59 protein-coding genes (2 of these 59 only partly in view) are annotated in these 57,671 nt (G+C 41.2%); 55 read left to right on the plus strand and 4 right to left on the minus strand.

The window, feature by feature from the left end; genetic code table 11:
- From spoIVA to G476_RS0107205, 33 genes are all read left to right on the plus strand, one after another.
- A protein-coding gene (spoIVA, locus tag G476_RS0107035) for a stage IV sporulation protein A (RefSeq protein WP_026689472.1) crosses the window boundary here: on the plus strand, nt 1-575 show its final stretch. The gene continues 904 nt to the left of window position 1, outside the view; only the last 575 of its 1,479 coding nucleotides appear in the window; its start codon lies beyond the left edge, outside the window; its stop codon occupies nt 573-575.
- Nucleotides 576-1,095: 520 nt separating this feature from the next.
- A complete protein-coding gene (locus tag G476_RS0107040) occupies nt 1,096-1,368 on the plus strand; it encodes an HU family DNA-binding protein (protein WP_035186220.1) in 273 nt (90 codons plus the stop codon).
- Between the two features lie 544 nt (nt 1,369-1,912).
- A complete protein-coding gene (folE, locus tag G476_RS0107050; RefSeq protein ID WP_026689475.1) occupies nt 1,913-2,479 on the plus strand; it encodes a GTP cyclohydrolase I FolE in 567 nt (188 codons plus the stop codon).
- Between the two features lie 188 nt (nt 2,480-2,667).
- Nucleotides 2,668-2,886, plus strand: a complete 219-nt coding sequence (gene mtrB / locus G476_RS0107060; protein ID WP_026689476.1) for a trp RNA-binding attenuation protein MtrB — start codon at nt 2,668-2,670, stop codon at nt 2,884-2,886.
- Between the two features lie 119 nt (nt 2,887-3,005).
- Nucleotides 3,006-3,818 carry a heptaprenyl diphosphate synthase component 1 gene (locus tag G476_RS0107065; RefSeq protein WP_026689477.1) on the plus strand — a complete coding sequence of 271 codons (813 nt, stop codon included), beginning with the start codon at nt 3,006-3,008 and terminating at the stop codon, nt 3,816-3,818.
- Nucleotide 3,819: 1 nt separating this feature from the next.
- Nucleotides 3,820-4,524, plus strand: a complete 705-nt coding sequence (locus G476_RS0107070; RefSeq protein ID WP_026689478.1) for a demethylmenaquinone methyltransferase — start codon at nt 3,820-3,822, stop codon at nt 4,522-4,524.
- Nucleotides 4,525-4,560: 36 nt separating this feature from the next.
- Nucleotides 4,561-5,421: a UbiA-like polyprenyltransferase gene (locus tag G476_RS0107075; RefSeq protein WP_026689479.1), complete on the plus strand. Its 861-nt coding sequence runs from the start codon at nt 4,561-4,563 to the stop codon at nt 5,419-5,421.
- The gene (locus G476_RS0107080; protein ID WP_026689480.1) at nt 5,418-6,011 is read left to right on the plus strand and encodes a UbiX family flavin prenyltransferase; all 594 of its coding nucleotides are present in this window, start codon (nt 5,418-5,420) and stop codon (nt 6,009-6,011) included. The genes G476_RS0107075 and G476_RS0107080 overlap by 4 nt, the downstream gene beginning before the upstream one ends.
- Nucleotides 6,012-6,014: 3 nt before the next feature.
- Nucleotides 6,015-6,872, plus strand: a complete 858-nt coding sequence (locus G476_RS0107085) for a menaquinone biosynthesis protein (RefSeq protein ID WP_026689481.1) — start codon at nt 6,015-6,017, stop codon at nt 6,870-6,872.
- A gap of 13 nt (nt 6,873-6,885) precedes the next feature.
- Entirely contained in the window at nt 6,886-7,857 is a 972-nt protein-coding gene (hepT, locus tag G476_RS0107090; protein ID WP_026689482.1) for a heptaprenyl diphosphate synthase component II, read from the plus strand.
- Nucleotides 7,858-8,342: 485 nt separating this feature from the next.
- On the plus strand, nt 8,343-8,786 hold the full coding sequence (gene ndk, locus G476_RS0107095; RefSeq protein WP_026689483.1) for a nucleoside-diphosphate kinase: 444 nt from the start codon (nt 8,343-8,345) through the stop codon (nt 8,784-8,786).
- A 118-nt stretch (nt 8,787-8,904) separates the two neighbouring features.
- Entirely contained in the window at nt 8,905-9,678 is a 774-nt protein-coding gene (locus G476_RS0107100; protein ID WP_026689484.1) for a CheR family methyltransferase, read from the plus strand.
- Nucleotides 9,679-9,789: 111 nt separating this feature from the next.
- Nucleotides 9,790-10,965, plus strand: coding sequence for a chorismate synthase (aroC, locus tag G476_RS0107105; protein WP_026689485.1), 1,176 nt, complete (start codon nt 9,790-9,792; stop codon nt 10,963-10,965).
- Nucleotides 10,965-12,038, plus strand: coding sequence for a 3-dehydroquinate synthase (gene aroB / locus G476_RS0107110; protein ID WP_026689486.1), 1,074 nt, complete (start codon nt 10,965-10,967; stop codon nt 12,036-12,038). The genes aroC and aroB overlap by 1 nt, the downstream gene beginning before the upstream one ends.
- 1 nt (nt 12,039) lies before the next feature.
- Nucleotides 12,040-12,426, plus strand: a complete 387-nt coding sequence (gene aroH / locus G476_RS0107115; protein ID WP_026689487.1) for a chorismate mutase — start codon at nt 12,040-12,042, stop codon at nt 12,424-12,426.
- A gap of 291 nt (nt 12,427-12,717) precedes the next feature.
- On the plus strand, nt 12,718-14,211 hold the full coding sequence (locus G476_RS0107120; RefSeq protein ID WP_026689488.1) for an anthranilate synthase component I family protein: 1,494 nt from the start codon (nt 12,718-12,720) through the stop codon (nt 14,209-14,211).
- On the plus strand, nt 14,208-15,230 hold the full coding sequence (gene trpD, locus G476_RS0107125; protein WP_035186223.1) for an anthranilate phosphoribosyltransferase: 1,023 nt from the start codon (nt 14,208-14,210) through the stop codon (nt 15,228-15,230). Before G476_RS0107120 ends, trpD begins: the two co-directional genes overlap by 4 nt.
- Nucleotides 15,230-16,000 (plus strand): indole-3-glycerol phosphate synthase TrpC, encoded by a 771-nt coding sequence (gene trpC / locus G476_RS0107130; RefSeq protein ID WP_026689490.1) that lies wholly within the window; start codon nt 15,230-15,232, stop codon nt 15,998-16,000. The genes trpD and trpC overlap by 1 nt, the downstream gene beginning before the upstream one ends.
- Nucleotides 15,990-17,813 carry a tryptophan synthase subunit beta gene (gene trpB, locus G476_RS0107135; RefSeq protein WP_245579641.1) on the plus strand — a complete coding sequence of 608 codons (1,824 nt, stop codon included), beginning with the start codon at nt 15,990-15,992 and terminating at the stop codon, nt 17,811-17,813. The genes trpC and trpB overlap by 11 nt, the downstream gene beginning before the upstream one ends.
- Nucleotide 17,814: 1 nt before the next feature.
- A complete protein-coding gene (trpA, locus tag G476_RS0107140; RefSeq protein WP_026689492.1) occupies nt 17,815-18,609 on the plus strand; it encodes a tryptophan synthase subunit alpha in 795 nt (264 codons plus the stop codon).
- Between the two features lie 39 nt (nt 18,610-18,648).
- Nucleotides 18,649-19,737 carry a histidinol-phosphate transaminase gene (hisC, locus tag G476_RS0107145; RefSeq protein ID WP_026689493.1) on the plus strand — a complete coding sequence of 363 codons (1,089 nt, stop codon included), beginning with the start codon at nt 18,649-18,651 and terminating at the stop codon, nt 19,735-19,737.
- Nucleotides 19,738-19,756: 19 nt separating this feature from the next.
- Nucleotides 19,757-20,860, plus strand: coding sequence for a prephenate dehydrogenase (locus G476_RS0107150; RefSeq protein ID WP_026689494.1), 1,104 nt, complete (start codon nt 19,757-19,759; stop codon nt 20,858-20,860).
- A 15-nt stretch (nt 20,861-20,875) separates the two neighbouring features.
- Nucleotides 20,876-22,168: a 3-phosphoshikimate 1-carboxyvinyltransferase gene (gene aroA, locus G476_RS0107155; RefSeq protein ID WP_026689495.1), complete on the plus strand. Its 1,293-nt coding sequence runs from the start codon at nt 20,876-20,878 to the stop codon at nt 22,166-22,168.
- A gap of 226 nt (nt 22,169-22,394) precedes the next feature.
- The gene (locus G476_RS0107160; protein ID WP_026689496.1) at nt 22,395-23,663 is read left to right on the plus strand and encodes a tetratricopeptide repeat protein; all 1,269 of its coding nucleotides are present in this window, start codon (nt 22,395-22,397) and stop codon (nt 23,661-23,663) included.
- Between the two features lie 59 nt (nt 23,664-23,722).
- The gene (locus tag G476_RS0107165) at nt 23,723-24,766 is read left to right on the plus strand and encodes a hypothetical protein (protein WP_026689497.1); all 1,044 of its coding nucleotides are present in this window, start codon (nt 23,723-23,725) and stop codon (nt 24,764-24,766) included.
- A 279-nt stretch (nt 24,767-25,045) separates the two neighbouring features.
- Complete coding sequence (locus G476_RS0107170) at nt 25,046-25,597, plus strand: ReoY family proteolytic degradation factor (protein WP_026689498.1); 552 nt, start codon at nt 25,046-25,048, stop codon at nt 25,595-25,597.
- A 95-nt stretch (nt 25,598-25,692) separates the two neighbouring features.
- Nucleotides 25,693-26,172, plus strand: a complete 480-nt coding sequence (locus G476_RS0107175) for a YpiF family protein (protein WP_026689499.1) — start codon at nt 25,693-25,695, stop codon at nt 26,170-26,172.
- A 121-nt stretch (nt 26,173-26,293) separates the two neighbouring features.
- Complete coding sequence (locus tag G476_RS0107180) at nt 26,294-26,791, plus strand: Rieske (2Fe-2S) protein (protein ID WP_026689500.1); 498 nt, start codon at nt 26,294-26,296, stop codon at nt 26,789-26,791.
- A gap of 19 nt (nt 26,792-26,810) precedes the next feature.
- A complete protein-coding gene (gene qcrB, locus G476_RS0107185) occupies nt 26,811-27,482 on the plus strand; it encodes a menaquinol-cytochrome c reductase cytochrome b subunit (RefSeq protein ID WP_026689501.1) in 672 nt (223 codons plus the stop codon).
- Nucleotides 27,483-27,515: 33 nt separating this feature from the next.
- On the plus strand, nt 27,516-28,292 hold the full coding sequence (locus G476_RS0107190; protein WP_026689502.1) for a menaquinol-cytochrome c reductase cytochrome b/c subunit: 777 nt from the start codon (nt 27,516-27,518) through the stop codon (nt 28,290-28,292).
- A 126-nt stretch (nt 28,293-28,418) separates the two neighbouring features.
- The gene (gene lhaT / locus G476_RS0107195; RefSeq protein WP_035186225.1) at nt 28,419-29,009 is read left to right on the plus strand and encodes a lipoprotein heptaprenylglyceryl N-acetyltransferase LhaT; all 591 of its coding nucleotides are present in this window, start codon (nt 28,419-28,421) and stop codon (nt 29,007-29,009) included.
- Nucleotides 29,010-29,065: 56 nt separating this feature from the next.
- A complete protein-coding gene (locus G476_RS0107200) occupies nt 29,066-29,875 on the plus strand; it encodes a sporulation protein YpjB (protein ID WP_051314691.1) in 810 nt (269 codons plus the stop codon).
- Nucleotides 29,876-29,995: 120 nt separating this feature from the next.
- Nucleotides 29,996-30,685: a zinc metallopeptidase gene (locus G476_RS0107205; protein WP_425387214.1), complete on the plus strand. Its 690-nt coding sequence runs from the start codon at nt 29,996-29,998 to the stop codon at nt 30,683-30,685.
- Between the two features lie 81 nt (nt 30,686-30,766).
- On the opposite strand, the gene G476_RS0107210 is transcribed toward G476_RS0107205, so the two are convergent.
- Nucleotides 30,767-31,639: a YitT family protein gene (locus G476_RS0107210; RefSeq protein WP_026689506.1), complete on the minus strand. Its 873-nt coding sequence runs from the start codon at nt 31,637-31,639 to the stop codon at nt 30,767-30,769.
- Between the two features lie 181 nt (nt 31,640-31,820).
- Between G476_RS0107210 and G476_RS0107215 the strand changes: the two genes are divergently transcribed.
- The 21 genes from G476_RS0107215 (at nt 31,821) to G476_RS0107320 (ending at nt 52,734) form a co-directional block, all read left to right on the plus strand.
- Nucleotides 31,821-32,171, plus strand: coding sequence for a nucleotide pyrophosphohydrolase (locus G476_RS0107215; protein WP_026689507.1), 351 nt, complete (start codon nt 31,821-31,823; stop codon nt 32,169-32,171).
- Nucleotides 32,165-32,962, plus strand: a complete 798-nt coding sequence (dapB, locus tag G476_RS0107220) for a 4-hydroxy-tetrahydrodipicolinate reductase (protein ID WP_156906531.1) — start codon at nt 32,165-32,167, stop codon at nt 32,960-32,962. The genes G476_RS0107215 and dapB overlap by 7 nt, the downstream gene beginning before the upstream one ends.
- Nucleotides 32,963-33,032: 70 nt before the next feature.
- Nucleotides 33,033-33,452 (plus strand): methylglyoxal synthase, encoded by a 420-nt coding sequence (gene mgsA, locus G476_RS0107225; RefSeq protein ID WP_026689509.1) that lies wholly within the window; start codon nt 33,033-33,035, stop codon nt 33,450-33,452.
- On the plus strand, nt 33,445-34,158 hold the full coding sequence (gene bshB1, locus G476_RS0107230) for a bacillithiol biosynthesis deacetylase BshB1 (RefSeq protein ID WP_026689510.1): 714 nt from the start codon (nt 33,445-33,447) through the stop codon (nt 34,156-34,158). The genes mgsA and bshB1 overlap by 8 nt, the downstream gene beginning before the upstream one ends.
- On the plus strand, nt 34,158-35,288 hold the full coding sequence (bshA, locus tag G476_RS0107235) for an N-acetyl-alpha-D-glucosaminyl L-malate synthase BshA (protein WP_026689511.1): 1,131 nt from the start codon (nt 34,158-34,160) through the stop codon (nt 35,286-35,288). The genes bshB1 and bshA overlap by 1 nt, the downstream gene beginning before the upstream one ends.
- Nucleotides 35,289-35,300: 12 nt before the next feature.
- Nucleotides 35,301-36,443, plus strand: coding sequence for a CCA tRNA nucleotidyltransferase (locus G476_RS0107240; protein ID WP_026689512.1), 1,143 nt, complete (start codon nt 35,301-35,303; stop codon nt 36,441-36,443).
- Nucleotides 36,440-37,396, plus strand: a complete 957-nt coding sequence (locus G476_RS0107245) for a bifunctional biotin--[acetyl-CoA-carboxylase] synthetase/biotin operon repressor (RefSeq protein WP_026689513.1) — start codon at nt 36,440-36,442, stop codon at nt 37,394-37,396. Before G476_RS0107240 ends, G476_RS0107245 begins: the two co-directional genes overlap by 4 nt.
- Before the next feature lie 532 nt (nt 37,397-37,928).
- A complete protein-coding gene (gene panB / locus G476_RS0107250; RefSeq protein ID WP_026689514.1) occupies nt 37,929-38,774 on the plus strand; it encodes a 3-methyl-2-oxobutanoate hydroxymethyltransferase in 846 nt (281 codons plus the stop codon).
- Nucleotides 38,771-39,643: a pantoate--beta-alanine ligase gene (gene panC, locus G476_RS0107255; protein ID WP_026689515.1), complete on the plus strand. Its 873-nt coding sequence runs from the start codon at nt 38,771-38,773 to the stop codon at nt 39,641-39,643. Before panB ends, panC begins: the two co-directional genes overlap by 4 nt.
- Complete coding sequence (gene panD, locus G476_RS0107260; RefSeq protein WP_035186228.1) at nt 39,640-40,023, plus strand: aspartate 1-decarboxylase; 384 nt, start codon at nt 39,640-39,642, stop codon at nt 40,021-40,023. The genes panC and panD overlap by 4 nt, the downstream gene beginning before the upstream one ends.
- Nucleotides 40,024-40,083: 60 nt before the next feature.
- The gene (locus G476_RS0107265; protein WP_026689517.1) at nt 40,084-41,136 is read left to right on the plus strand and encodes a tetratricopeptide repeat protein; all 1,053 of its coding nucleotides are present in this window, start codon (nt 40,084-40,086) and stop codon (nt 41,134-41,136) included.
- A 189-nt stretch (nt 41,137-41,325) separates the two neighbouring features.
- Nucleotides 41,326-44,124 (plus strand): ATP-dependent DNA helicase DinG, encoded by a 2,799-nt coding sequence (gene dinG, locus G476_RS0107270; RefSeq protein WP_035186230.1) that lies wholly within the window; start codon nt 41,326-41,328, stop codon nt 44,122-44,124.
- Between the two features lie 41 nt (nt 44,125-44,165).
- The gene (locus G476_RS0107275) at nt 44,166-45,068 is read left to right on the plus strand and encodes a ComEC/Rec2 family competence protein (protein WP_026689519.1); all 903 of its coding nucleotides are present in this window, start codon (nt 44,166-44,168) and stop codon (nt 45,066-45,068) included.
- A 14-nt stretch (nt 45,069-45,082) separates the two neighbouring features.
- Nucleotides 45,083-46,375: an amidohydrolase gene (locus G476_RS0107280; RefSeq protein ID WP_026689520.1), complete on the plus strand. Its 1,293-nt coding sequence runs from the start codon at nt 45,083-45,085 to the stop codon at nt 46,373-46,375.
- Nucleotides 46,376-47,038: 663 nt separating this feature from the next.
- Nucleotides 47,039-47,206, plus strand: a complete 168-nt coding sequence (locus tag G476_RS22830) for a YpmA family protein (RefSeq protein ID WP_425387215.1) — start codon at nt 47,039-47,041, stop codon at nt 47,204-47,206.
- Nucleotides 47,207-47,221: 15 nt separating this feature from the next.
- Nucleotides 47,222-47,782 carry a cell wall elongation regulator TseB-like domain-containing protein gene (locus G476_RS22835; RefSeq protein WP_051314693.1) on the plus strand — a complete coding sequence of 187 codons (561 nt, stop codon included), beginning with the start codon at nt 47,222-47,224 and terminating at the stop codon, nt 47,780-47,782.
- 46 nt (nt 47,783-47,828) lie between these two features.
- Nucleotides 47,829-49,010, plus strand: coding sequence for a pyridoxal phosphate-dependent aminotransferase (locus G476_RS0107300; protein ID WP_026689522.1), 1,182 nt, complete (start codon nt 47,829-47,831; stop codon nt 49,008-49,010).
- 305 nt (nt 49,011-49,315) lie between these two features.
- The gene (gene asnS / locus G476_RS0107305; protein WP_026689523.1) at nt 49,316-50,605 is read left to right on the plus strand and encodes an asparagine--tRNA ligase; all 1,290 of its coding nucleotides are present in this window, start codon (nt 49,316-49,318) and stop codon (nt 50,603-50,605) included.
- Between the two features lie 261 nt (nt 50,606-50,866).
- Nucleotides 50,867-51,580 carry a DnaD domain-containing protein gene (locus tag G476_RS0107310; RefSeq protein WP_051314694.1) on the plus strand — a complete coding sequence of 238 codons (714 nt, stop codon included), beginning with the start codon at nt 50,867-50,869 and terminating at the stop codon, nt 51,578-51,580.
- 15 nt (nt 51,581-51,595) lie between these two features.
- Nucleotides 51,596-52,255, plus strand: a complete 660-nt coding sequence (gene nth / locus G476_RS0107315; RefSeq protein ID WP_026689525.1) for an endonuclease III — start codon at nt 51,596-51,598, stop codon at nt 52,253-52,255.
- Nucleotides 52,252-52,734 carry a YpoC family protein gene (locus G476_RS0107320; RefSeq protein WP_026689526.1) on the plus strand — a complete coding sequence of 161 codons (483 nt, stop codon included), beginning with the start codon at nt 52,252-52,254 and terminating at the stop codon, nt 52,732-52,734. The genes nth and G476_RS0107320 overlap by 4 nt, the downstream gene beginning before the upstream one ends.
- Before the next feature lie 274 nt (nt 52,735-53,008).
- Here G476_RS0107320 and G476_RS0107325 read toward each other — a convergent pair whose 3' ends face one another.
- Both G476_RS0107325 and recU read right to left on the minus strand, forming a co-directional pair.
- A complete protein-coding gene (locus G476_RS0107325; RefSeq protein WP_026689527.1) occupies nt 53,009-55,753 on the minus strand; it encodes a transglycosylase domain-containing protein in 2,745 nt (914 codons plus the stop codon).
- 14 nt (nt 55,754-55,767) lie between these two features.
- Nucleotides 55,768-56,376, minus strand: a complete 609-nt coding sequence (gene recU / locus G476_RS0107330; protein ID WP_026689528.1) for a Holliday junction resolvase RecU — start codon at nt 56,374-56,376, stop codon at nt 55,768-55,770.
- Between the two features lie 129 nt (nt 56,377-56,505).
- Here recU and G476_RS21440 point away from each other — a divergent pair, with 129 nt between their 5' ends.
- Nucleotides 56,506-57,483, plus strand: a complete 978-nt coding sequence (locus G476_RS21440) for a DUF2515 family protein (RefSeq protein WP_051314695.1) — start codon at nt 56,506-56,508, stop codon at nt 57,481-57,483.
- Between the two features lie 160 nt (nt 57,484-57,643).
- Here G476_RS21440 and G476_RS24020 read toward each other — a convergent pair whose 3' ends face one another.
- Nucleotides 57,644-57,671: the 3' end of a hypothetical protein gene (locus G476_RS24020; protein ID WP_281170441.1), read on the minus strand. 101 nt of this gene lie beyond the right edge of the window; the window shows 28 of its 129 coding nt (coding positions 102-129); its start codon lies off the right edge, out of view — the gene reads right to left on this strand; the stop codon is at nt 57,644-57,646.

A 57,671-nucleotide genomic window follows, 5' to 3' on the forward strand; every position in this document is an offset into this window, starting at 1 on the left:
TGGGGCAAGGTGTAGCTGAAATCGATCTTCATGCACCGGACGATCTCTACGACCAAATTTTAAAAGAAGTTGTAGGAGTGGAAATCCGAGGGAAAGATCACCTCCTTGAGTTGATGCAGGACTTTGCTTTTGCTAAAGCGGAGTACGACCAAGTGTCTGATGCTCTTAGAATGGTTAAACAAACAGGATATGGCATTGCAGCCCCATCTTTAAGTGACATGAGTCTTGACGAGCCGGAGATTATTAGACAAGGATCCAGGTTCGGTGTCAGGTTAAAAGCGGTAGCCCCGTCCATTCATATGATTAAGGTGGATGTTGAATCCGAATTTGCCCCAATTATCGGAACCGAGAAGCAAAGCGAAGAACTTGTTCGATACTTGATGCAGGATTTTGAAGAGAATCCATTATCCATCTGGAATTCCGATATCTTTGGACGTTCTCTTAACTCCATCGTTCGTGAAGGTATCTCAGCTAAACTGTCGTTAATGCCAGAGAATGCGAGATATAAACTTAAAGAAACGCTGGAGCGTATCATTAATGAAGGGTCCGGCGGCCTAATTGCAATTATTCTTTAACTCTCCTAGCTGGAGGGTTATTTTTTTGGTTTAGTCACTCTCACTTCTTGATAAACGTGTGTTGAGGAGCTTTATTTAGGGTATTACATACCTAATAACCGGGCGATACACTCAATTTACGAATGAAGATGAGAGACTTAAAAACTTAGTTGGAAATCCCTAGTGTAACATCAAACATGTAAAAGAATGAGCGCCAGTGGGGTCCTATAATTAATGAAAAGTATAAAAAAGAAAAGAAAAAATTGACTAACCTAAGGATGTATGATAAAAATTCATTAAGAACGTTGATATATCAGTGTTTTAATAAATCTGGGAAAATGGAAGCAGCAAATACAAAAAACTTCCAAAAAAGGCAAAAAAGCCGTATAGATGCAAGGAAATCCGCAAAAATTGTTGAATTATTGCACCGTATCGGTTAACATTAGCGTTGTTATCCATTAAAAAGTGGATTAACAAGTATAAAATGCTTAAGTTTGTGAAAGAAAAGAAATAACAAATCTATTGGGAGGAGGTGAATGGTATGAACAAGACAGAACTAATCAATGCAGTTTCTGAAAAGACTGAGCTCTCTAAAAAAGATGCAACTAATGCAGTAGATGCAGTATTTGATGTAATCACTGATTCCCTTCAAAAAGCTGAGAAAGTACAATTGATCGGCTTTGGTAACTTTGAAGTACGTGAGCGTGCTGCCCGTAAAGGACGCAACCCGCAAACAGGTGAAGAAATCGAAATCCCTGCAAGCAACGTACCAGCCTTTAAGCCTGGTAAAGCCCTTAAAGACGCAGTTAAATAATACATAAGGGGCTTGCATTAAGAAGAATCGCCATTTGAGCGATTCTTCTTTTTTTCATCGCTGTTTTCGGAAGTATTGTTGCTTTTATACAAGAAAAAGTTGAAGCAGAAGGGCACAAGACTCCTGTGGCCGTGGGGGCAATGCAAGACCCCACAGGGCGTAGCCACGAGCATTTACTTCATGAATGTGCAGCGAGTTGCTTCGACGCAGAAACTACGAAGCATATGCTAGCAGAGGAAGAAGCACGGGTTTGTCTGTGGAGGCTTGCTAGCACCGCCACGGAAAGCGAAGGGCCCGTATGCTTCAACAACAATTCTAGTGATAAAGAAAATAATAAAAAAGAAACAATTTATACGAAAACAGCATTTTTCGTAGATAGAAATTTATACTCTTACTTCAATGCAAAGAGCTACTTCTTTATGTACGCGCTTATTTCTTCTAGTACGAACGCTTATATTCTGAATTTGGATTTCTTGTATAATAGATCCCGCTATGCTAGAATTTTAACGACTTGTAGAAACGATTGAATGAGGGGGCAGCAACATTGAACGAAATCAACCAGGAAAAAATTAAACAGGCAGTAACGATGATCTTAGAAGCAATCGGAGAAGATCCAACAAGAGAAGGATTGCAAGATACACCTAAACGTGTGGCGAAGATGTACACTGAAGTTTTTGAAGGATTGCAACAAGATCCTAAAGAACATTTTGCTACAGTATTTGGAGAAGATCATGAAGAACTAGTACTCGTAAAAGATATCCCTTTTTATTCAATGTGCGAACATCACCTCGTTCCTTTCTTTGGCGTAGCACACATTGGCTATATCCCAAGTGGAGGTAAAGTGACAGGATTGAGCAAATTGGCTCGTGCAGTAGAAGCGGTTTGCAGAAGACCACAGTTACAAGAAAGAATCACCTCCACAGTAGCAGATAGCATTGTTGAAACACTGGAACCATTAGGCGTCATGGTTGTAGTAGAAGCAGAACACATGTGTATGACTATGCGCGGGGTAAAAAAACCAGGATCAAAAACGATTACTTCAGCCGTTAGAGGAGTCCTGGCAGAAGACAATGCTGCTAGAGCGGAAGTCCTTTCTTTAATTAAAAGCTAGGAGTAATGAAAATGATTAGTCTTGCACATCTTAAGTACTAATGGAGGTGTGCCGGATGAAGAATAATGAAAAAAGTGAACTCTTTACTTGGCTACTACCGATTGCCATAGTCGTTATCGGAGCTTATCTTACTTACTTGTTCATCATGTAGGGTGCAGTAAAGGTTAACTATGAAGGGGGAGGTAGCAATGGCTGATTCCACTGAATATATCGTCATAAAAGCACGTGAAAATGGAGTGAACGTGATCGGTTTGACTCGAGGGTCAGATACACGGTTTCACCATTCAGAAAAGCTCGATAAAAATGAAGTCATGATTGCTCAATTTACTGAACATACTTCTGCGATAAAGGTGAGAGGTAAAGCAACCATTCAGACCGGGCATGGCGAAATGAATACAGACGATTAGTAAAAGCGGGTCTGTTACCTGCTTTTCTTTTGTTCCAAGGCCATTCCCTTATCGGGTTATTGGAATTGTGGTATACTTAGAAGTAACTTATACGTGATCTTAATGCTGGGGGACTTTGAATGACAACGTCTATTGATCATCTACATGAAGACATAGTAAAGATAAAGGCGGACTTTTATGAAGTCATTCACCATCCTTATTTCCGTCGATTCTTAACTGAGCCTGTGATTGATAATGATCAGGTTGTCCTTTTGTATTACTTGTTAAAAAGAAAAGGGCTTGAAAGTAAATACATAAAAAACACAGTATTATCCAATGTACTCGTACAAACTGCTCTTTCCGTTCACGATACGGTAGGCAATAATGAATGGCATACAGAACTTGAGAAGAAGCAACGTCAACTTACGGTTCTTTCAGGAGACTATTTCAGCAGTCTATATTACTATTTTCTTGCAAAATTGAAAGACCGGGACTTGATACGTGTGTTTACCAGGTCTATTCAGGAAATAAACGAAATAAAAATGAGTGCGTATTGCAATGAGAACAAAGAAAAAAGTGCAAATCGCAGTTCAAAAACGTTGTTTCGGCACATCGACTCTTTACTCGTATTAAATATTGCTAAACATATGAAAGAAGAAGCGTGGGTACAACCATTGGACGAGTTCTTTTATTTGAAAAAACTAACGATGGATTACGATTCCTATCTTCAGTCAAATAAAAGCACACCCTTTTTAGCGTCATTGATGGATGAGAGTAATGAAAAGAGTGCGGGAATAGAGTACGTTGTTCAAAAGGAAATAGAGTCCACCTATTTGAAACTCATATCGTTTACCTATGACTGGCTCCCTTTTAAACAATACATTCAAAATAGAATCAAACAGTTGATGGGGGATTACCCTATCCAAGAGGATTTTGTAGCAGAGGAAGGATAGTATGAGTCAATCTAAGGAAGAGAAAGTTCATCAAGTCTTTGAATCCATTTCGGGTAGGTACGATCGCATGAACGCGATCATCAGCTTTCAGATGCATCGTTCTTGGAGAAAAGACACAATGAAACGAATGGATGTAAAACCCGGCTCCGTTGCACTAGACGTATGTTGCGGTACGGCGGATTGGACAATTACTCTCGGGGATGCTGTCGGTCCTACAGGTAAGGTTTTTGGATTGGATTTTAGCCATAACATGCTGACGGTCGGGAAGGACAAAGTTAAAAAGAAAAATCTTGATCACGTTTCTCTCATTCAGGGAAACGCGATGGAGCTACCATTTGAAGATGACACATTTGACTTTGTGACAATCGGATTCGGTCTTAGAAACGTTCCTGATTACAATCAAGTAATCAAGGAAATGTACCGAGTTACAAAACCAGGTGGATTAGTAACCTGCTTAGAAACGTCACAACCTACATTACCTGGTTTTAAACAGCTATACTGGGTTTATTTCAGTCGTGTAATGCCTGTTTTCGGCAAGATCTTTGCTAAGAGCTACGATGAATATGCGTGGCTTCAAGAGTCAACACAATCATTCCCTGACAAAGATACATTAAAAGAGATGTTCTCTTCTGCAGGATTCAACGATGTCAAATATAAGTCCTATGCTGGAGGCGCTGCTGCCAGCCACTTTGCTAGTAAAGCTTAGTATTATTCATTCACGTTTGTTTTAAGGGGTCAATTTATGAAAAAGATTAAGATTATCTTGGAAATGATAAAGTTTGAACATACCGTATTTGCTTTACCATTTGCTTTCTTGGGCGCTGTACTATCCAGCCTTTTACTTAATGGACACTGGCCTACGATTGAACAATGGATTTGGATTACCTTAGCTATGGTAGGTGCTAGAAGTGCTGCCATGAGTTTAAATAGGTTAATTGATGCGAAGATTGATGCTAAAAATCCACGTACTGCCGACCGAGCCATTCCTGCCGGACTATTATCTAAAGTCGAGACAGGCTTTTTTATTGCAGTTTCATTTCTGCTATTATTCTTTTCTGCTTTTCAATTAAATATGTTGGCAGTCTATTTGTTACCATTAGCAGTCTTTTTTCTTGTTATCTATTCTTACACGAAAAGATTTACATACCTATGCCATGTTGTTTTAGGTATTACAATTGGAATCGCCCCCCTTGGTGGATGGGTAGGAGCCACGGGAACATTAACGTGGGAAGCGATTGCATTGTTTTTGGCTGTAGCCCTATGGACTGCAGGATTTGATATCATTTACGCAACACAAGATGCGGATTATGACCGCGAAGTGGGGCTACACTCCATTCCTAGTCACTTCGGTATTCGTAAAGCACTTATGATAGCAAAAGGATTCCATGTGTTAAGTTTTATTGCCATGATTGTTTTATACCTTATTACACCTTTAGGCTGGTTCTATTTAATCGGCGTTGTGATCTCCGGTGGTATTATGGTTTATGAGCATTCGATCGTAAGCGCTGACGATTTATCGCGAGTGAATGTTGCTTTTTTCACTATGAATGGTGTGATTAGTTTATTATTGCTTTTCTTTACGATTGGAGATTTACTAATATGAATACAAAACGTATTTTTACAGTCGGAATAACAGGTGCTAGCGGAGCCGTGTATGGTGTTAGATTTGTGAATACTCTCTTACGAGCCGGTCATCGGGTCCATTTGATTATTAGCCAAGCTGGTTGGCAAGTGTTTTACCACGAGTTGGAAGAAGACACGTCGGACCGAAACGCGTGTCTCGAGCGGTTATTTGAAACCGACAAAGATTTGCACATCCACTCACTGCAAGATTTTTCTGCGCCTATTGCGAGTGGTTCTTATCAAAATGATGGCATGATCATCATCCCTTGTTCAATGGGTACATTGGCAAAAATTTCTCAAGGGATCTCGAGTAACCTTTTAGAGCGGACAGCGGATGTGATGTTAAAAGAGAGAAGACCTCTCATCATCGTCCCGAGAGAAACACCGCTTCACTCTATTCATTTAGGGAACATGAAAACGATCGGGGACATGGGGGGAACAATCGTTCCTGCGATGCCAGGCTTTTATCATATGCCTAAAACAATGGATGACTTGATAAACTTTGTAGTCGGGAAAGTCCTCGATCAGCTCGATGTGGATCATGATTTATTTACACGGTGGGGGGAGTAACAGATGTCGCTAGTAATAGGAGAGATCTCGTATACAAATATCCTGCCGATTTTTTATTACGTGAATCGTGAGGAACTTATACAGAGGGGATGTTCGTTTGTACCTAAAGTCCCTTCTGAATTAAACCGTGCGATGAAGGCAGGGACGGTGGATATCGGTGGGATTTCCTCTTTTGCTTATGCAGAAAACAAGGACGATTATAAGCTCCTGCCAAACCTGTCTGTCTCATCCCCAAAAAGTGTAGGTTCAATTTTTCTGTTTTCCAAAGTGCCGATTCACAAACTGGACAATAAAGTGGTGGCGCTTACTTCAAGTTCGGCAACATCAGTAAACTTATTGAAGATCATCCTCGGCTCTTTCTTGGAATTGAATGTGGATTATGTGACCATGGACCCGGACTATAATAAAATGATTCAACAACATGATGCCTGCCTTCTCATTGGTGATGACGCGATTCGTACATGTTGGGCCCAAAAAGAAGACATTTACCGATATGATTTGGGCAAACTGTGGAACGATCAAACCGGTTATCCTATGACATACGCAGTAGTAGCAGCAAGGTCTGAATCCCTTTTAAAAAACGAACGATTGGTGTCTGACCTTTATGAGCAAATGGTAAAAAGTAAGGGGCGTTCAAAGAGGGACCACTATAAAGGGATGATCACGTCAATACAAAGACAATTGGGTGGTTCAGCGACGTTTTGGCACCATTATTTCGCCGGTTTAAACCATGATCTTTCCGCTCGACACATTGAAGGGTTACTCCGTTACTATGATTATGCATATAATATGGGGCTCATTGATAGCCCGGTTAACAATCTTTCATTATGGCAAGGTGCAACAGATTGGAAGTCCGTGTAGGTAGGTGGAAGCAATGAAACTAACTGAAATTTATTGGCATTTACGAAATGATATATCTGTCATTGAAAAAGAACTGGAACAAAATATTGGTGCGAAACACCCAATTTTAAAAGAAGCTTCCACAAACCTTTTAAAAGCAGGCGGAAAAAGGATTCGTCCAGTGTTTGTGCTTTTGGCAGGACAATTTGGGGACTACGAGTTAAATGAAATTAAAAATGTGGCGGTTCCCCTCGAACTTATTCATATGGCATCTCTTGTTCACGATGATGTGATTGATAATGCCGAGCTTAGACGAGGCAAGAAAACAATAAAGTCGAAATGGGATAACCGGGTGGCCATGTATACAGGAGATTTCATGTTTGCCAGAGCTGTGGAGTTAGCAGCTAACAGCAAAAATAATGAAGTCCACGATATTATCTCAGATGCAATGGTTGAGATGTGCATTGGTGAAGTAGAACAAATCCGCGACCAATACAACTGGAATCAGGGTTTACGAACGTATTTAAGGCGGATCAAGCGTAAAACGGCATTGCTAATCGCTGTTAGTTGCGAACTGGGGGCTGTTGCTGCCAATACTGATCCCGAAACAAGAAGAAAGCTTAAGATGTTCGGGCACTATGTTGGTATGGCCTTTCAAGTAACCGATGATATTCTCGACTTTGTTGGTACTGAGAAAGAATTGGGCAAACCAGCAGGAAGCGACCTCAAACAAGGCAACGTTACATTACCTGCACTTTATGCGATGGAAAAGGAACCAAGCTTAAAAACAAGGATCATAGCCACGGTGAAAGAAAATGATCTTGGAGCCACTGAAATCGAATCGATTATCTCGGCTATTAAGAAAACGGGAGCAATTGCTTATTCGAAGCAATTTTCAGATCGTTATTTAGAAAAAGCAAGACATTCACTTGCAGACTTGCCGGATATTCATGCTAAAACCGCTTTATTACAAATTGCCGATTACATAGGAAGTCGAAAGTTTTAACATACAAAGCCCCGAAAGATTTTAGAATGCATTGAAACTGCCTTCACTTTATCTTTCGAGGGCTTTTTATATTATAAAAGAAAGTGAGTATTAGATAACCTTGTCAGCTATATAAAGTGCCGTATCATTTTCATTGGCAAGCAACGACGAGCATTTACATTGTGAGTCCTCTGCAGTTGCTTCGACCCAGAGCACTACGGAGCATGACCTGCAAAGGGAGAAGCAGGTGTTCCTACTGGCTCCCCTTTCCTACGCGGAAAGGAGCGGATAGCGTGAAAGCCTTGTACACTGAGGCAAGGTATATTCTTAAAAGATAGCGTTTCTTCCAAACCTGCTCTGTAGTTATGATAGCAGTTGATCCTGTACAAATCGAAACCACCACACACAATTTGTAAACGATTACAAAATTACTATTGTGAAATATGTGATAATTTGCTATACTCAAAAAGGTTTGAAATACATACATAATATGTGGAGGTATGAATATGGAACGCACTTTTTTGATGGTAAAGCCAGACGGAGTACAACGTAACTTGACAGGGGAAATTGTTTCACGTTTTGAAAAGAAAGGTTTTACTTTGGCGGGAGCAAAAATGTTAGCGGTTTCAAAAGACCTCGCTGAAACGCACTATGGTGAGCATAAAGAGCGCCCATTCTTCGGGGAACTTGTTGATTTCATCACTTCAGGCCCAGTTTTCGCCATGGTTTGGGAAGGTGAAAACGTGATCTTGGAAGCGAGAAAAATGATGGGGAAAACAAATCCTTCTGAAGCGGCACCTGGAACAATCCGTGGAGACTACGGTGTCCAAATGTCTATGAACGTGATTCATGGATCGGACTCTGAGGAAAGTGCAAAAAGAGAAATCGAACTTTTCTTCCAAAAAGATGAGCTTGTCACGTATGAAAAAACAATTAATAAATGGGTCTGATGAAAAAGCGGAATGGCTAAGCCATTCCGCTTTTTTTAATGATCTGACTCGGAAATGCAACAATTCACGTTATAATGGTAAAAGGACAAATAATTTTACTTTTCAGGAGACTTTAAACATGATTGAAGATGACTACACTGAATTTACATTAATGATTAAGAAAAAAACTGGAATTGATCTGAACCAGTACAAGGAAGCTCAAATGAAGCGTCGTTTACTTTCATTGAGGCAAAAGCGAGGATTCAAAACCTTTATTGATTATGGAAATGAAATGGGGAAGGAAAAAGCCTTATTCAATGAATTTCTTGATCGTATGACCATTAATGTAAGCGAGTTTTATCGAAACCCGGAAAGATGGGACATATTAAAAGAAAAAATCCTGCCTCAGTTACTTAAAGAAAAGAGTGAATTAAACATTTGGAGTGCAGCTTGTTCAACCGGCGAAGAGCCTTATACGCTAGCGATGATGATGAAAGAAGCAAAGATAAAAGCGAAGATATTGGCAAGTGACATTGATGAAGGGATTCTTGAGCAAGCAGCAAAAGGAGTGTACCCCGATCGTTCATTAAAATCACTCCCAGACCTTTGGAAGAAGAAATATTTCATTGAAAACGAGTTGGGTTATGAGTGCACTACACTCGTTAAACATGCTGTGGCATTCCATCGTCATAATCTGCTTAAGGATCCATATCCCAAACATGTTGACCTTATCGTTTGTCGGAATGTCCTCATTTATTTTACAGAAGAGGCAAAGAGCAGAATTTACAAAGAACTTTCCGACTCCCTATCGATTGGTGGCATTTTATTTGTAGGAAGTACAGAGCAGATTTTTAATCCGAGTCAGTACAATCTAGAAAGTGCAGATACGTTCTTTTACAGAAAAATCGAATAAAGTAAAAAAAGTTCTTCACTTATTGTTGAAATTTTTTCTCGTTTAAGCCACAATGTAAAATAAGATTTAAAAACAGTTTAATACATAAAAGCGCTAAAGGAGTGTCGCCTAATGAGATTCTTAACAGCAGGGGAGTCCCATGGTCCCCAATTAACAGCTATTATTGAAGGGGTACCAAGCCATCTACCCCTAACGCAAGAGGATATCAATCGTCATCTTCAACGTAGACAAAAAGGTCATGGAAGAGGGCGACGGATGCAGATAGAAAAAGATCAAGTTCAAATTAAAAGTGGTGTGAGACACGGTAAAACCACTGGTGCACCGATTACGCTGGTTGTCGAAAACAACGACTGGAAACACTGGACAAAAATTATGGGCGCAGATCCCATTTCAGAAGATGAAGAAAAAGAGATGAAACGTACGATTACTCGTCCTCGCCCAGGGCATGCAGATTTAAACGGTGCGATCAAATACGAGCATCGCGATATGCGAAATGTCTTAGAGCGTTCATCAGCTCGTGAGACGACCATTCGAGTAGCGGTAGGTGCGGTAGCTCAAAAGATCCTAAGTGAATTTGGAATTGAGGTTGCAGGTTATGTCAGAGAAATCGGCGGGATTGTAAGTGAAGCAACGCCAGAAGGATTGTCTGTAAAAGAGATCCTATCTAAAACCGAAGATTCTCCAGTAAGGTGTTTGGATAAAACGGCAGAACAAAAAATGATGAATGCCATTGATGAGGCAAAGAAAAACGGTGACTCCATTGGTGGTGTAGTGGAAGTAGTTGCTACAGGACTTCCATCAGGGCTTGGCTCACACGTTCATTACGACAAGAAGCTTGATGCAAAAATTGCTCAAAGCGTGATGAGTATTAATGCCTTTAAAGGCGTCGAGTTCGGCCTCGGGTTTGAAGCAGCAAGGAAGCCTGGAAGTGAAGTGCATGATGAGATTGCTTATGACAGTGAAAGAGGTTATTACAGGTTATCGAATCGCCTTGGAGGATTTGAAGGCGGAATGACTACAGGAATGCCTGTGGTGGTTAAAGGCGTGATGAAACCTATACCAACCCTTTACAAACCTCTAAGAAGTGTAGATATTGATACAAAAGAGCCGTTTGAAGCGAGTATTGAACGTTCCGATAGTTGCGCTGTACCAGCAGCTGCCGTTGTATGTGAACACGCAGTAAGCTTTGAACTTGCAAAAGGGTTCCTCGAAAAATTTGGTTCTGATTCTATGAACGATGTGAGAAAGGCATACGAAGCGTACTCGAAAAAAGCGAGGGAGTTTTAATGAGCTTGACCTTTGACGTGAGGGCTTCCACCCATTCTTATCCGATTGTCATTGAACCGGGTGTTCGTCATCGGTTAGGAGAACGACTGGTTGATCTTTCAAAAGAATATTCTACTTGTTTAATTATCACCGATTCGAATGTGGCAAACTTGTACCTTGATGAAGTTAAACAATCGTTTAAAGCGAACATTCTTTCCTACACCGTACCTGCAGGGGAAGGGTCGAAAGACATGAAGACCTATGAGCAGGTGTTAAGCTTTGCTCTTGAAAATGGCCTTGACCGAAATTCTCTTATGATTGCTTTAGGTGGAGGTGTGGTCGGTGATTTGGCAGGGTTTGTAGCAGCCACATATATGAGAGGCATAGACTTTGTCCAAGTACCAACAACACTCCTTGCCCACGATAGCAGTGTGGGAGGGAAAACGGGAATTAACCTTCCAGGCGGGAAAAATATGGTTGGAGCCTTTCATGCTCCAAGAGCCGTATTTTTTGATCCAGAAATCTTTTACTCCCTTCCACAAAAGGAGTGGAGATCCGGTCTTGCAGAAGTTCTAAAACATGGACTTATTTATGACTATTCCCTTTTTACATGGATTGAAGAAAACGTTAGGGCGGATGAAATTCCGGATACAAAAATCCTAACACGTATTCTTGAAAGATCGATTAAAGTAAAGAAAACAATCGTTGAAGATGATGAGAAAGAAAAAGGTGTTCGTGCATTCTTAAACTTTGGTCATACCTTAGGCCACGCCATTGAATCCGAAGCAGGTTACGGGAAATGGACCCATGGGGAAGCTGTCGTTATCGGGATGGTCTTCGCATTAAGGTTAAGTGAACGTCGTTTCAATATCAATCTTGATTCAAGAAGAATAGAGGATGTTTTTAAAAAACTTGGCTACAAAACGAACGTTCCTCATACGATGAGTACAAACAGACTAATAGAGAAAATGAAATCTGACAAAAAAGGGAATGCAGGTCGTATTCGATTCGTTTTGCTGGAGGCGTTAGAAAAGCCTTCATTAGAAATTGTTGAAGAAAATGACCTTCAAACCCTGTTGAATACGGAGGGATAAAATGATTCGTGGGATCAGAGGAGCTGCAACAGTAAACGAAAACGAGTCCGAACAAATACTTACTGTAACAAGATCATTAATATCTGACATCGTTAAAAAAAATAACGTGCACCCAGAGGAAATTAGTCATATATGGATTACAGTTAGTCCTGATTTAGACGCAACATTTCCAGCCAGAGCTTTAAGGGACCTTGATGGCTTTGATCGTGTCCCTGTCATGTGTGCTCAGGAGATCCCGGTAGATGGAGGCCTTGAAAAGTGTATCCGAATGATGGTTACAGCCGAAACCGAGCTATCCCAAAGAGAAGTGAAGCACATTTATTCAGGTGAAGCTGTTAAATTACGCCCGGACTTAGTGGACGAATCCAAACCGTTGACAAACGGGTAGGACTTGAGCTAAGATATCAGATAAGTTAGTTAGAAGAGATGAGAGCAACACTAGAGTGCACGACAAGAGACGTTAGAGTAGAGACAAGTTGAGAAGAGATGAGATGGAGCAGAGGAGAGCAGAGCAGAGGATAACGTATTGTCCGTGGGACAAATCTATTTTTTACGTTTACGAACCTCACACCTGCTAGATAAATCTGGCAGGTGTTTTTTGATTGCAAAATAGAACGTACGTTCCTCCCTTACCCTTCATGCTTCAATCATACTTTTTACCAAATCAGAGGTGAGAAACATGATTGAAACGAGCAAATCCACATATTTAACGCAAGCAGAAGTGTATAAAACGATACCTGTTACTGCGCGTTTTGTTTGCGACACCATTACACCTATTCAATTGTTTGAGACATTTACAAAAGAAGCAGCTTACATTCTTGAAAGTCAGGACCCTCTGTCATTATGGAGCGAATATTCCTTTATCGGTCTTGATCCTTTTTTATATCTTGAAGAGAGCAACCAATCGTTTTATTTAAAAGATGAAAAAGGAGTCGTATTAGAAGGTTTTAGTGACTTTACACATGCCTTTGATACGACGTTAAAGAAACTGGGAGTCTCTCCTGATCTACCTGACATCCCCTTCCCGGGTGGAGCTGTAGGTTCATTTGCTTTTGAAGCCATGAGTATGAGCGAAAATAGAGTCGTTCGTGGAGATGAACCGCTCGCTTCTTTTGTATTCTGCAAAACCATTCTTGCCTTTCACCATCAAAAAGAAGAGCTTTCGATCATTCATTTTCAGGCTACCAATAAAAAGGACGGGTATGAAGAAGCTGTAGACCGGATCGATCAGATTGTCAAACGAATGGCCAGCGCCAAATCGAATGGAATTCAACGGTTCTTTAACCATACCGAATCCGGCGTTGAAGATCTTTTCGAAGGGGTCAAATCAAATGTTACAAAACAAAATTTTATTGATAATGTAAAGCGTATAAAAGCTTACATTGAGAGCGGTGACGCTTTTCAAGTGGTTTTATCACAAAGGTTTGAAATAGAAACGACACTTGATGGGTTGGAGTTATACCGGGTTTTAAGGAAGCTGAACCCTTCTCCATACATGTTCTACATTCGAACGTTCAATGAAGAATTGATCGGAAGTTCTCCGGAAAGACTCGTGAAGATCGAAAGCGATAAAACCATTGATATTCATCCGATTGCCGGAACGAGAAAAAGAGGACGAACCGAAGAAGAGGATCAGCAGAATGCGAGAGAGCTATTGGCAGACGAAAAGGAACGAGCTGAACATTTCATGCTTGTAGATCTTGCGAGAAATGATTTGGGTAGGGTTTGTCGCTATGGTTCCATTCACACGACAGAGCTAATGACAGTGACTAAATTCTCTAAAGTCATGCATTTGATTTCAAAAGTTGAAGGGACGCTTAGGGATGACGTGCACCCGATTGAAGCGGTACTAAGTGCACATCCAGCAGGGACAGTAAGTGGAGCACCTAAAATTAGAGCGACCGAGATCATTCAAGAGCTTGAGACGAGCAAGAGAGGAAACTATGCCGGGACGGTTGCCTATTTAAGTTTTAACGGCACCATTGACTCATGTATTGCCATAAGAACGATCCGTCTAAAGGAGAAAAAAGCTTATGTTCAAGCGGGAGCAGGAGTTGTTTATGATTCAGTACCGGAGCTTGAGTGGGAAGAGACGAGAAATAAAGCCAGTGCTTTAATTTCCGCTATCAAACAAGCAAATGCAAGTTTTCAAAGAGAGGAGCAAATGAGATGAGACAGTACATTGAGCGTATTTTTGAACACCGTACCTTAAGTGAAGAAGAGGCTTATAACGTCATGACACAAATGATGGGTGGTGCCATGAGTGACGAACAAGTAAGTGCAGTCTTATCCATTTTGCGTTACAGAGGAGAGACGGTTGAAGAAATGACCGGCTTTGCAAGAGCCATGAAAGATCAAAGCATAAAGATTGAACACAATAAAACACCTCTAATTGATACTTGTGGAACGGGCGGAGACAACACCAACACCTTTAATATCTCAACAGCTGTAGCGATCCTTCTATCAGGAGCAGGTATTTCAGTTGCGAAGCATGGAAATAGAAGTGTTTCTTCAAAAACAGGGAGCGCCGATGTGTTGGAGGCGTTGGGCGTTCCAGTTCAAGCTTCAAAGGAAGAAGCTGAACAAATGCTTGAGGATTTAAATCTATGTTTCATGTTTGCACCCGTATATCACTCTTCTATGAAGCATGTAGCAAAAGCACGCAAGTCACTAGGGGTCAAAACGATCTTCAACTTACTAGGACCTCTTACAAATCCTGCAGGCACGAAACAACAGCTCATTGGCGTGTACGATCAGTCTGTTGCAAAGAAAATGGCACAGACCGCAAAGAATTTAGGAGTTGAAAGAGCTCTTTTTGTTACTGGCGTGGATGGCCTTGATGAGCTTACGATTACAGGGGAGAGCATAATTACAGAATTAAGGAATGGCACAATTTCGTCTTATACCATCACACCTGAATCAGTTGGACTAACAAGAGGAGAGCTTAGCCACATTCAAGTGGAAACGAAAGAGGAAAGTGCCAAGGTTATTTACGACTGCCTAAGAGGATTAGGAAATGAGAGTGCCAGAAATATTATTTTGCTCAATGCAGGAGCGGCTTTTTATACAGCCGGCATAACAGATACGATTAAAGAAGGGGTTCATAAAGCGAGAACGGCGTTAAACAGAGGATACGGCTATACACAGCTTACTCGATTAAATGAACAACCGAGAAGGAGTGCAATGGCATGATATTAGACCGTATTGTAGAAAGAAAACAACAAGAAGTAAGAGAAATGAAGCCCATGTCTCTACAACCGCAGCCGAATCGTCCCTTCTTAGGAAAGCTCAAAGAACCAAACAGAGCCGGTGCGGTGATTGCGGAAGTAAAAAAAGCCAGCCCCTCTAAAGGTGTATTCTCTGAAGCGTTCGATCCTGTAGCCATTGCATTGGCATACGAGCGTGCAGGTGCAGATGCAATATCTGTATTAACGGATCGTGACTTCTTTCAAGGCGATCCGAGCTATATTAAAAAAATCAAAGAAATCGTTGGGCTTCCGGTCCTTAGAAAAGACTTTGTGATTGATAAGAAACAGATCGATGAATCAATCCATCTTGGTGCAGATGCAATTCTACTCATCGCAGCCATTCTTCCTCCCAAAACTTTAGGTGACTTTCACCGGTATGCGAGACAACTAGGGTTGGATGTCTTAGTGGAAGTTCATAGTGAAGAAGAGCTGTTAAATGTCTTAAATGAATGCGAACCGGATTTGGTTGGGATTAATAATCGCAACTTGAAAACCTTCGAAACGTCACTTGAAAAAACAAAAATAGTGGCAAAAAATGTACCGAAAGAGACACTTCTAATCAGTGAAAGTGGTATTCACACGAATGAGGATGTTAAAAGCGTTTTGGAGTATGGAGCAAACGGCATGCTTATTGGTGAATCATTGATGCTTGCTGCAAATAAAGAGAAAAAGCTTGACGAGCTCTTTAAAGGAGTTGTCCCTCGTGAAACTTAAGTTTTGCGGAATTACAACCAAAGAAGATTTTTCAAAAGCTGCAAAATCAAAAGCGGATTACCTTGGTGTGATCTTTGCTGAAAGTAAAAGGAAGGTGACACCTCATCAAGTCGCCTCATGGCTACAGCACACACAGTTGAATGAAGACCAATATGTTTTCGGTGTTTTCGTTAATCAGTCAGTAGAAGACATTGTGCATACGGTTGAAAGTACAGGAATAACAGCTGTTCAATGTCACGGAAACGAGGCACCGGAAGTGTTGCAACAAATCAAAGCGAAGACCGGTGTGAAAGTATTTAAAACCATTCACCATAAGGAAGGTGCTTTTGAAAAGATCGATGAATACTCACATATAGCTGACGGTTTTGTGATTGATACAAAAGTAGAAGGTGCATGGGGAGGGACCGGTACATCCTTTGATTGGAATACGGTTCCTATATACATGGAAGAGGCGTCAAAAGTTGAGAAAGAATGTCTGGTTGCAGGTGGGATCACACCTGAAAATGTGGACGAATTGATCCGTTTTAATCCTGGAGGAGTCGATATCAGTTCGGGAATTGAAACGAATGGGAGAAAGGATGAGGATAAAATGGCACGAACAGAAGAGAAAGTAAAAAAAACGTACCAATATCCTGATGAATTCGGGCGGTTCGGAGATTTTGGCGGTAAATACGTACCTGAAACTTTGATGAATGCATTAGAAGAATTAGAATCGGCATATAACGAGATTAAAGAAGATGATCAATTCTTTGAAGCTCTTCATAAAGAATGGGAAACGTTTAGCGGGAGACCTACTGCCATGACGTACGCGGAAAACCTGACTGAGAAATTAGGCGGAGCGCGAATCTACCTAAAACGTGAAGACTTAAACCACACAGGTGCCCATAAAATCAACAATGCTATCGCTCAAGCGATGTTGGCGAAACGTATGGGAAAAACAAAAATCATTGCAGAAACTGGAGCAGGACAGCACGGTGTAGCAACAGCTACAGCGGCTGCGCGCTTTGGTCTTACATGCAAAGTATTCATGGGAAAAGAGGATATGAGGCGGCAGGAGTTAAACGTGTTTCGAATGGAACTGCTTGGTGCTGAAGTGATCGAAGTGACAAGTGGCAGTCAAACGTTAAAGGATGCCACAAACGAAGCGATTCGCCATTGGGTTACGAACGTGGAAGATACGTACTACTTGATTGGTTCAGCTGTAGGGCCCCACCCATATCCAATGATGGTGAGAGACTTTCAAAGTGTGATCGGTCGAGAGAGTAAAGAACAAATGAAAGAACTTATAGGACGCTTGCCAGATGAAATTGTCGCATGTGTAGGTGGAGGGAGCAATGCTATTGGCATGTTTCATCCGTTTATAGACGATCCCGTTTCCCTGACTGGAGTAGAAGCTGCGGGAAAAGGTACAAAAACCAACGCTCACGCAGCTACTTTAACAAAAGGAACGAGGGGCGTTCTTCACGGATCTCTATCTTATTTACTACAAGATGATGGTGGCAATGTCACAGAACCTTATTCCATCTCTGCAGGACTGGATTATCCGGGGATTGGTCCTGAGCATGCACATCATAAAGATACGAAGAGGGTCAACTATGTAGCTGTCACCGACGAGGAAGCAATGGGGGCTCTAGAGCTTCTTAGTGTAACAGAAGGCATTCTTCCCGCAATCGAATCAGCCCATGCCCTAGCTTCTGTGGTAAAACAAGCACCTGAAATGGAGAGAAACCAAACCATTCTCGTATGTTTGTCCGGTCGTGGGGATAAAGACGTTCATACCATTAAATCTTATGCAGAAGGGGGTAAATCATAAGATGACACAGTTAACAGATGTACGTTTTCAACAAAGAAAGAATTTATTCATTCCATACATTATGGCTGGGGACCCGACGCCTGAGGCTACCATTGACGTTGCCCTCTCTTTACAAGAGGCGGGAGCCGATATTTTAGAATGGGGGGTTCCATACAGTGACCCGCTAGCCGACGGACCGGTCATTGAGCAAGCAGCGAATCGAGCGATAGAAAAAGGAATGACGATTACTAAGGCGATCGAACTGGTAAAAGAAGCGAGGTCTAGAGGACTAACGGTACCGGTTGTATTGTTTACGTATGTGAACCCGGTTCTCCGGGTAGGAGAAGAGGAGCTTGTAAAAAAATTAAGTGACGCACAAATTGATGGGTTGCTCATTCCTGATCTTCCAATGGAAGAGAGCGCTAACCTACGCCGTTTGACAAAAGAAAAAGAGATTGCGCTGATCTCCCTCATCGCTCCTACATCGAAAAAGAGGGTAGAGGCAATTGCCAAACAAAGTGAAGGCTTTTTGTATTTGGTCAGTTCTCTTGGTGTAACAGGTACGAGAGAAACCTTTGAAACAGACTTACAAGAACTAATAGATGATGTAAAAAGGGTCACCCGTACTCCAGTTGCCGTTGGTTTCGGCATTTCAAAAAAAGAACACGTAAAGAAATTTCATTCCATTGCCGATGGAGCTGTTGTCGGAAGTGCTATCGTTCGCTTTTTGCACGAAAGAAGAGCACAACTCACTGGTGCTGATAAAGAAATCGCCCTTCAAGAGTTAAAAGAGTTTGTAGAAGAGCTCATTTCGTAATAACATAGAAAGATAGAATGAAGCGATGGAGTGATGACAATGGAAGTAAAACAAACGTTAAGAGGATTGACCCCATATCAGCCTGGGAAACCTGTAGATGAAGTTAAGAGAGAGCTAGGGCTTGAAAAAGTCGTCAAGCTGGCATCGAATGAAAATCCATACGGTTGCTCCCCACTTGCTAAAAAAGCAATTGAAGACGTTTTGAGTGATGTAGCTGTTTATCCTGACGGTTACGCACAGAAGTTGCGTACAAAAGTAGCGAATCGGTTAGAAGTAAATGAAAAACAGCTACTATTCGGTAACGGGTCGGATGAAGTGATTCTCATTTTATGTCGAGCCTTACTCTCAAAGGGAGACAATATTGTCACAGCTACCCCTACTTTTCCACAATATAGACACAATGCGATTATCGAAGGAGCGGAAGTGAAAGAGGTTCCACTCGTAAACGGGGAACACGATCTAGATAAGATGAGAGAAGCGATTGACGAGCGAACCAAAATCGTTTTTGTTTGTAACCCAAACAACCCAACAGGTAATTCGATTGGAGAGAAGCCTTTCTTAGATTTTTTGAAATCTGTACCTGAAGATGTCGTCGTTGTGAGTGATGAGGCCTATAAAGAGTACGTGACAGCCGAAGATTACCCTGAAACAGTACCATTGTTAAAGGAATATTCGAATTTACTTATCCTTCGCACATTTTCAAAAGCATACGGACTCGCTTCTCTTAGAATCGGTTATGGTGTAGGGAACGAAGCGTTTATGCAATCTCTTGATCCTGCAAGAGAACCATTTAATACGTCTGCCATTGCTCAATCAGCAGCCTACTATGCTCTGGACGACGATGATTTCCTTTTGGAGTGCAAACAAAAAAATCGAGAAGGCATTCGCATGTTCGAGCAATTTTGTGACGAACATAACCTTCACTATTACCCGAGTCAGGGGAATTTTGTGTTGCTCGACTTGAACGTGTCAGGATCTGTCACGTTTGATCGACTCATTAGAGCAGGTTACATCGTTCGAAACGGTGAAGCCCTTGGTTTTCCAACGAGTGTAAGAATTACGGTCGGTTCAAAAGAACAAAACGAGGAAATCATTAACGAATTAACGAAACTTGTGTCCGGCAGATAGAACAAAGGAGAAGGGAACCATGAGTAAACAGCTATTTGTGATTGGGTTAGGCCTTATTGGAGGTTCTCTTGCCCTTGCTATAAAAAAGAATCATCCTGATACGCATGTACTTGGGTACGATTTGAATGAGAATGTTACAAAAGCAGCCAAGTCCTTAGGTGTAATAAATGAAGCTGCAGCCTCAATAGAAAAAGGAGCAACACAGGCAGATCTGATTGTTATTGCCGCTCCGGTAACGCAAACCATTGAGATTGTGGGAGAACTGGCTAACCTAACGTTAAAGAACGGCGCAATTATAACTGACGTGGGTAGTACAAAAAAAGCCATATGCGAGGCGTCGCACGTGTTTAATCAGACGAATGTGCATTTTGTGGGAGGACATCCCATGGCCGGCTCCCATAAATCCGGTGTGGAAGCAGCTAAAAGTCATCTGTTTGAGAATGCTTACTACATCTTGACACCTCTGGAAGGAACAGATGAAAGAGCTGTCATTCAGCTTCAAAACTGGTTAAAAGGGACAGAGGCGAGGTTTATTCAGCTATCACCGGAGTCCCATGATTTTTATGCCGGTATGGTCAGTCACTTCCCTCATATTGTTGCATCTGGTCTTGTTCATCAATTAAAAGAAGAAGGTGAAAAAGAACCGGTACTAAACGAGTTGGCAGCTGGGGGCTTTCGAGATATTACCCGAATCGCGTCCTCATCTCCGGTGATGTGGAGAGATATTCTTTTGTCCAACCGAGGCGTTCTTCTTGAATTGATTGAAAAGTGGCAAGAAGAAATGACGCGGGTAAAAGAGTACATAGAGCAAAGGGATGCCGATAAGCTTTTTGATTTTTTCCATATCGCCAAAGAATCTCGCGATGCATTGCCCGTAAGAAAGAAAGGGGCCATTCCTTCTTTTTACGACTTATATGTAGATGTTCCCGATCACCCCGGTGTCATCTCAGATGTAACAGCCCTTTTAGCCAAAAAACAAATCAGTATCACAAACATTCGAATTCTTGAAACCCGTGAAGATATTATGGGTGTACTAAGGTTGAGTTTTAGATCTGAGAAAGATCAGCTCTTAGCTAAACATGTTCTAATAGACAACTTATACGAAGCTTATGAATCCCAATAGAGAGGAGTAATCCGATTGACTACAGAAACAGTGAAAAAAGCAGCAAACGGACTCAATGGTACTGTTACCATTCCTGGTGACAAATCGATCTCTCATCGATCCATTTTGTTTTCTTCAATTGCAAAAGGTACATCAAGGATTTCAGGCTTTTTAAAAGGGCAGGATTGCTTAAGTACGATTGCTTGCATGAAGCAAATGGGTGTAAAAATTGAAGAAACCGACGATACCATTACCGTTTATGGGAGGGGTTTTGAGGGACTCCAGGAGCCGGAAAGGGTCCTAGATGTGGGCAATTCCGGAACGACCATTCGTTTGTTGACTGGATTACTCTCCGGAACGTCGTTTTATAGCGTATTAGAAGGGGACGACTCCATTGCAAAGAGACCTATGTCTAGGGTAACAAAGCCTTTAAAAGAAATGGGAGCGTTAATTGATGGCAGAGAAGAAGGGAACTTAACTCCTATCTCGGTTAGAGGAAGTGAGTTGACAGGGATTGATTATACTTCTCCAGTCGCCAGCGCACAAGTGAAATCAGCGATTCTTTTAGCCGGTCTTAGAGCGAGTGGCGTAACCGTCGTGAGAGAGCCAAGCGTTTCAAGAGACCACACTGAACGAATGCTTAACGCTTTTGGAGTACACGTAGAGCAGGACCCGCACAAAGGGGAGGTTAAAGTTGAAGGTGGAGCTGAACTTACCGCTCGAGATGTAGAGGTACCTGGTGACATCAGCTCCGCGGCTTTCTTTTTAGTTGCTGCATGTATGACACCAAACAGCAGTTTGGAACTTAAAAATGTAGGTATTAATCCAACGAGAACCGGAATTCTGGATGTTCTAGAAGCAATGGGTGCTTCTTTGGAGATTTATAACGAACGAACGGAAACTGGAGAGCCGGTAGCTGACATTCGGGTAACATATAGCCAATTAAAGGGCACTGAAATCGGTGGCGAGTTGATTCCTCGCCTAATCGATGAAATTCCTGCCATCGCTGTTCTTGCTACTCAGGCAAATGGAACAACGGTCATTAAGGATGCAGCGGAGCTAAAAGTAAAAGAAACGAATCGTATTGACACGATGGTAAATCAACTTAAAACGCTCGGAGCGCAAATAGAGGCTACGGATGATGGGATGATCATTCAAGGAGGCACGCCTTTACTTGGTGGACGAGTATCGAGCTTCCATGACCATCGAGTGGGAATGAGCCTTGCTTTGTGCGGTCTGTTGAGCGACACCCCAGTTGTGGTCGATGAGGCAGAAGCTGTTGATGTTTCCTATCCTGGGTTCTTCCAAGAACTGTATCGTCTGAAGTGAATGATAAAAGATCTATTCCATACTTTAAGGGTTGATTTAAAAGGTATCTATGCCTTTTGAATCACCCTTTTTTAATGTCACCTATACAGGAACTATGCATATTTCCGCGAAAAAACCCCTACATGTACGTAAAGGATATCATTTATAATTAAACACACTGTTTGACACACCTGTCACATCGGCTAAAATGGTAAGAGACCTATAGATTGAAAAGAGAGTGATAATAATGAACGAAACACTTGAACAAGCCATCGAGCTTATTGAAAGTGGTAAGCATGAAGAAGGGCTGAATAAAGTAAAAAAAGCCTTTGAAACAGCAGACGATGAAACGAAGCGGACAATAGCAGAACTTTACTTTGAGCTAGGCTTGGTTGATCGCGCAATCGAGGTAGTTGAAGATTTGATGTTTCGTTACCCTGATCATGGAGAGCTATTTGCATTTGCTGCAGAATGTTATATTGACTCAGGCAAAGAAGATGAAGCGATGGAGATGCTTTTGGAAGTACATGAGGATGACCCGGTGTATGCACAGTCCCAGCTTCTCTTAGCAGATCTTTATGAGAATCAAGGCTTAGATGAAGTGGCTGAACAAAAGCTGTTGCAAGCCATCAATAAAGCGGCTGACGAGCCTATCCTTCAATATGGATTAGGGGAATTCTATTTAAATAGAGGAGATTACAATAAGAGCATACCTTACTACAAAAAAGCGATTCATGACGACCAGCTACCTGATGATGACCAGATCAACCCTTCTCTTCGCCTTGGTGAAGCGTATAGTGCAACAGGTCAGTTTGAAGAAGCTCTTTCAAATTATAAAAAAGGTTTGGAAAAGAAAGTGGACCCGGACGGTCTTTTTGGCTATGCCTATACAGCACTTCAAATGAAGGACTATGAGTTAGCAGTAGAGCAATTCGAGCGTTTAAAAGTGCTTGATCCATCGTATACAACCCTTTATCCTTATCTGTCTACAGCTTACCGACACCTTTCTCAAACAGATAAAGCTTTAGACGTAATCAATGAGGGGATAGCTAGAGATGAGTTTAATGAAAGCTTGTATCTTGAAGCGGCAAGGATACAATTCTCAAAAGGGTTAAACGAAGAAGGGAGAACGTTCCTGCAAAAGGTCATTGCAATCAATCCTTCAAATGTGGAAGCGGTAAAAGAACTCATTCTCTACTTCGAAAACACCGATAGCTATGATGAACTCCTTGAACTCGTATCCTTCTTGGAAGATTATCAAGAAACTGATCCATTGTTCGATCGGTACAAAGGAAAGGCTCTTTACGAAAATGACCGTGTTACTGAAGCGGCAGACGCTTACGAAAAAGCCATTCTCGCATATGGGGATGATCCTGAAATCCTTGAAGAAGCAGCATTTGCTATGCTTGAAGCGGGACGAAGAGAAAAAGGAATGGATTTGCTGAGGAAGATTATCCAAATTGACCCGCAAAGGCAAGACATTAAAGAACGATTGGAACAGTTACTAGAAAAATAGTAATAGAGTGAACCCCTTCTTCTCATACTAAGAGTATACGTGAAGAAGGGGTTGTTATTATGAATGTCATGGAAGTGTTACTTCAATTACCTCAGCAGTCACTATCTGAAATCCTTTATCACATAGAAGGTGAAAAAGAACGGTCCAGACAGCGGTGTGTAGAGAGAGTTATTAGGTCCATTACGGATGTAAGTAACCGTACGAAGTCTTTAAATAAGCTCGATCGTTGCGGAAAACAACTCGTTATTTTTACTAGTCAAAGTATACATATAGAGTGGCAATATCATGAATTGGTAGGCCTGGTTACGAAGTCGGAAAAAGAGAACGTTCCTAGGTCCATTTCCATCCTTGAGCGTGAAGGGTGGCTTTTTCCAACAACAAAAGGTAAGTGGACGATACCAGATGAGCTAAAAAAAATCGTAACAATGCTTTTGAAAAAGAGTAGTCAAGATGACATTGTCTATATCCCCAACACAGAGGTGAAAGAAGATTTGACGATTCTTTTCGACCTGTATTCGTTTATGGATGAGGTCAGTGAGAAGAAGTTCGTTCTTACAAATCAACAAACAATAGGAAAACTTCAATTAAAAAGCTTGTTGAAGAAAATGGAATACAAAGAAGAGGTGCCAAATGAGCAATGGCGGTTTGGCTACGGTCGTCACTTCTATCATTACCCTGATCGTTTTTCACTTATTTACAGCTTTGCATTCACAAACGGTTGGATCAAAGAGGAAGACGTACTGGTAGTAACAAAAGAGTGGAGCAAAGCTGAAGAGTTAAGTACATCCCAATTTATGAAAAGGTTCATACTTGCATATATTAAAGAATACAGTCGCGCTATACCACAGCTACCTTACCTATTAAAGTTGATTCGACTTTATCTCAATCGACAGGAAAAAGCATTGGAAAAGGATGCGCTTGTGTCACTTATTACGCCTTATGTTGATTCTTATTACTATGATGATGCACGTCAAATCGTTGAAAAAAGAATTCTAGCCATGCTCGTTCACTTGGACCTACTATTAGAGAAGAGGATTGGAGATGAGGTTTATTATACCTTGTCGAACGATCGGTTAACTGAAGCGGACTGGCTGATGATGTAAAAAACGAGAGGAATTTTCTCTCGTTTTTTTTCTTAGCTTCCGTTCCCATTTTAATTTCGGCCGTTCCAACATGATCAATGTTTGTTCATTGCCATCATACTAAAAGAACATTAAGGGTTTAAAATGAATGGATTCCGGTAAGTGCAAAAAATCTTTTAAAAATATTCTTCATTAAAAGGATTTTTCGAATTTGTAACGAATATAAACATTTATAGAAACGGTTACATTTTTTCAGAACTCCAAATAACAATAGCAATTCATGATTGAGGAGGGGTGAAGATGAATAATACTGTTCCGGTCATGGAGAAACGTGACTTCTTAAAGTGGTTTCTCGATCAATATCAGTTGAAGCGTCGTGAATGTGCTTGGTTGTTGAACTTCTTGATGAGCGATGACATATTAATGGAACGCGTCCACTTTGTTGAACAAGCCGATTACTGTCCGAAAGCGTTAATGATTTCTACGAACGATGTTGATTCTGTCCCTTTTGCTTTTCACAAAAACCAACATGTTACTATGGATGCAGAAAAGTCATTTCACGACATCAGATTAAACCGAAATGAAGAGATTTTCATTCAACTTAATTTTAAAGACAAGCAAATGACGCCCCAGTATGTTGCCGTACTTGAGGAGAACCCCTACTTGCCAGTGAATGAAGAGGAAACCAATATCCATCAATTGATGGCTGAGATGGTTTTGGAGCAATCCATAAGAAATGAAAGAATTAAGGCTATCCAAGGTGAAATTGACCAAGCTCTTCTAAATGGGGACGAAGAACGATTTCACACACTTGCAAATGAATACAAACGATTAAAAGCCCTTAACGTGTAAGGGCTTTTCTTTTGTGTTAAAATGAGTTTTGAAAGTTGGTAAGAATAGGGTTACGTAAGAATACAAAAGCTACGAACATAAGGAGTTGTCATTTTGTGAAGTGGACCACTAGCGACATTGACATGTATTTGAAAGCAAAAGAATATGTAGACACCGCCATTATCCCTCTTATACCACTAGACTGGGAAAAGGATCAAAAAGGGGCTGTATCAAAAGGAGAGTTTTCTTCCATCTTAATAGAAGAGATGGAAAAGCAGTTTAAAGGAAGGCTCTTTCAACTTCCTCCATTTACATATTTAATCTCAGAACATAATGAAAGTAAGATTGCTCGTCTAAAAGAATGGGATCGTCACTTTTTCGACAATGGTTTTAAACATATCATTTATGTTACTTGTGATGGAGACTGGAAGCGAGTAGAGCAACAAATTCCTGATCTCTTAATTTGGGTACCGGCTCTTCCATTAGAAAACTTAGACCCCGGATATGCCAAGGAGATGATAACAGGTCAAATGAAACAACTCCTACCTCTAATCACGGACAAGTGGCAGTCGGAGCCGAAAGAAAGAAATTCATAAACACATTGTCTGATTCTGTTGACTTTTCATGAATTTTTAAGCTATCATTATAATGTCTTAGTATGATATTTGTGTGTTTAAATGGCAGCTTTAGAGATCATAGGAGCGAGGAGGGAAAGTCGTGAGTGAAAAAGAACACAAAGTGTCGAGACGTCAATTTTTGACGTATACACTAACAGGTGTAGGCGGTTTCATGGCAGCTGGTATGCTTATGCCGATGGCTCGCTTTGCTTTGGATCCTGCATTACAAGCAGGTGGAGATACGGATTTTATAAGAGTAACTTCGGTGGATGACCTTACAGAGGAGCCGCAACGATTCAACTTTACAATCGAGCAAGAAGACGCCTGGTATACGTCCGATGTTGATCGAGTGGCTTGGGTCTACAGAGAAGGTGATGAGATTGTAGCTCTTTCACCTGTTTGCACTCACTTAGGCTGTACAGTGAACTGGGAAGGTAATGAAGATTACCCTGAGCAATTCTATTGCCCATGTCACTTTGGCCGGTTCGAAAAAGACGGAACAAACGTTCCTAACACGCCACCAACACGTCCATTAGACGTTTACGAAATGGAAATTCGTGATGGCGATCTTTACTTAGGAAGAACAGTGCAACGTTAGGAAGAAGGGGGCGTAGTGAATGTTACAAAAAATCTATGATTGGGTAGATGAGCGGTTAGATATCACCCCCATGTGGCGTGATATTGCCGATCACGAAGTGCCTGAGCACGTAAACCCTGCCCATCATTTTTCAGCATTTGTTTATTGTTTCGGAGGACTGACGTTCTTTGTTACAGTAATTCAAATCCTTTCAGGAATGTTCTTGGCCATGTATTATGTGCCAGACATCGTGAATGCTTATGAATCGGTCTATTACTTACAAAATGAAGTTACCTTTGGTGTTATTGTACGTGGAATGCACCACTGGGGAGCAAGTTTGGTTATCGTAATGATGTTCTTACATACGTTGCGAGTATTCTTTACAGGCTCATACAAAAAGCCACGTGAATTAAACTGGGTTGTCGGAGTTCTCATTTTCTTCGTCATGCTTGGTCTAGGATTTACCGGTTATCTATTACCTTGGGATATGAAAGCATACTTTGCTACAGTCGTAGGTCTTGAGATTGCCGAGGCCGTGCCGGTCGTTGGTACCTTCGCCAAAACACTGTTAGCAGGTGGCGAGATTATTGGAGCACAAACATTGACGCGTTTCTACGCTATTCACGTGTTCTTCTTGCCTGGTGCGCTTCTTGGATTACTTGGAGCTCACTTCTACATGATCCGTAAACAAGGAATTTCCGGTCCATTGTAGGATCCGGTTTGACGCAGAAAAGGAGGGAAATCTATGCATCGCGGGAAAGGTATGAAGTTTGTCGGAGACTCTCGTGTCCCGGCTACAAGGATGCCGAATATTCCAAAAGATTATTCGGAGTATCCACATAAAACAGAAGCATTCTGGCCGAACTTCCTTCTACGTGAGTGGATGGTCGGAGCGGTTTTCTTAATCGGTTATTTATGTTTAACAATTGCCCACCCATCACCGTTGGAGAGGGTTGCGGACCCGAACGATTCAGGTTACATACCGTTACCTGACTGGTACTTCTTGTTTCTTTACCAGTTATTAAAGTATGAGTTCGCTGCCGGTGCCTACACGGTCATTGGTGCAGTAGTAATGCCTGGTATCGCTTTTGGTGCACTACTTCTTGCGCCGTGGTTGGACAACGGTGTTGAGCGTCGCCCACTTCGTCGTCCGATTGCAAGTGCGTTGATGATGCTTGGTATTGTTTCAATTATCTTCTTAACTTGGGAGTCTGTAGACCAGCATGACTGGGAAGCTGCAGCGAGACAAGGTGCGATCGTTGAAGATGTAGAGATCGATGAAAGCTCTGAAGGGTATGAAATCTATATGAGTCAGCAAGCTTGTATAGGCTGTCATGGTGATCAAGGAGAAGGTGGAGCGGCTGGTCCGAACATCTTTGAAAATGATTACGATGCTGAAGACTATGCGGAAATCATTCGAAACGGACAAGGTGAAATGCCAGGTGACCAATTCGATGGTTCCGATGAAGAACTAGAGATCTTGGCAGAGTGGATTGCCAACGATGGTCAAGACGCAGAATAATGAATAATCAAAGTAAAAAGCTGACTGAAGTTATTCAGTCAGCTTTTTTTACATTTATGAAAGAGTAGGGACATTATTCCAAATGACGTCCGGATATACTATAGAGAGGAACGAGGTGAGAAAGTCATGGAGAAAATTTACACGATGCTGGGACAAAGGTGGGCCATTATTTTGCTTCTTATCATTAACATCCCTGGAACAATTTATGGGTACATGTGGTATGAGTCACAATTAGCCAATACACCACCGATTTTCTTACTCTTTGTACCTGATAGCCCCACAGCAAGTCTTTTCTTCGTTATTGTATTAATTGCTTTCTTATTGAAGAAAAACCTTCCTTTATTCGAAGCATTAGCCGCAGTTACTTTGTTCAAGTATGGGGTTTGGGCTGTGGTTATGATTGTGTGGCCTGCCGTGTTAGGTGCTGAATTAAGATGGGATCATTACATGCTAATTGCTTCCCACCTAGGGATGGCCGTGCAAGGTCTCCTTTATGCTCCTTTTTATCGAATAAAACCATGGCATTTAATTTTAGTGGCTGTATGGACGCTACATAATGACGTAATTGATTATATTTATGGCATGCACCCTTATGTATCGAGGTTGATTTTACCCCATTATGAACAGATCGCTTATTTCACTTTTTGGTTAAGTGTTTTATCATTACTCATTGTTTATGTCATGAACAAACAAAAAAAGAGAACCCTTGGATTTTAGGTCTATCAAGTTGTCCCACCTCATAGGATGAATTAGGTAAAAAAGGAGGGACAGGCATGAAAGTAAGAAAAGGGTTTCTCTTGTTGTCTATATTAATATTATGTCTACTTCCGTTTGCAGTCCACGCAGACTCAGGTATAGACCAAGAAGATCGTGAATTGTGGCGTGAGTTAAATAAAACCAGTGATACGATTCTTCAATTTGTAAAAGAGCAAAGATACGACGAAGCCAAACAGCTGCTTAATCACTTTTCACAACAGTTTTTATCGGTTCGTTCTTCAGATTTCGATCTTTCCATGAATGATTTGAGAGTTATTGTTTCATCATATGAACGTGCAGAAGAAGCAACTACAAGTATGAGTATGAGTCATGAAGATCGAGTAAGAACCCTATCTTCATTCAGGTTACTCATAGATGTTTATGATTCAAGCAAGCACCCTTTGTGGAAAGAGACGAAAGATTCAATAGCAGTACCCTTAGAGTCGATGGCAGCTGCACATGAAGATGAAGATAGGAATCTTTATCAGCAACAGCTGAATCGATTCTTGAAGAGCTATGAAGTTGTACGACCTGCATGGCAAGCTACACTAGAGCCTCACGTTTATCAGCGCTTTGACAGTCAAGTTGTCTATGTTGAAAGGAATCGTCATGAACCACGGGCGGCTTCAAATTTGTTAAGTACGATCTCCATTATGCTCAGTGACTTGGACATGATTTTCGGAGATGTTGATCAAGATGCTCAAGATCCATCACTTATATGGGTGATTCTTACGATCGGAGGAGCAATTGTTTTCGCTTTAACCTATGCAGGTTGGAAAAAGTACGAAGGACAGAGTGAAAAGAAAAAAGTGAGAAGAAGGGAGTAATCGCCCTTCTTTTTCCGTTACTTCAAGATCATGTGTCAAAATGCATGTTGATTGACACGTATACGGAGTTTGACTAAAATTGATATTAAGTAAAGAGACATGAAAACGGAGGGACTCATTATGTTTGGAAGTATGGGAGCATTTCTTGTATACTTTGCCATCTTGCTTTTAGTACCTTTATGGGCACAGATGCGTGTGAAATCAGCATTTAAAAAATACTCTCAAGTACCGTCATCTTCTGGTATGTCAGGTGCAGAGGTTGCTAAAAAAATCTTAAATGACAACGGTATTTATGATGTAACCGTAGAACCTGTAAAAGGGAAGTTGACGGATCATTACGATCCACGTTCTAAAACGGTACGCTTATCCGAAAGCAACTACTATGGTAATTCCGTAGCTGGTGCGGCTGTAGCTGCTCACGAAGTAGGTCATGCGATACAGGATGCTGAAGACTATGCATTTCTTCGTTTCCGTCATGCCCTCGTTCCAGTAGCAAGTCTCGGATCTAACTTCAGTTTTATCCTAATTTTAGCCGGAGTGTTCCTTACCCAGGCAAACCTGTTATTAGCCGGTATCGTTCTTATGAGTTTCGCCGTTTTGTTCCAGCTTGTTACACTACCTGTGGAGTTTAATGCTTCAAGCAGGGCGATGGATCAAGTGATTTCAGTAGGCGTTATTCGTAATGACGAAGAAAAGCAGACGAAGAAAGTATTAAATGCTGCTGCGTTAACCTATGTAGCTGGTGCTGTAGTTGCAGTTCTCGAGCTAGTGCGTTTTATCTTAATGTACTTTGTCATGAGAGACGAATAAAAAACAAAACCTCTTGTCCAACTGGGCAAGAGGTTTTTTAGATGGGTTGTCCATATGAATCTCAACGTGACGCTAGTAGGGTTAGATCCCCAAAGGACGTTTGTTTTCGTCTAAAGTAAAACCTTCACCCATCACATCTTGCACGTCTGTTAAAGTAACAAAGGCGTGAGGGTCCACTTTATCAATAAGGGTTTTTAAACGAACCATTTCGTTTCTCCCAATCACACAATATAATACTTCTTTATCCGTACCCGTAAAGCTTCCTTTTCCTTTTAGGAGTGTAGCCCCACGATCCATTTCAAGCATAATTTGGGCGGAAATTTCAGGGGCTTTTTCAGAGATAATCATGGCTGCTTTTCCAGAATAAGCGCCTTGTTGCATAAAATCAATCACTTTAGCTGCAATAAATACAGCCAACAAAGTGTACATTGCTTCTCTGTAATTTAAATAAATAAGTGAACCTGTAATAACGATCGCATCAAAGATGAACATCGTTTTTCCCATACTCCAGCCTAGGTATTTAAAACCGAGTCTTGCAATGATGTCGACACCGCCAGTTGTTCCGCCGTATCTGAATACGATCCCTAATCCAACTCCAATAAATACACCGGCAAAAAGGGCAGCCAGTGTCATATCATCATCCAAAGGAATGGAGAAAAACGTATAACGTTGAAAGATGAATAGAAAAATAGAGACACCAACGGTTCCTATGAGTGTATAGATAAAGGCATTTCGTCCTAGTATCTTCCATCCTATAATGAATAGGGGAATATTCAATGCTAGGTTGGAAAAAGCCGGGTCGATGGATAAGATGAAGTATAAGATCAATGTGATACCCGTAAACCCTCCATCAGCAAGGTTGTTTTCCATGTTGAAGTAAACAAGTCCAAAACTCATAATGGCTGTTCCAAATAAAATGGCAAGAATGTTTTTGAGTTTGATTTCATGAATCATAAGCGTGTACCTCCAAAGCTTGTAAGACTTGCTTAATTATATATCTATAGTAAAGCGCGGGCAATCCTCTTTTCTCCTAGATATGATATAGTTTTAACTAGTCTTATCCATATCGATTCATTTGTAAATGTGTCTATGATCCGCTACGATAAGCAGTAAGTATAGATATAAGAGGTGCTATATGGAAAAAAACAAAAAAACGATTACTCAAATGCAATCAGAAGTTGATGAATACATTTCTCAGTTTAAAGAAGGCTACTTTTCTCCTCTTGCCATGATGGCGAGACTGACGGAAGAAATGGGTGAACTTGCAAGAGAAGTAAACCATCATTATGGTGAGAAACCAAAAAAGAATTCGGAAGAAGAAAAGACGATTGAACAAGAGATCGGTGACATTCTGTTTGTACTCACGTGCCTTGCTAATTCTCTCGATGTAGACATGGAAGAGGCGCACGATCTTGTTATGCACAAATTCAATACGCGGGACAAGGACCGCTGGACTAAAATAGACAGTAAGGAGAATGAATCATGACACGAATTGTAATTGCAGGGCCAAGAGGGAACATGGGAAGAGAAGCAGTAACAATGGTTACTGAAACAGAGGAATTCGAACTTGTAGGTGTGATTGACAGAAAACATGACGGTATGAATATGAATGATGTTGACGGTTATCCACAGCTGGATGTTCCAATCTTTTCTGATGCAGAAGAATGTTTTCAAAAAGTAGAGCCTGACGTATTAATCGACCTTACTAACCCTCAGACAGGCAAGGTACATATGAAGCAAGCCCTTTTAAATGGTGTAAGACCCGTAATCGGTACGACAGGATTTACCGATGATGATGTAGAAGAGCTTAGCAAGCTTGCCGAAGAAAAAGAGCTCGGCGCTATCATTGCCCCGAACTTTGCCATTGGTGCAATTTTAATGATGAAGTTCTCTCAAATGGCAGCCAAGTACATGCCCGATGTAGAAATTATTGAACAACACCATGATAAAAAGCTTGATGCACCGTCCGGAACAGCTGTGAAAACGGCTCAGTTGATTAGTGAAGTAAGAGAATCCAAAGAGCAAGGTCATCCTGAGGAAGAGGAAACCCTTAGAGGAGCCAGAGGTGCGGACTTTGAAGGAATGCGAATCCATAGTGTGCGATTACCTGGTCTGGTTGCTCACCAAGAAGTCATTTTTGGCGGGGAAGGACAAGCGTTAAAAATTCGTCACGATTCCATGAACCGACGTTCTTTCATGCCGGGCGTAAAGCTTGCTTGTGAAGCGGCTATGAAGATGAATGTACTCGTATATGGACTTGAGCACATTATCGAGTAGGGTAACGAAAAGCTACGGGAGAGAAAATGAATAATACAAACATAACCGCGAATAAAAAGGGGAGAGTCTGTTGAACATCGCACTTATTGCACACGATAAAAAGAAAGCCGAAATGGTACAATTCACTATTGCTTTTGAAGGGGTTTTAAATCAACATCAACTGTACTCCACGGGTACAACAGGTAAACGAATTATGGAGGAGACTTCTCTTTCTATCCATCGTTTTCAAAGCGGTCCTCTAGGTGGGGATCAACAAATCGGAGCGTTGATCGCAAAAAATGACATGGACCTGGTTCTCTTTTTTAAAGACCCCCTTACAGCTCAGCCTCACGAACCGGACGTGACAGCCTTAATTCGTCTTTGTGATGTATATAAAATTCCTTTAGCTACTAATATGGCAACAGGAGAGGTTCTCTTAAAAGGGCTAGAACGGGGAGACTTTGAATGGCGAAAAGTTGTTCAAGAAAAGGGCGGCGGTAAGAGTGAGTAAGTCCATCGATTTATTGGCATTCGGTGCCCATCCTGATGATGTTGAAATTGGAATGGGAGGTACTTTGTCGCTTCATTCAAAGAAAGGTTACACGAGTACGATCGTGAACTTGACCAAAGCGGAGCTCTCCTCAAACGGTACAGTGGAAAAGCGACAGGAAGAGTCGGACGAAGCAGCGAAACGGCTAGGCGTGACGTCTGTTGTACAACTTGACTTTCCTGACAGAGGTTTGATGGTTGACAAAGAGAAGGTTATAAAAAAAATAACGGAACTCATAAGAACCTACCGCCCAAAGGTCGTCTTTGCTCCGAATACGAAGGACAGACATCCGGACCATATACATACTGGGGAGCTTGTTAAAGAAGCGGTTTTTAATGCAGGGATATATAAATACAACGAGCAGTCAGGTAAACCTCATAAACCGACTTCTCTTTATTTTTATCAAATCAACGGATTTATCGACCCTGACTTCGTCGTTGATATAACCGGTCATATTGAGCAAAAACTATACGCGTTACAGGCATTCGAAAGTCAATTCGAAACAACTGCCGATACCATAGCCACACCACTTACGGATGGCTACATCGAGAGGATCAAAGCACGAGAGCAGGTGATTGGTCAAATCATCGGTGCAGAGTACGGGGAGGGGTTTAAAGTGTCCCGTCCATTAGCCATGACAGATTTAGTGAAAGAGGAACAAACATGATGAAAAGAAAAATTGGAATCACTTGCTATCCAACTGTAGGAGGATCAGGTGTAGTCGCGACTGAATTAGGAAAAAGCCTGGCTGAAAGGGGTCATGAAGTACATTTCATCACTTCCAGCCTGCCTTTTCGTTTGGAGAATGTGAATGCAAACATTTACTTTCATGAAGTTGAAGTCAATCAGTATTCCGTGTTTCGTTACCCTCCGTATGACTTGGCTCTTGCAAGTAAAATGGCGGAGGTGGCAAAACGTGAAGAACTGGATATTTTGCACGTCCACTACGCTATCCCTCATGCCATTAGTGCTCATTTGGCAAAGGAAATGGTTGGTGGGTCGCTGAAAGTTGTGACAACTCTCCATGGAACGGACATTACCGTTCTCGGATACGATCCATCTCTAACGGACATGATCCGTTTTGGTATTGAGCGTTCTGATACTGTTACTGCCGTATCGGATGATCTTGTCAGACAAACACATGACCTTTTAGGCACAAAAAAACAAATAGACACAGTTTATAATTTCATCGATCATCGGGTGTATTATCCAAAAAGCAACCACGACTTAAAGGAAGAATACGGAATTTCTGCTGAAGAAAAGGTGATTGTTCACGTATCAAACTTCCGGAAAGTGAAACGTGTACCTGATGTGGTCAAAAGCTTCGCAAAAATTAAAGAGCAGCTACCGGCGAAGTTGCTTTTAATTGGAGATGGACCTGAACATAGGGTAGTTTGTGAACTCGTTAAGGAACTGGGCCTTGAAAACGATGTATTGTTTTTAGGGAACCAAAAACGAGTGGCAGATCTTTTGTCCATGAGCGACCTTAAGCTTCTATTGAGTGAAAAGGAAAGCTTTGGGCTTGTCCTTTTGGAAGCGATGGCTTGCGGAGTTCCTGTTATCGGCTCTCGCATTGGCGGGATACCAGAAGTCATTACAGATGGTGAGTGCGGATATATTTGTGAACTGGGCGACATAGATGAGGTAGCAAGAAAAGCGGTTCAGTTGCTTTCTAACGAAACGTTGCACCGCACAATGGCGAATGAAGCACAGAGAAGAGCGGAGGAAGTGTTTCATCAAAATCGCATCGTTGCCCAGTATGAAGAGGTCTATGAGCGTACACTTAGGCAAGGGTAAGGAGGACTCCCTATGACACCATGGAAAGCAGCTGAAGAAGTCATACGTAAACTCCACGCTAAAGGCTATGAAGCTTATGCAGTTGGTGGGGCTGTCAGGGATCGACTTATGAATCAACCAGTTAGGGACGTTGACGTGTCAACCAATGCCTCTCCCCAAGAGGTGATTGGTGTTTTTTCAAAAGCAATAGAAGTGGGATTGGAACATGGGACCGTCCTTATTCCTGTAAAAGGCACACCGATAGAAGTGACGACGTTTAGGGGAAAGAATATTATCGGCGATTTAGGGTGTCGTGATTACACGATTAATGCTATGGCTTTGGATAAAAACGGACAGGTGATTGATCCGTTTAAAGGAGAAGACGATCTTAAGAAAAAAATTCTTAGAGCCGTAAACGATCCGAATGAACGTATTTTTGAAGATCCCCTGCGGATGCTTAGAGCATATCGTTTTGTGTTTTTATTCAATTTTAAAATCGAGAAGAGAACACAAGAGGCTATTCACGTCCACGCCTCGTTAATTTCGAGCATAGCGAAAGAGAGGGCCGCATTGGAATTGGAAAAAATGCTTGGGAAAAATTTGGGAAAAGACAAGATTTTGGATCTTTTGCAGTGCCCCCTTCTAACCCACCTTTCCCACATGTTTCCTTCTAGAGAAAAATGGTTGGATATGCTGAAGTCCTATTCGCATCCATTTTCGATTGCTCAAATTGAGCACTTATGGTACTTCTTAGGCGCAGGTGATCATGAACACCTGAATGAGGTGCTTAGGGTTTATAAAAGGAGCAATCAAATTAAAAAAGAAGCCAAAACAATCCTTCGAGTGGTTGAATTGATCAAAGAAGAAGGCTGGACGAACGAGACGTTGTATCAAGCCGGAAAGGATCAACTGGTTGCGTGTGAAAAAACAAGAGCGCTTTTAAATGGTGAAAAGGCAAAAGTCGAAGAAGTGATCGATCAATACGAAAAGTTGCCGATCAAAAATAAAAAAGACATGTGTGTAAACGGAAAAACGTTGATTGAAGCCTTTAATATCGACGAAGGAAAATGGGTCGGTAACACATTGAAAAAAGTCGAAAAAGCGATTCTTACCGGCGCGATTACTAATACGCGAACGGCGGTTTTCGATTACATACGAAAGGAACGAACAGAATGAAGTCGAGCCTTCTGCAAATTTTAAGAACAAACAAAGAATTTATATCCGGCGAGAAAATTAGTGAAAAGCTTGGTTGTTCAAGAACCGCAGTTTGGAAGCATATTGATGCTTTACGAAAAGAGGGATACAACGTGGAAGCTGCTCCCAAGAAAGGGTATCGATTAGGGGAGGAGCCGGATCTTTTAACGAAGCACCAGCTTGAATCACGATTATCGTCGGATACTTTCGTAACGGCTGTTCACCATTATACGACACTCCACTCCACTCAAGAAACGGCTCATCACCTAGCAAGTGAAAATGCGCCTGAAGGGACAATCGTTCTTTCCGATGAGCAGACGAAAGGAAAAGGGAGATTGGGACGGGAGTGGCATTCACCAAGGGAAACAGGCATTTGGATGAGCTTAATTTTAAGGCCTGATATTGAAGTGAAACGAGCACCACAGTTAACGTTGCTAACGGCTGTAGCCGTTGTGAGAGGCATTAAGAATAGTACAGGTCTTAGTCCTGAAATTAAATGGCCTAACGATATTTTATTTGAAGGGAAAAAAGTAGCCGGTATTTTAACCGAGATGCAAGCAGAGCCTGATAAAGTAAATGCCATTATTGTTGGCCTCGGATTGAATGTAAACCAATCAACATTTCCTTCTCCATTAGATCGAATCGCAACTTCATTAAAAATCGAGAAAGGGGATCCCGTTAGTCGCGTAGACGTTCTGGCTGCTATCTTAGAAGAATGGAAATGGCTGTATGATGTTTATTTAAAAGAAGGGTTTACTGCCATAAAACCTCTTTGGGAAGCTCATGCGTTAACGATGGGTAAAAAAATTACGGCAAGAACGCCAAAGGAAACGATCATCGGCATAGCTACAGGAATTGACGATGCAGGCGTTTTGCTTTTAAGAGAACAAGATGGGACGTTAAGACACATCTATTCTGCTGATATTGAGTGCTAAAGCTTCCTTCGTTTGGTCTTAGTTGGTGATATCCCTGTAACCTTTGTAAAAGAAAGGTTACAGGGATAATTAAACCTTAATATGTGTGAATAGGTGTAGCCGAAATGTTCGAAGACTCGGGGCCAAGGTGAGACCCAAGAACGTTGAAGCTCACTGGACCGCCGCGGAAAGAGAAGAACATTCCGGATACACCTTTCGTCTGCTTATTTACTTCGATCAAAATAAAAATATGTACATCCTGACTCCGTTCTTTGCTATACTCAAGGTGGACAGTATCTTACCTAAAGAACTGTACCGCAGTTTTCCACACTCAATTAAACAGATCTGCCTTGATCTTAACCACGTGACAGGGACAGAAGGAACGTTCATAAACATAAGTCCGAATATTCATTCGGTTTCTTAAAGTTGGCCTTCTTCCTAACAGGAGAAGGCCATTTTTGATGAACAGTCCTTCTTAATGATGGGCGGTAACAAGACCATTTAAATAGGTACTGAAAAAGTCGTTTTTTTCAGTCTTTTTAAGGAGGAGACCATGAAAAATTCAGCAGTATTCAAAGAAATGAAACAAAATAAAGAGAAGATTACGATGATTACAGCGTACGATGCACCTGCAGGACGTCACGTAGAAGAAGCAAAGATGGACATGATCCTAGTAGGAGATAGCTTGGGAATGGTTGTGATGGGTTATGACTCCACCATACCCGTAACGATGGATGATATGATTCTCCATACGAAAGCTGTGAAAAGAGGGGCACCGAACACGTTTACGGTAAGTGATATGCCGTTTTTAAGTTACCACGGCTCTGTCGACCACGCTATAAAGAATGCAGGAAGGCTTATGCAAGAAGCTGGAGCACAAGCGGTCAAGGTGGAAGGGCGCGGGCATGTGTTTGAAATAACAGAACACTTAACAAACGCAGGGGTTCCTGTAGTCGCACACTTGGGGCTTACTCCACAAACCGTTGGCGTGCTTGGAGGGTACAAGGTACAAGGGAAGGATGCTGAGTCCGCTTCAATGCTCATTGAAGATGCCAAACGCGCGGAAGAGGCTGGAGCCATTATGCTTGTGTTGGAATGCGTACCTTGGCAGCTGGCAAAGATCATTACAAAGGCCTTATCTATCCCTGTAATCGGTATTGGAGCAGGTGCTCACACGGATGGTCAAGTGCTTGTTTGGCACGATGTACTGGGATATACAACAAATCGAGTCCCGAAATTTGTGAAGAAATATGCAAATCTTGCCGAGCCTATCCAAAATGCTTTATTAAGCTACAATCGAGACGTCAAGTCAGGTATTTTCCCCGGCGAAGAGCATCATTTTACTATGAACGAGACAGAAATGGATCAATTGTATACAACTACGGGGAAAAAATCATGAAGGTTGTAAGAACGGTAGAAGAGCTAAGGCAATGGAAGAAGCAACACAATACACAAAGGGTCGGCTTTGTCCCGACGATGGGATATTTACATGAAGGTCACGAAGCTTTGATTAAAAAGGCAAAAGAGGAGTGCGATCTTGTTGTAACCAGTATTTTCGTAAATCCTCTTCAGTTCAATCAAGGTGAAGATTATCTTACGTACCCAAGAAACGAGGAGTGGGATACAAAAAGAGCTGGAAAAGCAGGTACAGACCTTTTGTTCATTCCAAATGGTGATGAAATGTATCCACAGCCAATGAAGTCCATCATCACTCTAAAAGACGGAGCTGACGCATTGTGCGGCCGATCTCGTCCAGGTCACTTCGATGGCGTTTTAACAGTAGTCATGAAGCTGTTTTGGATGGTGTTGCCAACGAAAGCTTACTTTGGTTTAAAGGATGCCCAACAAGTTGCTGTACTTGAATCCATGGTGAACGAATACCATATTCCCATTGACATTGTTAGAATACCAACAGTTAGAGAAGAAGACGGACTTGCTAAAAGCTCAAGAAATGTGAATTTAACTGATCAAGAGAGGATGGAAGCGCCGACCATTTATTCTTCTCTTATTAAAATGAAGGACCTTCTTATGCAAGGGGAAGAAATCGAGAAAGTCATAACCCGTTTTCACGACACCATTTCGTCAACCACCTCTGGTACTGTTGATTATATTGAGTTGCGTTCGTTCCCGGGTATGGAAACAATTGAAACAACCGAAAAAATGCAAACAGTAAACGAGCTGATTTTAGCTTGTGCTGTATCTTTTTCCCGTGCCAGATTGATTGACAACTGTTTATTTAAATTAGAACAAATGGAGGAAGTAAAATGAGACAATTGATGAGCGCAAAGCTGCACAGAGCAACGGTAACAGAAGCAAACTTGAACTATGTGGGAAGTATTACCATCGATGAACAGCTGATGGAAGCTGTTGATATACTCCCGAATGAAAAAGTACAAGTTGTAAACAACAACAATGGAGCGAGACTGGAAACATACGTGATCCCTGGGAAAAGAGGCAGTAAAACGATCTGCTTAAATGGGGCTGCAGCTAGGCTTGTACAACCAAACGATCAGGTTATCATTATCGCCTATCAATGGATGAGTCATGAACAAGCGTTAGACCACGTACCAAAAGTAGCCATTCTAAACGAGGACAACGATATTGTTGACATGATGCAAACGGAACCAGCTTCTACCTGCCTCCCATAAGTATAAGGACCCCTTCTGATTCGAACACTTACAGTATAGAGGACAGAGGGGGATTTTTTTATGAACATCGGATGGGAAGAAAAGTGCCTTTGGTTAGCAGAACATTTTCATGAATTGTCTACAGACCAGCAGCACACGATCATCCATGACTTGGAGCATGACCATGCCAAGCTATTGGATTTATGGACGATACAAGATGAATTATTATCTTCATTAAAAACCGTTTTATGCGGGGGGCATCCACTTTCATTTTCAACACCTACGCCCTCATCTGAAGGGATAGGTTACTATTTGCTTGAAATGTATGATAAATCGAAACGAAAATTATCAGAAGAATTGTCCGGTACTGCTAATAAAACAAGGCTTCTCCTATATTTAGGGTATGCTTGTATATATGAAGAGGATGATGAGCGGGCTATTGACGCTTTTTTAACTGTATATCAACAGACAGACGATGATGTAGAGAAACATTTTTCCTTAGTGGGATTAGGTCTTGTCCAAGGACGAAAAGAACAGATTGAAGAAGCGATTCCATTTTTTGAACGAGCGCTCACAGTAAAACAAAATGACGATGTAGTATATAATTTAGGCACATGTTTTTACTGGCTAAAGAAATATGAAATGGCAAAAGAGTGGTTTTACCGAGCAGTCGAGGCTTCACCTGACCCTGAAGCGCTCTATTGGCTTGGAAAGACATATGCTTTGTGCGGGGATGAACAAAAAGCATTTGAATTATGGTATAACGTAATTGAAGAACCGAAAGATTTCGATGTGGTATTAACGTTGGCTTGTGAGTTTGAAGAACGAGGGGAGTTCCTTTGTGCCCTTCATTGTTATAACAAGCTTGTAGAGTTTGGAATTGAAACGGAAGCTGTTATTCATGGTACTGCTTGGAATTTAGGATTAATGGATCGGAAAAAAGAATCATACGATTTGTTTGTCACACTTGTAAATCAGTACCCTAAAAATGTAAATGGATGGATATCATTTCTTTGGCTGTTAACGAAATGGGGGTGGACGAGTGAGCAAGAGTGGGTGCTTTCCTACCTGAAAAAAGAAAAAGTCTCCCATCCACTTTTAGAAAAAATCCTCCATTCACAGCTTAAAATGTAGTATTCTAAAGGCTGAAGAAGATTGAACGTCTTCTTGAGCCTTTTATCCATATGTATGGTGAATTTAATCTTTACCACAAGCCGGGATGAAATAAAAAAGGATTAATAAAAAGAGCAAATACAAACAATAATAACAAGTTTTATACATAGGAAACTAACATGGGATTTTGGGAGTATGGAGGATGTAAGTATGGAACGCTTTGTCGTATTGGACGTAGAAACAACAGGAGTATCCTATAAAAAAGGAGACCGAATTATTCAACTTGCCTTTGTTGTGATCGAGGGAGGCCGAATGGTGGAACGGTTCATGACATATGTGAACCCTAATAAACCGATCCCTCCATTTATTCAATCACTGACATCAATTGATGACAACATGGTTGAATCTGCACCTGATTTTAGCGAAGTAGCACCAACGCTTCTTCAACATTTAGACAAAGCTTACTTTGTCGCCCACAACGTCAACTTCGATTTGACGTTTATTAACGATGAATTGGAAGCAAGTGGATACGCGCCATTTGAGGGTCCGGTACTCGATACGGTAGAACTATCTAGACTAATGTATCCTACGGCAGATGGATTCAAACTCACACAGTTAAGTGAAGAATTTGATCTGGACCATACGATGCCCCATCGAGCAGATAGTGATGCAGAGGCAACGGCTATGCTGTTACTAGACATCCTTGCAAAGTTTAAAAGCTTGCCCATGGTGACCCTTCAGCAACTAAAAAAGATGGCATTTGCTTATCGTAGTGATATTAAACCCCTCATTACTGAATGGATACACGATAAAGAACGTGCCATTAACCAGGCTGAAGAGGGAATTGAAGTGTATCGAGGGATTGCACTTTCCAAAAAAAGATTTGAAGAACAACTTGTAAAGCCCCAGAAAAAAAACATTCCATTCGAGTCGATCATAAAAAATAACGCAATGGAAAGTGCCATTACCGGGTATGAAGATCGCCCTGAACAAAAGCAGATGATGAGTCTTGTTCATGAATCTCTTTCGACACGACAGCATGGATTAATTGAAGCGGGAACCGGTACAGGAAAGAGCCTCGGTTATCTCGTGCCTGCAGCGTGTTTTGCAAAGGAATCTGACAGTCCCGTCGTCATATCAACTTACACGATCCAACTGCAGGAACAACTCTTGAAAAATGATGTGCCGATCCTTGAAGAGATTCTTCCTTTTTCTATTCGGGCTACACTCATTAAAGGAAGAGGGCATTACATAAGTTTGCAAAAATTTGAAGCTATAATCGGAGAGGATCCGTATGAGAATTACGATCGGAATTTAACAAAAGGTCAAATTCTTGTGTGGCTTACGGAGACCATAACAGGAGATGTGGAAGAACTAAACCTGAGCACAGCTGGAAAAAGGTTTTGGAATGAGATTAGTGTAGGGATTGAGGATGAGGGGTCTAATACATGGTACCCTTACTGCTTCTATCATTTTGCAAGAAACAAAGCAAGAAAGGCAGACATTATTATTACGAACCACGCCTTAATTCTCTCCGATCTGGAAGAAGGGAGTGGAATTCTTCCAGCATATAAACAACTGATCATAGACGAAGGGCATCACTTTGAACAAGCAGCCTCGAACCAGCTTGGAATGAGACTTGATTACCTCACTTTTTCTCAATTATTTAATGAAGCAGGGTCCATTGATGGTGGAGGGCTATTGTCAAATATTTCACGTACCTTATTTGAAGATCAAAAGATTAATTCCATCATAAAAGACGTCGAACATTCTGCTAAGGAAGCAAAAGCAGAGGTGAATGACCTGTTTTTATATTTGCATCACTGGGCTTATCGTAAAAAGAAGAAGCAAAATGAAAGAGGAAAGGTAACCGTAACCTATGACCCAAGACATGACGAGTTAAGCGAAATGAAGGAAATCGCTTCTCGTTCCATTTTTACATGCGAGAAAGCCTTGGAAGTATTTATGACGTTAGCCGAGCGGATGGATTTATACCCAACAGATTATTCATTACCAGACAAAAGCAAGCGAACGTATAACGTAGTGGTTCAGTCCGTTGCTCAGATTGTTGATCGGCTACATGAGGCAAAAAAGACGTTAGAAGAACTCCTTTTGAATTGGGAAGAGAATACGGTCTACTGGATGGAAGCAGAAACTAGAGGGCCGAAGCAAACGGTGACTTTACAAGCCAGACCGGTAGATGTAAGCATGATTCTTGCAGATGAGTTATTCGGTAAAAAAGACAGCGTTGTTTTAACATCAGCTACCTTGACCGTTGGTGGGAAATTCGATTATGTGATCCATAACTTGGGGTTGGAGGATTTTCCCCTATTAACCATGGTCATTGATTCTCCTTTCTCTTGGAAAGAACAGGCAAAACTAATGATTCCTGATGACGTTCCACTACTGAACAAAGTTGACGAACGTACTTACATTGAAACGATCGTATTGCATTTATACAGGCTTTCTCAAATTACTCAAGGTCGTATGCTTGTACTATTTACCTCGTACGACATGTTAAGAAAAAGTCACGAGTTGTTAAAGGATATTTTAGACGAAGATTTTATGCTTATATCCCAAGGAGTTAATAGTGGTAGTCGTTCTAAACTCACAAAGAGCTTTCAACAATTCGAAAAAGCAGTCATGTTAGGAACGAGCAGCTTTTGGGAAGGTGTTGACATCCCTGGTGAAGATTTGACTTTACTTGTTATGGCAAGGCTTCCCTTTACTTCCCCTGATGAGCCGATTTACAAAGCAAAGGCTGAAATGCTTGAAAAGGAAGGGAAATCGTCCTTCATGAAGTTAGCCATACCGCAAGCGATTATCCGCTTTAAACAGGGGTTTGGCCGACTGATTCGAAAAAAGACGGATAAAGGCGCTGTCGTTGTTCTTGACCGGAGAGTGAATACGACTCGATATGGGAAGTTATTTATTAAATCATTGCCAGATGTAGACGTTGTAGAAGGGTCAATTGCGGAGTTGGAAGAAGATCTTAAAAATTGGTTATAATGAAGCATAGTGTGTCATTTTCACAGAAGGGCCGAATGTGAATGAAAATCGTTAAAATAGGAATTGCTATGCTGGCTTTCTTTTTCTTTTGCACAAATGTAGCTTTCGGTGAAGAGGAGGTTGATGTAGACTTAAACCTCGATTCAGGCGAATTAGCTTATACGTTTTTTGATTTAACCCACGGTGAAGCAACATTAATTGAAAACGCTAAAGGTGAACGAACATTGATTGATACCGGGCATAGAAAAAGCAAAGAAGAGCTTTTCGAACGGCTTGATATGTATCACATCACAGAAATCGACAGAGTGATTATTACGAATAAACAAGGTGAATACACTGGAAACCTTCAAGAAGTCATTGATATCTATAATGTAAAAGAAGTATCCATTCCTAAAGCGATGTACGAAGATGTTAGGCCACTCGTTTCTTCTGTCCAATCGAACATTCATTTATATGAAGCGAAAGACGATCTTTATGTGATGGACCGGGTAATGGCCCATGTATTGTATGTTGATACGCGTCCAGGTATATATGAAGGAGCATCAGTACTGCTTCTGGATCATACGGATAAGAAATTATTGTTCATGAGTGTGGCCGATCATCAAGTTGAGAAATTCATCATTGAAAACTACAACGTTAAGTCCACTGTACTTAAGGTAGCGGAGTTCGCAAGTGATAGAGGAACAAGTCAACGGTTACTTGATGAAGTGGACCCTCAAGTGGCGGTGATCTTTCAAAATGATAATGAACCTGCCAGCAAAAACGTATTAGAAAGGCTACAGGGGACATGGATCGAGATCTTTCAAACGTCACGCACGGGAACGATTTCAATAAAGTGGAGCGAGGAAGACTATGAGATTTTTACGATTAGACCTGCTGAAAAAGAACAATTAGAACAAATGGCTAACCGTTTAAAGGGATTCCTCGGATTTAAAGATAAATAAAGGAGCGTTTAGCAATGGGGAAACGATTGATTAAAAATGGGTACTTTTTAACGCTCAATCAGCAAAGTCCCATTACAAAAGGATCTATGGTAATAAACGATTCCGTTATTGAAGGAATATATAAAGACGAGTTAGACCTTACTTTTGATGATGTTATCGATGCTAAGGGAAAACTTGTCATTCCAGGTCTTATAAATACTCACGGACATACTGGGAGCTCACTATTAAGGGGTGCTGGGGACGACTTACCACTTTACACATGGTTAAGTGAAGTCATGTGGCCAGCAGAACAAACGTTTACAAAAGATACAATTCAAGCTGCTACCTCTTTAGCTATGAGTGAAATGCTTAAAAGTGGTACGACAACGTTTCTTGACATGTACCACCTACATATGGACCAAACAGCAGAGTTGATTCTTAACTGCGGTATGAATGGGGTATTGTGCAGAGGGATGATCGGCCTTTGTTCCAGTGAAGAGCAAAAGGAGAAGCTTGACGAATCGGTTAATCTATTTAAACGTTGGCATGGGATTGGGGATGGCAGATTGAATGTCATGCTTTCACCACATGCGCCGTATACGTGTCCTCCACTATTTTTAGAACAAATTATTGATAAATCGAGGCAGTTCGGGATTGGTTTACATACCCATCTTGCAGAAACGAGGAAAGAAGTACAAGAGCATATAAAGAATTACGGTAAAAGTCCGGGAGAGCACCTGGATGAACTTGGCTTCTTTGATGGACATGCTTTGATTGCTCACGGCGTCCACCTATCACGTAAAGAGATTGAAGTGCTTGGTAAAAAAGGAGTTTACATTTCGCATAACCCAAAAAGCAACCTAAAACTGGGATCGGGTATTATGAACATAAAAGAAATGTTAGCTCAGAAGGTTAATGTAACCATTGGAACTGACTCTACAGCGAGTAATAATACGTTAGATTTATTTGAAGAAATGCGTTTTTCTAGCCTTATTCATAAAGGGGTGAACGAAGACCCTACTGTAACAACGGCAAGAGATGTTTTGTTAATGGGAACAAGAAATGGTGCAAAAGCACTCGGGTTTGAAAACAAAGGGGTGCTGGAATCAGGGTTTGATGCGGATCTTACTTTCGTAGATATTACTCAGTCCCATGTGTTGCCAAATGATCAAGAAAGGCTTGTGTCTCATTTGATCTACGCTATAAAAGGTAGTGATGTTACCGATGTGTTTGTAAAGGGAAAACAATTGGTGAAAAATCGCGAACTTTTAACGCTCGATGAAGAGAAAATTCACTTTGAAGCAAATGAAGTATTAAAAGCACTTTAATGAACTTGTAATAAAGGAAAGATTTGTTGAATGAATCACAAATCGTAAAAAGAAATTTCCCTACTTGAGGTATTTACCATTATAAAATGCTGTTTTCGGAAGTATTGTTGCTTTTATACAAGAAAAGTTGAAGCAGAAGGGCTCGAGACTCCTGTGGCCGTGGGGGCAATGCAAGACCCCACAGGGCAACGCCCGAGGAGGCTTGCTAGCACCGCCACGGAAAGCGAAGGGCTTCAACCATCATTCTAGCGATGAAGAATTACATTTAAAAAGCATCAATCTGTACTAAAACAGCCTTATAAAAAGACAAATAACCTGCTTGGTGGGGTGCAGGCAATTTATCCGGAGTACAGGTCAGGGTTATTATTGGTTTTCACATTCTTCAGGGAACTTTGTTTGTCTAAAACTGATTGTTAATGTGTTAAAATGGTGAGGTCGGGCAGGTGATCGAAGGCTGAAAGTGGTTTTTTCCATGTGATACCATTCCGCCGTCGAAAGAAGCCTTCCCTCCTCATGACGATCCTTCACGCTCATTCCCCCTTTTGTTGAGCGATAGTATTATTATCACCTTAGCGGTAGGAGTTATGAGAGTTAATATTTCTTTTAGAAGGGAAAACATCACCAATGAAATTGGATCATTCAATACATAAAGGAGGAGTCCGTGTGAGTCAAATTGAAACATTGGCAACCGTCAAGGTATCGAAAAGCGACGATCTTTACAAAGTTGTTGATTCTTTAAACAGAACATTAAAAGAAAGGGATCTCATGTTTGGCCTTTCTCTTGATGAAAAAGACAGAGAAAAGATGGTATTTACCATTTATGAAACTTAAAGCAGGTGTGAAAAAGTGAAACGCTGGACTATTTTTACAGGTATTACCCTTTTTATTATTACATTCAGTTCTTTGATATGGCTCTTTTCATCTGTACAATCCAATAAAAACGAGACGTTTGAAGGGTCTATAGAGTATGCGTTATCAAATGACCTCATAACTGAATATTCTAATGTCTCTTACTACAATGGGAGGCGTTCTTACCATATCATTGATGGTGTAGATCAAGAAGGGGATGACGTCTACGTCTGGATTGAATCCATCCAAGATGAACAAGAAAGCTATAGTAGTGTGTTTGAAGAGTCAGATGAAGAAGAGAATGTTGAAGATGAAGTGAGCGAACCAAGAACGTACATCCGTAAGCAAGAAGACGGAATATCAGCTAGTCAAGCGAGACAAATTGCCGAGCAACATTTAGGTATTGATGAATTTAAACAAGTTCGACTTGGGATGATTGGCCAAACGCCTGTGTATGAAATTGTATATATTGATACAGAAGACAGGTATTCCTTTTATTACATTAGTTTCGAAGAAGGGGACTACATCCGTCATTATCAGTTGAGAAGGTCCACGTAAAGTCAAGATGAAAAAACACATGAAGGAAATGAGAGGAGCAATGATCATGGAATTATCACCACGCGTCGCCGCCATTACACCATCCAGCACTTTGGCCATCACGGCAAAAGCAAAAGCTTTAAGAGCAGAAGGGCATGATGTCATTGGACTTGGAGCAGGAGAACCGGATTTTAATACTCCTAACTATATTATTGAAGCTGCCACTCGTTCCATGCAAGAAGGCCATACAAAGTATACGCCAGCAGGTGGAATGGCGTCACTAAAAGAAGCCATTCGATCTAAATTTAATCAAGATCAAAATCTCGATTATACTTCCAATGAGATCATTGTAACGAGTGGAGCAAAGCATGCTCTTGCTCTTTTGTTTCAGACGATTTTGAATGAAGGTGAAGAAGTTATAGTTCCTTCTCCATACTGGGTAAGCTATCCTGAACAAGTGAAGATTGCTGGGGGAGAAGCTGTTGTTGTTGAAGCGAAGGAATCAAACGAGTTTAAGCTGACACCACAGGAATTAAAGGAAGCAATCACGGACAAAACGAAAGCCTTTATTTTGAATTCACCAAGTAATCCTACCGGTGTGATGTATTCAAAAGAGGAGTTACAAGCTCTTGCCGAGGTGTGTGTTGAAAAGGGGATCCTCATTGTAAGTGATGAGATTTATGAAAAGTTGATCTATGGTGGCATGACTCACACGTCTGTCGCACAAATATCAGATCAAATCAAACAACAAACGATTGTGATCAATGGTGTGAGTAAATCCCATTCCATGACAGGCTGGCGTATTGGTTATGCCGCAGGAGACGAGAAGATTATTAAAGCAATGAGTAACTTGGCTAGTCATACTACGTCCAATCCGGCTGTTATGGCTCAATACGGTGCTGTTGCGGCCTACAACGATGACGATGGATCTGTTGAGACCATGAGAAAAGCTTTTGAAGACAGGTTGGATACCGCGTTCAATAAGCTGACTCAAATCGATGGTTTTACTTGCGTGAAACCACAAGGCGCTTTCTATCTCTTTCCAAACGTCAAAAAAGCCGTCGAGCGCTCCTCGTATAAGACAACGGATGATTGGGTAAAAGGACTACTTGAGCATGAAAAAGTAGCGGTTGTTCCAGGATCCGGGTTTGGTTCTCCTGATAACATCCGATTATCCTATGCAACTAGTTTGGAACAGTTTGAAGAAGCGCTAAGCCGCATTAAACGTTTTGTTGAACAGAGCCAATAACACAATTTGTTAAGAGGCTGGGACATAAAGTAAGTGTTTAGAATAAATTTCAAACGATTCGCTAACAGAGCGGATGAAGTATACGTTGATTCTTGCTTCTCGCTGAAAGTGACGTATAACTTCAGTAGCGGTTTATTTATACCGTAAACAATCGTATTGATTTGGATTCATAAAAACACTACTGTCCCAGCCTCTTTACAGCTGTATACATGGTATATTAGGTTGCGTCTATCCTGTTATCAAGGGTATAATGAAACACGTGATGAACCGAAATAAAGAAAGTTTTTACATAGTGGAGGTAACAAATGAAAACGACAATTTCACAAATTGGAAATCATGTAGGAGAAAAGGTTACAATAGGTGCTTGGTTGGCAAATAAACGATCAAGTGGAAAGATTGCCTTTTTACAACTGCGAGACGGTACAGGCTTTATTCAAGGTGTACTTGTAAAAGCAGAAGTAGGAGAGGATGCCTTTGCACAAGCAAAGGAGATCACACAAGAAAGTTCTCTATTTGTAACAGGAATCGTAAGAGAAGATGACCGTGCTCCGTCAGGCTATGAACTTACAGTTACAGGCGTTGAGCTTATTAATGATTCTAAAGACTATCCGATCACACCAAAAGAGCACGGAACGGAATTCCTTATGGATCACAGACATCTATGGCTACGTTCTAAAAGACAACATGCCATCATGCGTGTTAGAAACGAAATTATTCGTGCTACGTATGAATTTTTCCATAAAGAAGGATTTGTAAAAGTAGATCCGCCAATTCTTACTGGTAGTTCTGCAGAAGGCACGACAAACTTGTTCCATACAAAATACTTTGATGAAGATGCTTACTTGTCCCAAAGCGGTCAGCTTTACATGGAAGCGGCTGCTATGGCACTTGGAAAGGTATTTTCGTTCGGGCCGACATTCCGTGCGGAAAAATCCAAAACTCGTCGTCACTTAATTGAATTTTGGATGATTGAACCGGAAATGGCTTTTATGGATCATGATGAAAGCTTGGAAGTCCAAGAAAACTACGTGTCTTACGTTATCCAATCCGTTTTAGAAAACTGCAAGCTTGAATTGAAAGCTCTTGAGCGCGACGTCAGCAAGCTAGAAAACATTAAAGCGCCTTTCCCAAGAATCACCTATGATGATGCTATCGCATTCTTACAAAAAGAAGGCCATGAGATCGAATGGGGAGAAGATTTTGGTGCGCCACATGAAACGGCGATTGCGAAAGAGTACGACAAGCCAGTCTTTATTACCCACTATCCTGCATCCATTAAGGCGTTCTATATGAAACCGGACCCTAATCGTGAAGAGGTCGTCCTCTGTGCTGACCTGATTGCTCCTGAAGGTTATGGAGAGATTATTGGGGGAAGTCAACGCATAGATGATGAAGCCTTACTTCAAAAGCGATACAAAGAGCATCAGTTAAGTGAAGATGCTTACAAGTGGTACATGGATCTAAGAACATACGGCTCAGTACCACATTCCGGATTTGGTTTGGGACTTGAGCGAACTGTCGGATGGATATGCGGCACGGAACATGTAAGAGAAACGATTCCGTTCCCTCGTCTACTCAACAGACTTTACCCGTAAACGTAATAAAAACAAGCCCTGTCTAGACGGGGCTTTTTTATTGCTTTGAAATGTATCTATTTTTATAATAGTCGATAACGTTTCATTTAGGATTTTTTTATCCAGTTCCTGACCTTGGAAGTTCAATTCAAAAGGAACCGACATCATAAAAAAGGAATGCTATTATAGGCGAAAAGCCAACTTTTCTTACCGCACGTAAACAGAAGGCTTTTGTTTCTTTCTTACATCTAAGTGCAGACTAGTAATGGAGGTGTGGACACGATGAATACTGAGTTATACTTAAATTTGATTAAAGCGGAACCCGTTCATTTTCCTGCAATGCTACTCGATTATTATGCCAAGCTTTCCATTACCGAACAGGAAATCATGCTAATTATCCATCTTAAGAAATTTGCTCAAGGTGGGGATTCCTTCCCTACTCCAACAGCATTAAGCGAGAAGATGAGCCTAGATGCGTCTGAAACAGCTCATATTCTTCGAGAATTAATACGTAAAGGATATATGTCCATTGAAGAAAGTCATGATCAACATGGAAGAATAATGGAGTTTTATTCTTTGGATCCACTTTACGAAAAAATATGTGAAAAAATGGAAGAAGAACACTTTGTAAAGCAAGAAAAGCCTTCAAATGAAGACCATGAAGGAAGAATATTTCGTCGTTTTGAAGAAGAGTTCTCAAGGCCGTTGTCACCAATGGAAGTAGAGATGATCTCCATGTGGCTTGATGAAGACCGTCATGACACCATTTTAATTGAGGCTGCCTTAAGAGAGTCAGTCGTATCAAGCAAGTTGAACTTTAGATACATTGACCGTATTTTGTTCGAATGGAAAAAGAACGGTGTAAAAACCGTACAAGAAGCCAGAGAGTACGGTGAAAAAATCAGAGGCCAGCGTTCCCAAAAGGTGGGTACAGATAAGAAGAGAGACAATGAAAAACGCAAGTACCCATCATTTAATTGGCTTGAGAGTGATTAATAGGGAGAGGATTAGATGCTTACAAAAAAGCAAATCGAACATGTTCAAGAAACCATGGGAGAAATGTTCCCTGATGCGGAGTGCGAGCTTACTCACTCCAACCCATTTGAACTGACTATAGCTGTTTTACTATCCGCACAAGCAACAGATGCACTAGTGAACAAAGTTACTCCAGGTCTGTTTGAGAAATATAAATCTCCAGAGGATTACATCTACGTTCCTTTAGAGGAGCTTGAAAATGATATACGAAGAATCGGGTTGTTTCGAAGTAAAGCCAAAAATATAAAAAAGCTTTGTCAGTCTTTACTTGAGAACTATAATGGGGAAATACCAAGAGAAAGAGATGAATTGGTCAAGCTCGCAGGGGTAGGTAGGAAAACAGCCAATGTTGTAGCTTCTGTTGCTTTTGGAGAACCGGCCATCGCAGTTGATACCCACGTAGAGAGAGTGAGTAAGCGACTGGGGATTTGTAAGTGGAAAGACAGTGTACTTGAAGTGGAGAAGACATTGATGAGAAAGCTTCCAATGGAAGACTGGTCCGTCTCTCACCATAGGTTCATTTTCTTTGGTCGCTACCATTGTAAAGCTCAGTCTCCTCAATGTCCGGAATGCCCACTGCTTGAATTTTGCAGGGAAGGGAAGAAAAGAATGCGCAAAAAGGGGATTGAAGTGTGAAGAAACTCGTCATTCCTGATTGTATGCAAAGACTCCCTTTTTATTCAAAGAATTCATATGAATGGAGTTGGGAAGAGGGGAGTACTCACATTCCTTTCTTTGAAGACCTGACACATTCCATTAAACCGTGGGCAAAGCCCAAAGAAGCGGTCAGTGTGATTTATAAAGAATGGATTAATAATGGTGAGCCAGAGCTCAGAGATTCCTTTAAAAAACGGGATAAAAGCAAAGCTGAACCGATGATGATCCACTATATACAAAGGTATATCCAAATGATGATGTGGGGTAAGGGAGAACCAGTGTCTACATTAAAGGAAGTGGAAGAACATATAGCCGAACTTCCCTATTCGCCCTTTAATATAAAAGAGAGATTGTCTTTTGTCATGAATACTCCTGGTCATCATCATGCGTTTATAACCCTAAACCAACTGTTCGTAGAGTCCAATAAGAAATTGGCAGTCTACTTTTTACAAAAGTGAGACGCTTCAATATGAAACACAAAACGGATGCCCTCCACATGGGGGCATCCGTTTTGTGTTTCATATTGATTGTTTTCGTAAAGGTTGTTGTTTTTAAATAAAACTTCTATCACTTAAATGGTGATTGAAGCATAAGGACCCTTCGCTTTCTATAGGGTGCTGGCAAGCCTTCTAAAGATGCGCTGCCAGCACCGTCGCGGCCACAGGGGTCTCTGCGCCCTTCTGCTTCAACTTTTCATGTATAAAAGCAACATTCTTACGAAAACACCGTTCATTATTGTTCAGGGTCTTGTTCTGTATCGTCCGGGTCACCGGAATCATTATCTTCACTTTCTTCCGGTTCTTCTGGAGACTCTTCTTGTTCGTTATTATCGTTATTACCATTATTTTCATTGTTGTCGCTATTATCAGGAGGTCCGTTATCTTCACCAGGCCCGTTTCCATTATCAGAACCATTACCTTGGTCAGAGCCATCTTCTTCGTCAGATCCTTCATCATTTGATGGCTCTTCTTCTTCTGAACCATCTTGCTCTTCTTCGTTACCTTCTTCAGCCTCGTCCTCATCTCCGAAGATATCATCCAAAATGCCATCTTCTTCCTCTGGCTCTTCTTCCTCTTCTTCAGGAATCGTTACTTCGACTGTGCCAGGCTCGCTTCGAAGATCCTCATCTTCATCTGATATTGCTGTCACTCGAATAGAGTAGGTTTCACCGTATTCCGGGTTTGATAATCGATAAGACGTATCACTTGTGATATCCATCGTCTCATAGTCGCCCCCCGGACCTCTCACTTCAAGCTCGAAGTTAAAGTTTGATTCTACATCTGCATCAAAGCTCCAACTTACATCAATTGTGTGTTCTGCCTCATTGTATTCAGCATTTACACTTGGAACCGGTAGATCGTCAGAGTCAATCTCATATTCTTCAGAGACGCTTGACGGTTCCGTTCCTTTTACAAAATATTCGTTAATGATTTGATCACTTGGTGTAAAGTCACTTGGCAGAAGACCGGTGCCTCGTTCGATTGGAACTCGAACAACAGAATCAGGCTGTTCGAAATCAGCCGTGTCTTCACCGTCGTGAACATAACTCATGACTTCTTTAAACATTTGTCTAGCAATCAAGTTTGAACCATCATTACTGTTGACAACACCTTCGGAAGGGGAGTTGTATCCAGTCCATACAGCGGCAGTGTATTTCGTTGTATAGCCCGCAAACCAGGAATCTCGAACTGCTCCAATACCATCAGGGATATTGTGGTTTTGACGGTCTTCATCCGTAAAGTTGGTCGATCCTGTTTTTCCTGCTACAGGTAAACCAGAAATGGCCGCTTGGGAACCTGTACCGTTAGTAACAGCTGTTTTTAGCATGTCAGAAATCATAAAAGCAGTGTAATCTTCCATTACTTTTTTGCTTTCTGGTGCAAGATCAATAGAGTGTCCATTGGCAAATTCGACTTTTTGTACAGTGTGAGGGCGGTTAAACTCACCTTCATTACCGAAGGCTGCATAGGCCCCGGCAAGTTGTAGAGAAGAAATTCCATCTGTAAACCCACCTAAAGCGTACGTTTCACCCATGTTATCCAAAGGCATGCCGAGTGATTCACCAAATTCCTTCGCCTTTTGGTCGCCTACTTCATGGAAGGCTTTTAAAGCAGGGACGTTCAAGGATTGTGCTAACGCATAACGCATAGACACATCTCCAAAATAGCCACGTCCAGCATTACGAATCGTTTGGTCAATGGTTTTATATTTGTATTCTTCATCTTTAATTTGCTCGTACGTAGACCATTTCAAGTGTTCAATAGCAGGACCGTAGTCAAGAATTGGCTTAATGGTTGAGCCCGGCTGTCTTCTAGGTTGCGTCGCCCAATTATAGGTACGTCGTTCCGTTGTTTGCTGCCTTATCCCACCAAGGGCGGTAATTTGCCCTGTTGTTGTATCCATTAATGTCATACCAGCTTTCATCTCATCATCTGGCCAGTTAATGTATTCGTTTGTTTGCATCACTTGTTCTACATGTTCTTGTGCACTAGTGTCAAGGTTCGTGTAGATCTTCATACCTGAAGAATAAATATCGTTACTGTCAATTCCGTCGATGTTCTCAACTTCTGTTAAAACGCGATCCAAGTATGCTTGATATGGATAAGGGTCACGCTCACTTTGGTTAAGTTGATCTTCAACAGGTGTGTTCCGTGCTTCGTCAGCTTCTTCAGCCGTTATCTTTCCGTAACGTTCCATCTGGTTAATAACAATATTTCTTCGTTGTTCCGCAAGTTCCGGATTTGAGAATGGGTTATATGCATTTGGTCGTTGTGGAAGACCTGCCAATAAAGCTGCGTCTGCAATACTCAAGTCGCTTAGTTCTTTACTGAAGTAGTAATCCGCTGCTTCCACAACGCCATACCTACCATCTGATAGGTAAATTACGTTTAAGTACATTTCTAGAATTTGATCTTTCGTGTACTTTTGCTCCATACGAACAGCTAAATATTGTTCTTGTATTTTACGGGAAAGTCGTTTGTCAAAGTCCAAGTAGAGGTTTTTAACAACTTGTTGCGTAATGGTACTTGCACCTTCAGCACCAAAACCTCCACGAATGTTAGCAACTACGGCTCCACCAAGTCTTCGCATATCGATTCCAAAGTGGTCGTAGAAACGAACGTCCTCAACGGCAATAATCGCATCCTTCATAACATCAGGAACATCATCAATGTTTGCCATACGTCTATTTTCAGAGCCGGAGAGAGTGGTCACAAGCTCACCGTCTATATCATAGATTTCCGGGTTGTTATTCATAATGAGCCGCTCTTCATCGAGTGGAGGAGCGCCGGCAACCATGGCCACGACTGTAATGGCACCAGCAGTAACCATCACAATAAAAACAATGAGTAGTGCAGTTAAAATCTTTTTAAAGCGGGATTTACCGCCGCCTCCCGATCCGCCACTTTTCTTTTTATTTTTTGATGTTTGTTGCATTGCTTGTTTTCGTTCTTGTCTAGAACGGTATTCTTCTGACATCTTTCATCTTCCTTTCATGAACCTGTGATCAGCTTATCCACAACAGAAATGTAATCGATTCTTGGATGGAAACCAAGAGGGATAAGATGACCGTATTGTTGAATGTCCGACTTTTTCATGGACTTTCTTGTTTGATCTTTTTTTTCGTAAAACGAAATGAGATACTTCGCTTCCAATAAAAAAACTTCATCTGAATATGAGAATCGTAAAAGGGCGAAAGCTATACCACCTTGACTTACGACACGTTTCATGTGGTCAATCTGGTGGTCATGGAAGTTTTTAAACGGAAACGATTGTTTGTTCTTTGTTTCTTTTGCTTCAAAATCGATATGTTTACCCTTATATACACCGTTATAGTCTGTTGTTGACGGTTTTTGAAAATAAGCTTCCGTTACAACAGCAGCGCTTCTTGCAGGATAATGCACATTGACAATTTGAAGTGGCGTCGGTTTTTTATGAATAACTGCAATGTGATGGGTCAAATAATACTCATTGGTTTCATTTATGTCTTCTTCAAGGGACATACCACGGTTGCTGAAGCGTGCATCTTTTTTGACGCTTTTCGGTTTCATTTCGTTTCGCTTTGGCTCGAATTTTTTCCCGTTAGGATAGCGGAATGCCATGTTGTATCCCCCTTTTATCATGGCTTTATGCATAACCATCACTATATATTACCACAGTTAAAACCTAGTACCATAGTCTTTGTGACTATTTTTATACGAGGTGAACCATATTAAAAAGGGTGATGATAAATGAAAGATAAAAAAGAATTGATGATTGTAGATGCCATCAGAAAAGAAACGAACAAAGGCAATTTGGATAACATTTCACGTACCGAATTTTATCAAAAGTATTATTCCAGAAACCCAGAAGTAAAATGGGCTTATCTGGCTAGTTACGTCTCAAGAAATGCAGGCTGGGCCATGACGGATTTAAAGAGCAAACCGTATCAAATCCTCCTTGATGAGCGAATGGAAAATCAACTTTTTTTAACGTATGAAAGGGCAAATTGGCTTATCTTCAATGACGCTTATCCTCAACTTTTAATGTACGAATGGTCGAAAAGAGAAGGAAAGCCTTATTTTCATTTATTGCCCAAATTTGGCGTAAGCAACTGGATTTCTGAAAAATGGCATGAATTTTGGCAAAAAAAAGACGAAGAGAAGCTTTTGATTGCATTAATCGTGAACGAACAACATTTGATTCAAGAGCCTGTACTCAATCAAACGTATTATTGGAAGAATGTGTTTCGGTCTTCTACATTTAAATGGCAAGACCGTCTTCACTTTAGTACTGTTCTTTTCCCGACTAAGGAAGGGCATTTATTTGGATCTTCTGTGAGCAAATTCACCAAGGTGTGTAAGCGTATTGAATTGGGGAAGAGGCTAGCGTGGTTGTTGTTTCACTCTGATGAAAAAGAAGCATTGTATGACTTTCATGCCACAACCGTACACACCGGTTCAAGGAGGGATTATCAACAGTTTTTAAAGAGAAAGTACCCAAAAACCCCACTCTTAAGAGCATCATACTCCGTGATTCATCATCATATAAAGGATGAGCGGGACTGGTCGCTAACAGTTAGAAAAAATCCTGATCGCTATTTAACGCCATTGAAAAAAACGAACAGTGTACCATTAAATATATGGTATGAAAAAAAGCTTCATCAAATGGAAATTGCCGTTATGGTGGATACCCTTTACTTAAAAGTAAAAGAAAAGATAAGAAGATAAAACCTTTATATACAAGGCTTACCTTCAAAAAAAGAGGCTAGGATATTAAGAAAGTGTTTACAGGAAAGCCGTACAACCTTCATACGCGGTTTATTGCCCCGTATAACTATCGTTCGGCTTTTCGTTCATAAACACTTTTCTATCCTAGCCTCTGCTTATTTTACGTGCTTGGTTGATCCGGTCCTTCT

Origin of the sequence: Alteribacter aurantiacus DSM 18675, assembly GCF_000429705.1 — a bacterium.
Classification (GTDB): domain Bacteria; phylum Bacillota; class Bacilli; order Bacillales; family Salisediminibacteriaceae; genus Alteribacter; species Alteribacter aurantiacus.

Excerpts from the sequence above, each read along its gene's own strand:
- G476_RS0107160 (WP_026689496.1), top strand. The coding sequence starts at position 22,395 with ATGAACGAAACACTTGAACAAGCCATCGAGCTTATTGAAAGTGGTAAG.
- G476_RS0107080 (WP_026689480.1), top strand. The coding sequence starts at position 5,418 with ATGAATACAAAACGTATTTTTACAGTCGGAATAACAGGTGCTAGCGGA.
- aroH (WP_026689487.1), top strand. The coding sequence starts at position 12,040 with ATGATTCGTGGGATCAGAGGAGCTGCAACAGTAAACGAAAACGAGTCC.
- panD (WP_035186228.1), top strand. The coding sequence starts at position 39,640 with ATGAGACAATTGATGAGCGCAAAGCTGCACAGAGCAACGGTAACAGAA.
- hisC (WP_026689493.1), top strand. The coding sequence starts at position 18,649 with ATGGAAGTAAAACAAACGTTAAGAGGATTGACCCCATATCAGCCTGGG.
- nth (WP_026689525.1), top strand. The coding sequence starts at position 51,596 with ATGCTTACAAAAAAGCAAATCGAACATGTTCAAGAAACCATGGGAGAA.
- qcrB (WP_026689501.1), top strand. The coding sequence starts at position 26,811 with ATGTTACAAAAAATCTATGATTGGGTAGATGAGCGGTTAGATATCACC.
- G476_RS0107085 (WP_026689481.1), top strand. The coding sequence starts at position 6,015 with ATGTCGCTAGTAATAGGAGAGATCTCGTATACAAATATCCTGCCGATT.
- trpD (WP_035186223.1), top strand. The coding sequence starts at position 14,208 with ATGAGACAGTACATTGAGCGTATTTTTGAACACCGTACCTTAAGTGAA.
- G476_RS0107275 (WP_026689519.1), top strand. The coding sequence starts at position 44,166 with ATGAAAATCGTTAAAATAGGAATTGCTATGCTGGCTTTCTTTTTCTTT.
- G476_RS0107070 (WP_026689478.1), top strand. The coding sequence starts at position 3,820 with ATGAGTCAATCTAAGGAAGAGAAAGTTCATCAAGTCTTTGAATCCATT.
- aroB (WP_026689486.1), top strand. The coding sequence starts at position 10,965 with ATGAGCTTGACCTTTGACGTGAGGGCTTCCACCCATTCTTATCCGATT.
- G476_RS0107120 (WP_026689488.1), top strand. The coding sequence starts at position 12,718 with ATGATTGAAACGAGCAAATCCACATATTTAACGCAAGCAGAAGTGTAT.
- G476_RS0107265 (WP_026689517.1), top strand. The coding sequence starts at position 40,084 with ATGAACATCGGATGGGAAGAAAAGTGCCTTTGGTTAGCAGAACATTTT.
- mtrB (WP_026689476.1), top strand. The coding sequence starts at position 2,668 with ATGGCTGATTCCACTGAATATATCGTCATAAAAGCACGTGAAAATGGA.
- G476_RS21440 (WP_051314695.1), top strand. The coding sequence starts at position 56,506 with ATGAAAGATAAAAAAGAATTGATGATTGTAGATGCCATCAGAAAAGAA.
- G476_RS0107190 (WP_026689502.1), top strand. The coding sequence starts at position 27,516 with ATGCATCGCGGGAAAGGTATGAAGTTTGTCGGAGACTCTCGTGTCCCG.
- trpA (WP_026689492.1), top strand. The coding sequence starts at position 17,815 with ATGACACAGTTAACAGATGTACGTTTTCAACAAAGAAAGAATTTATTC.
- panB (WP_026689514.1), top strand. The coding sequence starts at position 37,929 with ATGAAAAATTCAGCAGTATTCAAAGAAATGAAACAAAATAAAGAGAAG.
- panC (WP_026689515.1), top strand. The coding sequence starts at position 38,771 with ATGAAGGTTGTAAGAACGGTAGAAGAGCTAAGGCAATGGAAGAAGCAA.
- G476_RS0107280 (WP_026689520.1), top strand. The coding sequence starts at position 45,083 with ATGGGGAAACGATTGATTAAAAATGGGTACTTTTTAACGCTCAATCAG.
- recU (WP_026689528.1), bottom strand. The coding sequence starts at position 56,376 with ATGGCATTCCGCTATCCTAACGGGAAAAAATTCGAGCCAAAGCGAAAC.
- ndk (WP_026689483.1), top strand. The coding sequence starts at position 8,343 with ATGGAACGCACTTTTTTGATGGTAAAGCCAGACGGAGTACAACGTAAC.
- G476_RS0107240 (WP_026689512.1), top strand. The coding sequence starts at position 35,301 with ATGACACCATGGAAAGCAGCTGAAGAAGTCATACGTAAACTCCACGCT.
- G476_RS0107170 (WP_026689498.1), top strand. The coding sequence starts at position 25,046 with ATGAATAATACTGTTCCGGTCATGGAGAAACGTGACTTCTTAAAGTGG.
- G476_RS0107075 (WP_026689479.1), top strand. The coding sequence starts at position 4,561 with ATGAAAAAGATTAAGATTATCTTGGAAATGATAAAGTTTGAACATACC.
- asnS (WP_026689523.1), top strand. The coding sequence starts at position 49,316 with ATGAAAACGACAATTTCACAAATTGGAAATCATGTAGGAGAAAAGGTT.
- G476_RS0107100 (WP_026689484.1), top strand. The coding sequence starts at position 8,905 with ATGATTGAAGATGACTACACTGAATTTACATTAATGATTAAGAAAAAA.
- G476_RS0107065 (WP_026689477.1), top strand. The coding sequence starts at position 3,006 with ATGACAACGTCTATTGATCATCTACATGAAGACATAGTAAAGATAAAG.
- hepT (WP_026689482.1), top strand. The coding sequence starts at position 6,886 with ATGAAACTAACTGAAATTTATTGGCATTTACGAAATGATATATCTGTC.
- G476_RS0107150 (WP_026689494.1), top strand. The coding sequence starts at position 19,757 with ATGAGTAAACAGCTATTTGTGATTGGGTTAGGCCTTATTGGAGGTTCT.
- G476_RS0107040 (WP_035186220.1), top strand. The coding sequence starts at position 1,096 with ATGAACAAGACAGAACTAATCAATGCAGTTTCTGAAAAGACTGAGCTC.
- G476_RS0107200 (WP_051314691.1), top strand. The coding sequence starts at position 29,066 with ATGAAAGTAAGAAAAGGGTTTCTCTTGTTGTCTATATTAATATTATGT.
- bshA (WP_026689511.1), top strand. The coding sequence starts at position 34,158 with ATGAAAAGAAAAATTGGAATCACTTGCTATCCAACTGTAGGAGGATCA.
- lhaT (WP_035186225.1), top strand. The coding sequence starts at position 28,419 with ATGGAGAAAATTTACACGATGCTGGGACAAAGGTGGGCCATTATTTTG.
- G476_RS0107205 (WP_425387214.1), top strand. The coding sequence starts at position 29,996 with ATGTTTGGAAGTATGGGAGCATTTCTTGTATACTTTGCCATCTTGCTT.
- G476_RS0107210 (WP_026689506.1), bottom strand. The coding sequence starts at position 31,639 with ATGATTCATGAAATCAAACTCAAAAACATTCTTGCCATTTTATTTGGA.
- G476_RS0107325 (WP_026689527.1), bottom strand. The coding sequence starts at position 55,753 with ATGTCAGAAGAATACCGTTCTAGACAAGAACGAAAACAAGCAATGCAA.
- G476_RS0107165 (WP_026689497.1), top strand. The coding sequence starts at position 23,723 with ATGAATGTCATGGAAGTGTTACTTCAATTACCTCAGCAGTCACTATCT.
- G476_RS0107300 (WP_026689522.1), top strand. The coding sequence starts at position 47,829 with ATGGAATTATCACCACGCGTCGCCGCCATTACACCATCCAGCACTTTG.
- G476_RS0107215 (WP_026689507.1), top strand. The coding sequence starts at position 31,821 with ATGGAAAAAAACAAAAAAACGATTACTCAAATGCAATCAGAAGTTGAT.
- G476_RS0107310 (WP_051314694.1), top strand. The coding sequence starts at position 50,867 with ATGAATACTGAGTTATACTTAAATTTGATTAAAGCGGAACCCGTTCAT.
- aroC (WP_026689485.1), top strand. The coding sequence starts at position 9,790 with ATGAGATTCTTAACAGCAGGGGAGTCCCATGGTCCCCAATTAACAGCT.
- G476_RS0107245 (WP_026689513.1), top strand. The coding sequence starts at position 36,440 with ATGAAGTCGAGCCTTCTGCAAATTTTAAGAACAAACAAAGAATTTATA.
- dinG (WP_035186230.1), top strand. The coding sequence starts at position 41,326 with ATGGAACGCTTTGTCGTATTGGACGTAGAAACAACAGGAGTATCCTAT.